At 71.6% G+C, this 54,238-nt stretch carries 55 protein-coding genes and 3 pseudogenes (2 of these 58 only partly in view); 22 read left to right on the top strand and 36 right to left on the bottom strand.

Translation table 11 applies throughout. From position 1 onward, the window contains the following. The 3 genes from ACZ6TD_RS04910 to ACZ6TD_RS04900 all read right to left on the bottom strand — a co-directional run. Nucleotides 1-136 carry the beginning of a Gfo/Idh/MocA family protein gene (locus ACZ6TD_RS04910; protein WP_471351028.1) on the bottom strand. 869 nt of this gene lie to the left of the window's left edge, so only the first 136 of its 1,005 coding nucleotides appear in the window; it begins with the start codon at nucleotides 134-136; its stop codon lies off the left edge, out of view. A 100-nt stretch (nucleotides 137-236) separates the two neighbouring features. Next, nucleotides 237-1,013 (bottom strand): SDR family oxidoreductase, encoded by a 777-nt coding sequence (locus tag ACZ6TD_RS04905; RefSeq protein ID WP_471351026.1) that lies wholly within the window; start codon nucleotides 1,011-1,013, stop codon nucleotides 237-239. Between the two features lie 16 nt (nucleotides 1,014-1,029). Further along, nucleotides 1,030-2,208 (bottom strand): phytanoyl-CoA dioxygenase family protein, encoded by a 1,179-nt coding sequence (locus ACZ6TD_RS04900; RefSeq protein WP_471351024.1) that lies wholly within the window; start codon nucleotides 2,206-2,208, stop codon nucleotides 1,030-1,032. A gap of 108 nt (nucleotides 2,209-2,316) precedes the next feature. Between ACZ6TD_RS04900 and ACZ6TD_RS04895 the strand changes: the two genes are divergently transcribed. The 3 genes from ACZ6TD_RS04895 to ACZ6TD_RS04885 all read left to right on the top strand — a co-directional run bounded on the left by ACZ6TD_RS04895 (nucleotide 2,317) and on the right by ACZ6TD_RS04885 (nucleotide 4,623). Next, nucleotides 2,317-3,348 (top strand): LacI family DNA-binding transcriptional regulator, encoded by a 1,032-nt coding sequence (locus ACZ6TD_RS04895; protein ID WP_471351022.1) that lies wholly within the window; start codon nucleotides 2,317-2,319, stop codon nucleotides 3,346-3,348. Between the two features lie 189 nt (nucleotides 3,349-3,537). Beyond that, nucleotides 3,538-4,233, top strand: a complete 696-nt coding sequence (locus ACZ6TD_RS04890) for a DJ-1/PfpI family protein (protein ID WP_471351019.1) — start codon at nucleotides 3,538-3,540, stop codon at nucleotides 4,231-4,233. A gap of 69 nt (nucleotides 4,234-4,302) precedes the next feature. Further along, a complete protein-coding gene (locus ACZ6TD_RS04885; RefSeq protein ID WP_471351016.1) occupies nucleotides 4,303-4,623 on the top strand; it encodes a hypothetical protein in 321 nt (106 codons plus the stop codon). A 59-nt stretch (nucleotides 4,624-4,682) separates the two neighbouring features. Here ACZ6TD_RS04885 and ACZ6TD_RS04880 read toward each other — a convergent pair whose 3' ends face one another. The 7 genes from ACZ6TD_RS04880 to ACZ6TD_RS04850 form a co-directional block, all read right to left on the bottom strand. Next, a complete protein-coding gene (locus ACZ6TD_RS04880) occupies nucleotides 4,683-5,813 on the bottom strand; it encodes an MBL fold metallo-hydrolase (RefSeq protein WP_471351014.1) in 1,131 nt (376 codons plus the stop codon). Nucleotides 5,814-6,012: 199 nt separating this feature from the next. Beyond that, nucleotides 6,013-6,195 carry a hypothetical protein gene (locus ACZ6TD_RS04875; RefSeq protein ID WP_471351012.1) on the bottom strand — a complete coding sequence of 61 codons (183 nt, stop codon included), beginning with the start codon at nucleotides 6,193-6,195 and terminating at the stop codon, nucleotides 6,013-6,015. A 73-nt stretch (nucleotides 6,196-6,268) separates the two neighbouring features. Beyond that, on the bottom strand, nucleotides 6,269-7,330 hold the full coding sequence (locus ACZ6TD_RS04870) for an ABC transporter ATP-binding protein (RefSeq protein WP_471351010.1): 1,062 nt from the start codon (nucleotides 7,328-7,330) through the stop codon (nucleotides 6,269-6,271). After that, the gene (locus ACZ6TD_RS04865) at nucleotides 7,323-8,336 is read right to left on the bottom strand and encodes an ABC transporter ATP-binding protein (RefSeq protein ID WP_471351008.1); all 1,014 of its coding nucleotides are present in this window, start codon (nucleotides 8,334-8,336) and stop codon (nucleotides 7,323-7,325) included. The genes ACZ6TD_RS04870 and ACZ6TD_RS04865 overlap by 8 nt, the downstream gene beginning before the upstream one ends. Then, complete coding sequence (locus ACZ6TD_RS04860) at nucleotides 8,333-9,313, bottom strand: ABC transporter permease (protein WP_471351006.1); 981 nt, start codon at nucleotides 9,311-9,313, stop codon at nucleotides 8,333-8,335. The genes ACZ6TD_RS04865 and ACZ6TD_RS04860 overlap by 4 nt, the downstream gene beginning before the upstream one ends. Before the next feature lie 14 nt (nucleotides 9,314-9,327). Further along, nucleotides 9,328-10,257 carry an ABC transporter permease gene (locus ACZ6TD_RS04855; RefSeq protein ID WP_256652188.1) on the bottom strand — a complete coding sequence of 310 codons (930 nt, stop codon included), beginning with the start codon at nucleotides 10,255-10,257 and terminating at the stop codon, nucleotides 9,328-9,330. Nucleotide 10,258: 1 nt separating this feature from the next. Then, the gene (locus ACZ6TD_RS04850) at nucleotides 10,259-11,773 is read right to left on the bottom strand and encodes an ABC transporter substrate-binding protein (protein ID WP_471351003.1); all 1,515 of its coding nucleotides are present in this window, start codon (nucleotides 11,771-11,773) and stop codon (nucleotides 10,259-10,261) included. 326 nt (nucleotides 11,774-12,099) lie between these two features. Here ACZ6TD_RS04850 and ACZ6TD_RS04845 point away from each other — a divergent pair, with 326 nt between their 5' ends. Next, nucleotides 12,100-13,149: a 2-hydroxyacid dehydrogenase gene (locus ACZ6TD_RS04845; protein WP_471351000.1), complete on the top strand. Its 1,050-nt coding sequence runs from the start codon at nucleotides 12,100-12,102 to the stop codon at nucleotides 13,147-13,149. Nucleotides 13,150-13,204: 55 nt separating this feature from the next. Here ACZ6TD_RS04845 and ACZ6TD_RS04840 read toward each other — a convergent pair whose 3' ends face one another. Beyond that, nucleotides 13,205-13,717, bottom strand: a complete 513-nt coding sequence (locus ACZ6TD_RS04840; RefSeq protein ID WP_471358841.1) for an SDR family oxidoreductase — start codon at nucleotides 13,715-13,717, stop codon at nucleotides 13,205-13,207. Between the two features lie 41 nt (nucleotides 13,718-13,758). Between ACZ6TD_RS04840 and ACZ6TD_RS04835 the strand changes: the two are divergent. Continuing rightward, nucleotides 13,759-14,031: pseudogene (locus ACZ6TD_RS04835) on the top strand (winged helix-turn-helix transcriptional regulator); the annotation flags it as partial. A 54-nt stretch (nucleotides 14,032-14,085) separates the two neighbouring features. Continuing rightward, a complete protein-coding gene (locus ACZ6TD_RS04830; protein WP_471350997.1) occupies nucleotides 14,086-15,141 on the top strand; it encodes a D-cysteine desulfhydrase family protein in 1,056 nt (351 codons plus the stop codon). Nucleotides 15,142-15,184: 43 nt separating this feature from the next. On the opposite strand, the gene ACZ6TD_RS04825 is transcribed toward ACZ6TD_RS04830, so the two are convergent. Continuing rightward, nucleotides 15,185-15,484: a hypothetical protein gene (locus ACZ6TD_RS04825; RefSeq protein WP_471350994.1), complete on the bottom strand. Its 300-nt coding sequence runs from the start codon at nucleotides 15,482-15,484 to the stop codon at nucleotides 15,185-15,187. A 177-nt stretch (nucleotides 15,485-15,661) separates the two neighbouring features. Between ACZ6TD_RS04825 and ACZ6TD_RS04820 the strand changes: the two genes are divergently transcribed. The 4 genes from ACZ6TD_RS04820 to ACZ6TD_RS04805 all read left to right on the top strand — a co-directional run bounded on the left by ACZ6TD_RS04820 (nucleotide 15,662) and on the right by ACZ6TD_RS04805 (nucleotide 20,062). Next, a complete protein-coding gene (locus ACZ6TD_RS04820; RefSeq protein WP_471350991.1) occupies nucleotides 15,662-16,429 on the top strand; it encodes a GntR family transcriptional regulator in 768 nt (255 codons plus the stop codon). 62 nt (nucleotides 16,430-16,491) lie between these two features. Continuing rightward, complete coding sequence (locus tag ACZ6TD_RS04815; RefSeq protein WP_471350987.1) at nucleotides 16,492-17,499, top strand: ADP-ribosylglycohydrolase family protein; 1,008 nt, start codon at nucleotides 16,492-16,494, stop codon at nucleotides 17,497-17,499. Between the two features lie 62 nt (nucleotides 17,500-17,561). Next, nucleotides 17,562-19,055 carry a purine-cytosine permease family protein gene (locus ACZ6TD_RS04810; RefSeq protein ID WP_471350985.1) on the top strand — a complete coding sequence of 498 codons (1,494 nt, stop codon included), beginning with the start codon at nucleotides 17,562-17,564 and terminating at the stop codon, nucleotides 19,053-19,055. Next, nucleotides 19,052-20,062 carry a PfkB family carbohydrate kinase gene (locus ACZ6TD_RS04805; protein ID WP_471350983.1) on the top strand — a complete coding sequence of 337 codons (1,011 nt, stop codon included), beginning with the start codon at nucleotides 19,052-19,054 and terminating at the stop codon, nucleotides 20,060-20,062. The genes ACZ6TD_RS04810 and ACZ6TD_RS04805 overlap by 4 nt, the downstream gene beginning before the upstream one ends. Nucleotides 20,063-20,130: 68 nt before the next feature. Here ACZ6TD_RS04805 and ACZ6TD_RS04800 read toward each other — a convergent pair whose 3' ends face one another. Continuing rightward, the gene (locus tag ACZ6TD_RS04800) at nucleotides 20,131-20,760 is read right to left on the bottom strand and encodes a TetR/AcrR family transcriptional regulator (RefSeq protein WP_471350981.1); all 630 of its coding nucleotides are present in this window, start codon (nucleotides 20,758-20,760) and stop codon (nucleotides 20,131-20,133) included. A gap of 205 nt (nucleotides 20,761-20,965) precedes the next feature. Here ACZ6TD_RS04800 and ACZ6TD_RS04795 point away from each other — a divergent pair, with 205 nt between their 5' ends. The 3 genes from ACZ6TD_RS04795 (at nucleotide 20,966) to ACZ6TD_RS04785 (ending at nucleotide 22,872) form a co-directional block, all read left to right on the top strand. Further along, nucleotides 20,966-21,667: an SDR family oxidoreductase gene (locus ACZ6TD_RS04795; protein WP_471350979.1), complete on the top strand. Its 702-nt coding sequence runs from the start codon at nucleotides 20,966-20,968 to the stop codon at nucleotides 21,665-21,667. A 65-nt stretch (nucleotides 21,668-21,732) separates the two neighbouring features. Continuing rightward, complete coding sequence (locus ACZ6TD_RS04790; protein WP_471350976.1) at nucleotides 21,733-22,155, top strand: tautomerase family protein; 423 nt, start codon at nucleotides 21,733-21,735, stop codon at nucleotides 22,153-22,155. Nucleotides 22,156-22,269: 114 nt separating this feature from the next. Then, nucleotides 22,270-22,872 (top strand): DJ-1/PfpI family protein, encoded by a 603-nt coding sequence (locus ACZ6TD_RS04785; protein ID WP_471350974.1) that lies wholly within the window; start codon nucleotides 22,270-22,272, stop codon nucleotides 22,870-22,872. A gap of 2 nt (nucleotides 22,873-22,874) precedes the next feature. On the opposite strand, the gene ACZ6TD_RS04780 is transcribed toward ACZ6TD_RS04785, so the two are convergent. Genes ACZ6TD_RS04780 through ACZ6TD_RS04770 form a run of 3 tightly spaced genes read right to left on the bottom strand, consistent with a single transcriptional unit; the run spans nucleotide 22,875 to nucleotide 25,280 of the window. Further along, nucleotides 22,875-23,678: a siderophore-interacting protein gene (locus ACZ6TD_RS04780; RefSeq protein ID WP_471350971.1), complete on the bottom strand. Its 804-nt coding sequence runs from the start codon at nucleotides 23,676-23,678 to the stop codon at nucleotides 22,875-22,877. 40 nt (nucleotides 23,679-23,718) lie between these two features. Next, nucleotides 23,719-24,627, bottom strand: coding sequence for a PDR/VanB family oxidoreductase (locus ACZ6TD_RS04775; protein WP_471350968.1), 909 nt, complete (start codon nucleotides 24,625-24,627; stop codon nucleotides 23,719-23,721). 23 nt (nucleotides 24,628-24,650) lie between these two features. Beyond that, nucleotides 24,651-25,280, bottom strand: a complete 630-nt coding sequence (locus ACZ6TD_RS04770; protein ID WP_471350966.1) for an MSMEG_1061 family FMN-dependent PPOX-type flavoprotein — start codon at nucleotides 25,278-25,280, stop codon at nucleotides 24,651-24,653. A gap of 172 nt (nucleotides 25,281-25,452) precedes the next feature. Here ACZ6TD_RS04770 and ACZ6TD_RS04765 point away from each other — a divergent pair, with 172 nt between their 5' ends. Then, a complete protein-coding gene (locus ACZ6TD_RS04765; RefSeq protein ID WP_471350963.1) occupies nucleotides 25,453-26,148 on the top strand; it encodes a TetR/AcrR family transcriptional regulator in 696 nt (231 codons plus the stop codon). Nucleotides 26,149-26,198: 50 nt separating this feature from the next. Here ACZ6TD_RS04765 and asnB read toward each other — a convergent pair whose 3' ends face one another. Continuing rightward, nucleotides 26,199-28,031 carry an asparagine synthase (glutamine-hydrolyzing) gene (gene asnB, locus ACZ6TD_RS04760; RefSeq protein ID WP_471358837.1) on the bottom strand — a complete coding sequence of 611 codons (1,833 nt, stop codon included), beginning with the start codon at nucleotides 28,029-28,031 and terminating at the stop codon, nucleotides 26,199-26,201. Between the two features lie 445 nt (nucleotides 28,032-28,476). On the opposite strand from asnB, the gene ACZ6TD_RS04755 reads away from it, so the two are divergent. Further along, entirely contained in the window at nucleotides 28,477-29,931 is a 1,455-nt protein-coding gene (locus ACZ6TD_RS04755; protein WP_471350960.1) for a glyceraldehyde-3-phosphate dehydrogenase, read from the top strand. Nucleotides 29,932-30,070: 139 nt separating this feature from the next. Here ACZ6TD_RS04755 and ACZ6TD_RS04750 read toward each other — a convergent pair whose 3' ends face one another. From ACZ6TD_RS04750 to ACZ6TD_RS04735, 4 genes and pseudogenes are all read right to left on the bottom strand, one after another. Beyond that, nucleotides 30,071-30,274 carry a hypothetical protein gene (locus tag ACZ6TD_RS04750; protein WP_471350957.1) on the bottom strand — a complete coding sequence of 68 codons (204 nt, stop codon included), beginning with the start codon at nucleotides 30,272-30,274 and terminating at the stop codon, nucleotides 30,071-30,073. A gap of 22 nt (nucleotides 30,275-30,296) precedes the next feature. Then, nucleotides 30,297-30,566, bottom strand: a pseudogene (locus ACZ6TD_RS04745) (ABC transporter substrate-binding protein); the annotation flags it as partial. A 244-nt stretch (nucleotides 30,567-30,810) separates the two neighbouring features. Beyond that, the gene (locus tag ACZ6TD_RS04740; protein ID WP_471350955.1) at nucleotides 30,811-31,698 is read right to left on the bottom strand and encodes a sugar phosphate isomerase/epimerase family protein; all 888 of its coding nucleotides are present in this window, start codon (nucleotides 31,696-31,698) and stop codon (nucleotides 30,811-30,813) included. Between the two features lie 43 nt (nucleotides 31,699-31,741). Then, entirely contained in the window at nucleotides 31,742-32,845 is a 1,104-nt protein-coding gene (locus ACZ6TD_RS04735) for a Gfo/Idh/MocA family protein (RefSeq protein WP_471350952.1), read from the bottom strand. Nucleotides 32,846-33,160: 315 nt separating this feature from the next. Between ACZ6TD_RS04735 and ACZ6TD_RS04730 the strand changes: the two genes are divergently transcribed. Then, nucleotides 33,161-34,378: an ROK family protein gene (locus tag ACZ6TD_RS04730; protein WP_471350949.1), complete on the top strand. Its 1,218-nt coding sequence runs from the start codon at nucleotides 33,161-33,163 to the stop codon at nucleotides 34,376-34,378. 3 nt (nucleotides 34,379-34,381) lie between these two features. Here the strand turns inward: ACZ6TD_RS04730 and ACZ6TD_RS04725 are convergent, their stop codons facing one another. From ACZ6TD_RS04725 to ACZ6TD_RS04680, 10 genes are all read right to left on the bottom strand, one after another. Further along, nucleotides 34,382-35,194, bottom strand: coding sequence for an IclR family transcriptional regulator (locus ACZ6TD_RS04725; protein WP_471350947.1), 813 nt, complete (start codon nucleotides 35,192-35,194; stop codon nucleotides 34,382-34,384). Nucleotides 35,195-35,344: 150 nt separating this feature from the next. After that, nucleotides 35,345-35,665 carry an indolepyruvate ferredoxin oxidoreductase subunit alpha gene (locus ACZ6TD_RS04720; protein ID WP_471350944.1) on the bottom strand — a complete coding sequence of 107 codons (321 nt, stop codon included), beginning with the start codon at nucleotides 35,663-35,665 and terminating at the stop codon, nucleotides 35,345-35,347. A 1-nt stretch (nucleotide 35,666) separates the two neighbouring features. Further along, entirely contained in the window at nucleotides 35,667-36,689 is a 1,023-nt protein-coding gene (locus tag ACZ6TD_RS04715) for an NAD(P)/FAD-dependent oxidoreductase (RefSeq protein WP_471350940.1), read from the bottom strand. Between the two features lie 212 nt (nucleotides 36,690-36,901). Beyond that, on the bottom strand, nucleotides 36,902-37,297 hold the full coding sequence (locus ACZ6TD_RS04710) for a hotdog family protein (protein ID WP_137981649.1): 396 nt from the start codon (nucleotides 37,295-37,297) through the stop codon (nucleotides 36,902-36,904). Then, nucleotides 37,294-37,830, bottom strand: coding sequence for a hypothetical protein (locus ACZ6TD_RS04705; protein ID WP_471350937.1), 537 nt, complete (start codon nucleotides 37,828-37,830; stop codon nucleotides 37,294-37,296). The genes ACZ6TD_RS04710 and ACZ6TD_RS04705 overlap by 4 nt, the downstream gene beginning before the upstream one ends. After that, the gene (locus ACZ6TD_RS04700; RefSeq protein ID WP_471350934.1) at nucleotides 37,827-38,609 is read right to left on the bottom strand and encodes an IclR family transcriptional regulator; all 783 of its coding nucleotides are present in this window, start codon (nucleotides 38,607-38,609) and stop codon (nucleotides 37,827-37,829) included. The genes ACZ6TD_RS04705 and ACZ6TD_RS04700 overlap by 4 nt, the downstream gene beginning before the upstream one ends. A 16-nt stretch (nucleotides 38,610-38,625) precedes the next feature. Continuing rightward, nucleotides 38,626-39,489, bottom strand: a complete 864-nt coding sequence (locus ACZ6TD_RS04695) for an alpha/beta fold hydrolase (RefSeq protein ID WP_471350931.1) — start codon at nucleotides 39,487-39,489, stop codon at nucleotides 38,626-38,628. Further along, nucleotides 39,486-40,448, bottom strand: a complete 963-nt coding sequence (locus ACZ6TD_RS04690) for a DODA-type extradiol aromatic ring-opening family dioxygenase (protein WP_471350928.1) — start codon at nucleotides 40,446-40,448, stop codon at nucleotides 39,486-39,488. Before ACZ6TD_RS04690 ends, ACZ6TD_RS04695 begins: the two co-directional genes overlap by 4 nt. After that, nucleotides 40,445-41,527, bottom strand: a complete 1,083-nt coding sequence (locus ACZ6TD_RS04685) for a deacylase (protein WP_471350926.1) — start codon at nucleotides 41,525-41,527, stop codon at nucleotides 40,445-40,447. The genes ACZ6TD_RS04690 and ACZ6TD_RS04685 overlap by 4 nt, the downstream gene beginning before the upstream one ends. A 550-nt stretch (nucleotides 41,528-42,077) precedes the next feature. Further along, nucleotides 42,078-43,295, bottom strand: coding sequence for a Rieske 2Fe-2S domain-containing protein (locus ACZ6TD_RS04680; protein WP_471350924.1), 1,218 nt, complete (start codon nucleotides 43,293-43,295; stop codon nucleotides 42,078-42,080). A 293-nt stretch (nucleotides 43,296-43,588) separates the two neighbouring features. Here ACZ6TD_RS04680 and ACZ6TD_RS04675 point away from each other — a divergent pair, with 293 nt between their 5' ends. Continuing rightward, nucleotides 43,589-44,542 (top strand): quinone oxidoreductase family protein, encoded by a 954-nt coding sequence (locus tag ACZ6TD_RS04675; RefSeq protein ID WP_471350921.1) that lies wholly within the window; start codon nucleotides 43,589-43,591, stop codon nucleotides 44,540-44,542. Nucleotides 44,543-44,569: 27 nt separating this feature from the next. Here ACZ6TD_RS04675 and ACZ6TD_RS04670 read toward each other — a convergent pair whose 3' ends face one another. Next, nucleotides 44,570-44,968, bottom strand: a complete 399-nt coding sequence (locus ACZ6TD_RS04670; protein WP_471350919.1) for a hotdog family protein — start codon at nucleotides 44,966-44,968, stop codon at nucleotides 44,570-44,572. Continuing rightward, entirely contained in the window at nucleotides 44,965-45,441 is a 477-nt protein-coding gene (locus ACZ6TD_RS04665) for an FAS1-like dehydratase domain-containing protein (protein ID WP_471350917.1), read from the bottom strand. Before ACZ6TD_RS04665 ends, ACZ6TD_RS04670 begins: the two co-directional genes overlap by 4 nt. A 144-nt stretch (nucleotides 45,442-45,585) precedes the next feature. On the opposite strand from ACZ6TD_RS04665, the gene ACZ6TD_RS04660 reads away from it, so the two are divergent. From ACZ6TD_RS04660 to ACZ6TD_RS04650, 3 genes are read left to right on the top strand one after another with little or no spacing between them, the layout of a single operon-like run. Next, nucleotides 45,586-46,455, top strand: a complete 870-nt coding sequence (locus ACZ6TD_RS04660) for an alpha/beta fold hydrolase (RefSeq protein ID WP_471350915.1) — start codon at nucleotides 45,586-45,588, stop codon at nucleotides 46,453-46,455. An 18-nt stretch (nucleotides 46,456-46,473) separates the two neighbouring features. Continuing rightward, nucleotides 46,474-48,774, top strand: coding sequence for a CaiB/BaiF CoA-transferase family protein (locus tag ACZ6TD_RS04655; protein WP_471350913.1), 2,301 nt, complete (start codon nucleotides 46,474-46,476; stop codon nucleotides 48,772-48,774). Further along, entirely contained in the window at nucleotides 48,771-50,288 is a 1,518-nt protein-coding gene (locus ACZ6TD_RS04650; protein ID WP_471350910.1) for an AMP-binding protein, read from the top strand. Before ACZ6TD_RS04655 ends, ACZ6TD_RS04650 begins: the two co-directional genes overlap by 4 nt. Here the strand turns inward: ACZ6TD_RS04650 and ACZ6TD_RS04645 are convergent. The 3 genes and pseudogenes from ACZ6TD_RS04645 to ACZ6TD_RS04635 all read right to left on the bottom strand — a co-directional run bounded on the left by ACZ6TD_RS04645 (nucleotide 50,233) and on the right by ACZ6TD_RS04635 (nucleotide 52,705). Beyond that, complete coding sequence (locus tag ACZ6TD_RS04645) at nucleotides 50,233-51,057, bottom strand: alpha/beta fold hydrolase (RefSeq protein ID WP_471350908.1); 825 nt, start codon at nucleotides 51,055-51,057, stop codon at nucleotides 50,233-50,235. The genes ACZ6TD_RS04650 and ACZ6TD_RS04645 overlap by 56 nt on opposite strands. 187 nt (nucleotides 51,058-51,244) lie before the next feature. Beyond that, a pseudogene (locus tag ACZ6TD_RS04640) lies at nucleotides 51,245-51,424 on the bottom strand (hypothetical protein); the annotation flags it as partial. A gap of 219 nt (nucleotides 51,425-51,643) precedes the next feature. Beyond that, nucleotides 51,644-52,705 carry an Lrp/AsnC family transcriptional regulator gene (locus tag ACZ6TD_RS04635; protein WP_471350905.1) on the bottom strand — a complete coding sequence of 354 codons (1,062 nt, stop codon included), beginning with the start codon at nucleotides 52,703-52,705 and terminating at the stop codon, nucleotides 51,644-51,646. 124 nt (nucleotides 52,706-52,829) lie between these two features. Here ACZ6TD_RS04635 and ACZ6TD_RS04630 point away from each other — a divergent pair, with 124 nt between their 5' ends. Together ACZ6TD_RS04630 and ACZ6TD_RS04625 are read left to right on the top strand one after the other, a co-directional pair. Continuing rightward, nucleotides 52,830-54,155: a metal-dependent hydrolase family protein gene (locus ACZ6TD_RS04630; RefSeq protein WP_471350903.1), complete on the top strand. Its 1,326-nt coding sequence runs from the start codon at nucleotides 52,830-52,832 to the stop codon at nucleotides 54,153-54,155. Next, a protein-coding gene (locus ACZ6TD_RS04625; RefSeq protein WP_471350901.1) for an AbgT family transporter crosses the window boundary here: on the top strand, nucleotides 54,155-54,238 show its 5' end (the start). Its footprint extends 1,488 nt past the window's final position; 84 of the gene's 1,572 nt are visible here — the first part of the coding sequence; its start codon is at nucleotides 54,155-54,157; its stop codon lies off the right edge, out of view. The genes ACZ6TD_RS04630 and ACZ6TD_RS04625 overlap by 1 nt, the downstream gene beginning before the upstream one ends.

Here is a 54,238-nt window from a genome sequence, read left to right as displayed (position 1 = left end):
CGAACCGCTCGGCGGCGGCGGTGGCGGCCGCGGCGACCGGGTCGGTGACCACGAGGGAGTCCACCGCGTCGAGCGTGGACAGGGTCTCGGCGTGGAAGGCGCCGATCCGGCCCAGGCCCATGATGCCGATACGCATGGGGAGTTGTGTCCCTTTCTGACGGTGCGGGTGCTGGTGGTGTGGCTGCTGGACGGTGTGGCTTCTGGACGGTGCCGGTTCTGACCGTGCGGCGCGGCGGTCAGCCGAGTCCGCCGAGGACGTTCTGGTCCCAGTCGATGACCGATCCGGTGACGACCCCGCTGCGGTCGGAGAGGAGGAGGACGACGAAATCGGCGATCTCGTCCACCTGGCCGAGCTTGCCCATCGGCTGTGCGCGGGCCGCCTCCTCCCGCCAGTCGTCGCCCGCGCCGTGGAAGGCGCGCTGGATGGCGTCCTCGCCCTCGGTGTCGGTCCAGCCCAGGTTGAGGCCGTTGACGCGGACGCGGTCCCAGCGGTGGGCGTGGGCGGCGTTGCGGGTCAGGCCCGCGAGCCCGGCCTTCGCGGCGGAGTACGGCGCCAGGAACGGATACCCGCCGTGTGCGCAGTTGGAGATGATGTTGACGATGGTGCCCGGGGCCTTCCGGGCCACCATGTCGGCGACGGCGGCCTGCATCGCGAAGAACGGGGCGCGCAGATTGATCGCGACATGTGCGTCGAAGAGCTCGGGCGTGGTGTCCAGCAGCGTCCCGCGCGAGGTGAGCCCGGCGGAGTTGACCAGGCAGTCGATCCTGCCGTGGGCCGCCACCACCCGTTCCACGCTGCCGCGTGCCTGCGCGGGATCGGCCAGGTCGGCGCGGAGGAAGGAGGCCGTGGCCCCCTGCGCGGCGAGCTTCCCGGCCAGCGACTCACCGGCGTCGGGGCGGCGTCCGGTGAACGCCACCGTGGCTCCTTCGCGGGCGGCGGCGCGGACGATGCCCGCGCCGATTCCCTGGCTGCCCCCGTTGACCAGGACGATCTTGTCCTGCACCAGTCCCATCAGCGGTCCGTCTCCTTCAGCTCTGGCGGCGCTCGGCGCCGGCCCGCAGTTCCGTACGCAGGGTGTCCGGGGTCCAGTCCCGTTCCAGGGCGCGCCGGAGGGTGTCGGCCTGGGAGTCCGGGGCGAGGCCGTCGACCGGCGGGTCGAGGTCGAGGTTGGTGGGGAAGGGGTAGCCCTCGGCGCAGGCCGCGACCACGTTGTGCAGCCAGTCCTCGGTGGCGCCTTCGGCCTTGCGCCGTCGCAGTACGGGGAAGACGGCGTTGACCACCGCCTCGCGGTCGACGGTCTCCATGGCGCGGCCGAAGGCGGAGGAGATCTGCAGCAGGTTCGCCATCCGCCGGATGTCCGCCGAGCGATTGTGTCCGGCGGCGTGGAAGAGCGCGGGGTTGAAGAAGACCGCGTCACCCGCCTCCAGCGGCAGTTGGACGTGGTGCTCGGCGAAGTAGGCCATGAACTCCGGGCGGCGCCAGGCCAGATAGCCGGGCTCGTACGCTTGCGAGTACGGCAGGTAGAGCGTCGGGCCGGACTCCACGGGCATGGCGCAGTGGGCCACGGCGCCCTGCAGGGTCAGCACGGGGGAGAGCCGGTGGACATGGGCCGGATAGGCCGCGGCCCGCGCCTCGGAGAGGAAGCCGAGGTGGTAGTCGCGGTGCACGCTCTGGGCCGCGCCACCCGGGTTGACCTGGTTGATCTGTGAGGTGACCTGGTAGCCGGGGCCGAGCCAGGCGGTGGCCACGAGGGCGATGAGGTCGTTGGCGTAGTAGTCGGCGAAGACCTCCGGTGCGCTCAGGGCCAGCTTCTCCAGCGCGTTCCACACCCGGTCGTTGGCGCCGGGTTCGGCGAAGTGGTCACCCCGGGCGGCGCCCGCCGCCCGTTCCCGCTCGATCAGCGCCGTGAACGCCTCGGTGGCCCGGTCCAGGACCGACGTGTCGGGGAAGGCCCCCTTGAACACCACGATGCCGGGGCCGTCCAGCAGGGTGTGGACCAGTTCCGCCTGTACCTCCCGGCGGCCGGGGGCCGTGGCGGCCCGGGCGCGCAGGCGGTCGCCGTCGTAGAGGGGGACGTGTCGCTCCACGGCGTCGGCACCGGGGTGGTCGCCGGGGTCGGTGGTCCGCTCGACCAGAGAGCGGAAGGCGTCGAGGGAGCAGTCGGCCTCACTGAGCCGGCCATGAGACCTCGGAGCGATGAGGGGCATTGCTTACCGGTCCTTCCCGTGGGCTGCGGCTTTCTGTCAGTGTTGTGATCGGCCGAGCATCGAGCAATCCTCAGCAGCCCATCAAAAACCCCTCAGGGAGGCGCGCCGATGGCCCATCCGTATCCCATCCGGGAGATCGCCCGGCAGGCGGGCCTGAGCGAGGCCACCGTGGACCGGGTGCTGAACAACCGGGGCGGGGTGCGCGAGAGCACCACCCGGGAGGTCCACCAGGCGATCGAGGACCTGGACCGGCAGCGCACCCAGGTCCGCATCGGCGGCCGCACCTTCATGATCGACATCGTGATGCAGGCGCCGGAGCGCTTCTCCTCGGCCGTCCGCGCCGCCCTGGAGGCGGAGCTGCCCTCGCTGCGCCCGGCGGTGATGCGGTCGCGTTTCCACTTCCGCGAGACCGGTCCGGTGGAGGAGCTGATCGCCACGCTGGACCGCATCGCCCGACGCGGCGGCTGCCAGGGGATCGTCCTGAAGGCGCCCGACGTCCCCGAGGTCACCGCGGCCGTCGGCCGGCTGGCCGCCTTCGGGCTACCGGTCGTGACCCTGGTGACCGACCTGCCCAGCAGCGCCCGCCGGTCCTACGTCGGCATCGACAACCGCGCCGCCGGAGCCACCGCCGCGTACCTCCTGGGCCAGTGGCTCGGCGACCGCCCCGGCAATGTGCTCACCACCATCAGCCGGGGGTTCTTCCGCGGCGAGGAGGAACGCGAGATGGGCTTCCGCAGCGCCCTGCGCAACGCCCACCCCGGGCGCACGCTCGTCGAGGTCACCGACAGCGACGGCCTGGACGCCACCCAGCGCGACCTGGTCCTGCGGGCGCTGCGACGCGACCCGGACATCCGGGCGGTCTACTCGATCGGCGGCGGCAACACCGCGACGATCCAAGCCTTCGAGGAACTCGGCCGCGGCTACGAGGTGTTCATCGCCCACGACCTCGACCACGACAACACCCGGCTGCTGCGCGAGCGCCGGCTGTCCGCGGTGCTCCACCACGACCTGCGCCAGGACATGCGCCGCGCCTGCCAGATCATCATGCGGGCCCACGGAGCCCTTCCCGACGACGGCCCCTCCCTGCCCTCGCCCATCCAGGTCGTCACGCCGTACAACATGCCGCCCGACGCGGCCTGAGACGCCTGATCGCGGCACCTTCCGGGCACCCGTCGGCACCCTCAGGGCACCCGTCGGCACCCTCAGGTCCGCTTGGCGAGATCCCGTTGCACCATGTCACTCGTGCCACTGGGAGCCGTTTCCGCCCTCGCATAGCGTCGGAACAGGGCCAGACAGGCTGGCCATCACCGCACGTGAGGGAACATCTTCATGCTCGCCCAAATCGTCCTGTTCGACGGCTTCGACCTCCTCGATGTGCTCGCCCCCTACGAAGTGCTGCACGCCGGTGGCATGGCTTCCGGAGGAGCGCTGCGCGCGGAGCTGGTGTCCGCCGAGGGGCCGCGTGAGGTGGTGAGCGGGGTCGGCGGCGTACCGCTGCGCGCCACGGGCGCGCTGGACCCCTCGAGGGCGGACCTGGTGGTGGTCCCCGGTGCCGCCGGCCGTGTCGGAGAGCCCGGCGAGGTCCCCGACCACGACGCGGACGCGGACGCGGGCGAGCGGCGGGAGGACGAGCTCATCCCCGTCCTGCTGGGCCGCACCCTGAACACCGACCTGCCGGGGCTGCTGAAGGCCGCCATGGACCGACCGGAGGTGACCGTCGCCACGGTGTGCGGCGGCTCGCTCGTGCTGGCCATGGCCGGTCTGCTGGAAGGCCGCTACGCCACCACCCACCACATGGGCCTGGACATGCTGGACGCCACCGGCGTCAACGCGGTCAGGGCCCGCGTCGTCGACGACGGCGACCTCGTCACCGGCGCCGGTGTCACCTCCGGGCTCGATCTGGGCCTGTACCTGCTGGAGCGCGAGGTGGGGCCGCAGATCGCCCATGCCGTCGAGGAACTGTTCGCCTACGAGCGCCGTGGCACCCCCTGGCGCCACCACGGGCCGTCGCCCGTCGCCGTGTGACCTCACCGCCCCAGCGCGATTCGCCCCTCCCGCCGTAAGCCCCGACCCACCGTAAGGAAGCACATCACCATGTCCGTCGAAGGCACCTGGGATCTGTCCATCTCCACACCCATCGGCCGGATCAAGGCCGTGATCGAACTCCGTAATGAGGGCGGCCGCCTCACCGGTACGGCCCACGGCGCGGGAGAGGAGGTCCCGCTGGCCGATGTGGCGCTCGACGGTGACCAGCTCACCTGGCGTCAGGCCATCACCAGGCCGATGCGTCTGAACCTCGCGTTCACGATGACCGTCGAGGGCGAGACGATGACCGGCACCTCCAAGGCCGGGCGGCTGCCCTCCTCCAAGGTCACCGGACAGCGCCGCGCCGTCCCCGTGGCAGCGGAGGGCTGACCGAACACGCCTGTGAGGGAACCGGGCCGATGGCCCGGTTCCCTTGCGCGTTCCCCCGGTCAGCGGCGCACCGCGAGGCTCATGAGATCGGCACCCACGATCAAGCGGCCCGAGTAGCCCTTCTGGGCCAGCCGCCAGCGGCCGACCTCGTTGTTGGCGGGGACGAGATGGGTGAGCACGAGATTGCGGGCGCCGGCCGCCTCGGCCACGTCCCGGCCCACCTGCTCGATGGTGGTGTGCGAGGCGAGGAGGTGTTCGCGCAGCGCGTTCGCCTGTTCGGGCGGCAATCGCGAGACGGTCTGGTCGACATATCGCTTATCGATCACTTCGTGCACGAGGTAGTCGGTCCCGTGTGCGAGGTCGATGAGGTTCGGGGTGACCGTGGTGTCGCCGGAGACCACCACGGACCCGTCGGGGGTGTCGAACCGGTAGGCGAAGGCCGGGGCCGTGGGGTGGTGGTCGACCAGGGTCGCGGTGACGCGGACCTCGCCGTCCTCCCACACCGGAATCGGTCCACTCAGACGGGGTGGCTTTCCGGCGGCGTCGACCTCCCATACCCCGGTCAGGTCGATGTCCCGCAGGTCGAACACGCCCGAGGGATCGGGGGTGGCGCTGTCGCGCGCCCGGTCGTTCAGATCCGCCGCGAACGCCTGGCGCAGATACGACGTCATGGCCGAGATGCCGGGCATGGGGTCATCGGGATTCACGATCGGGGGCTCGGCGGACCCGGGCGGGAAAACCCGCGGCAATTCGGCACGTCGGCCCGGGCCGAACACGCGAATCGGCGGTTGCGTACGCCCGATGGAATTGAAGGCGGCCGTGGCGTACAGCGAAGGCCAGTCGACCATGTGGTCGCTGTGCAGATGGGTGAAGAAGATCCCGCGCACATTGGCCAGCAGATTGCCCTGCCCGGCCGGGTCGAGACCGGCCTGCCCCAGCCGCCGATACGACCCCACGCCGAGGTCCACGACATAGACCCGATCCTCGTGGACCACGGCCGTGGACACACCCGCGCGACCGGGATCGAACATGGACGGACCGCCGGCGGTGCCGAGCAGGACGACACGGGTCCGGCCCGCTTCGCGCGGCGTCGCCGCGGCGGTGGTCAGCGCCCCGCTCGTCGACAGGGCGGCCGTGGCGGAGGCCCCGGCCAGGAGGGACAGAACACGGCGCCGATTCGTATGCGCCAAACCGCCAAGGCGATTCTCGGGTTTCGGAATTCCGTCGCTGCCGACATTTTCCGGCGGAGCCTCGGGCATGGGGGAAATACCTTTCGCTGGCGAACGCGTATGTGGCGTCCGGGAGATGAGCGAAATCGAGGCTAGACGGGCTGTTCGGGCGCAGGAAGAAGCGGCAGTGCCAACTTTCAACGGAAAAGTGCCGCCCGGTTCAGACGAATTGCCGGACCACCAGCACGGTCGTGTGCACCGCCCCCGTCGCCGCCAGGGTGGCCAGACTCATCACCGAACCGGCCAGGAAGAACCCGCTCATCGCGGCGCGCCGCCGCGGTCCGCTCAGGCGCTGCCAGACCATGGCCATCGGCGGCCCCCCGATGGCGGTCGCCGTGCCCATCAGCCCCGACATCAGACCTGGAGCAGCGCCCCGACCGCCACCGTGATGAAGAGCGGGGTGAACTCCGGCGGGCTCATGCTTCCGTCGGCCCGGTGCCCAGCGGGAAGTGACACAGCCCCTCATGCGGCTCCCGCCCGCTGTCCGCCGTGCCGTCGCGGACCACGACAGGAGGGGCGAGCTCGGCGCACCGGGCCTCGCTCTTCCAGCAGCGGGTGCGGAACCGGCAGCCCGACGGGATGTCGTACGGGGACGGGATCTCCCCGCGCAGCTGGATCTCGTCGTCCTGGGCCCGCCCGGAGACGTCGAGCGTGGGCGCGGCGGACATCAGGGCGGCGGTGTAGGGGTGCACGGGTCGGTCGAAGACGTCCTCGGTGGGGCCGTGCTCGATGACCTTGCCCAGGTACATCACCGTCACCCGGTCGGAGACATGCCTGACCACGGAGAGGTCATGGGAGATGAAGACGTAGGAGACACCGAGCCGTTCCCGCAACTCGGAGAGCACGTTGAGCACTTGGGCCTGCACCGACAGGTCCAGCGCGGACACGGGCTCGTCGCACACGATGAGGTCGGGGTCGAGCGCCAGCGCGCGGGCGATGCCGATGCGCTGCCGCTGCCCGCCGGAGAACTCGTTCGGGTAGCGGTCGGCGTCGCTCTCCCGCAGCCCGACGAGGGACAGCAGCTCACGGACCCGTCGCTCCCGCGCCGGTGCCGTGGGCACGATGTCGCGGTGGGTGCGCCACGGCTCGCCGATGAGGTCGGCCGCGGACATCCGGGCGTTGAGCGAGGCGAAGGGGTCCTGGAACACCATCTGCACCCGGCGTCGCCAGGCCAGCAGTTCCTTGCCCTTGAGGGTGAACGGATCGGTGCCGTCGAAGCGCACGGTGCCCGAGTCCGGCCGCTCCAGCCCGAGCACCACCCTGGCCAGCGTCGACTTGCCACATCCGGACTCGCCCACCAGCCCGAGCGTCTGCCCCCGCTCGACCCGCACATCGACGCCGTCGAGCGCGGTCAGGCGCAGGCGGCCATGGCCGAACGACTTGGTCACGCCGCGGACCTCGAGCAGCGGCGGGGGAGTGGCCGAGCCATCGGCCCGCGGGTCGGCGGCGGTGGCGTCGGTGAGGGGCGTCTCAGGCACGGTCGAGCTCCTCGGAGAAGTGGCAGGCGGCCGAACGCGAGGCCCCGACGGACATCAGACGGGGGCGCTCCTGGGCGCAGCGCTCCTGGGCCAGCGGACATCTGGCCTGGAAGACACAGCCGGACGGGACCGCGCTGAGCTCGGGCGGGCTCCCCGGTACGGCGGGCAACGGACGGCCCCTGACGGCGTGTTCGGGGACCGAGTCGAGCAACCCCTTGGTGTAGGGGTGGCGGGGGCGGGAGAACACCTCCGCCACCGGTCCGGTCTCCACCACATTGCCCGCGTACATCACCACGACATCGTCGGCGCGCTGGGCCACCACCGCCAGATCGTGGGTGATCAGCACCAGCGCCATGTCCCGCTCGGTCTGCAGGTCCCGCAGCAGCCGCATGATCTGCGCCTGCACGGTGACATCCAGCGCGGTCGTGGGCTCGTCGGCGATGAGCACATCGGGGTCCAGCGCGACGGCCATCGCGATCAGCAGCCGCTGGCGCATACCGCCGGAGAACTGATGCGGATACGCGCGGGCCCGCAGCCGGGGCTCGGGGATTCCGACGCGGGTCATCAGCTCGACCGCCTTCTCCCGGGCATCGCGGCGCGACATCCCGCGATGGATGCGGAACGGCTCGGCGAGCTGCCTGCCGACCGGCTGTACGGGGTTGAGCGCGGTCAGCGCGTCCTGGAAGACGATCGACAGCACGGGACCGGCGAGCTTTCTGCGCCCCGCCTGGCCCAGCCGCAGCACATCGGTGCCGGACACCTTCACGGATCCGCCCGTCACCTCGGCCGTCGGGTCGAGCAGACCGACGACGGACAGCGCGGTCATCGACTTCCCACAGCCGGACTCGCCCAGCAGCGCCAGCGTGCGCCCCTTGCGCACCTGGAAGCCGACGCCGTTCACCGCCCGGACGGTCCCGGAGGGAGTGCGCAAGTCGACACAGAGCCCCTCGACTTCGAGCGCGGGGCTGCCGGTCCCGGCGGGCGCGGGCGGGGTGGAGGACTTCACGCGATCATCTCCGAGGGAACAGCGGCCCGGTTGCCGCGCCGCTTCCTGGGCAACGTCAGACGCCAGCGCTGGGCCGGGTCGGTGGCCAGGCGGACCCAGGCGGCGAGCACCGTGGCCGACACCGTGGTGAGCACGATCGCCACACCCGGCAGCACGGCGATCCACCAGGCCGTCTGGAGGTACTGGCGCCCTTGCGCCACCATCAGCCCCCAGCTCACATCGGGCGGCTGGATGCCGATGCCGAGGAAGCTCAAGGACGACTCGGTCAGCATGACGAAACAGAAGTCGAGCGTGGCCACGGTCAGCAGCGTCGGCAGCGCGATCGGCAGAATGTGCCGGTAGATGATGTTCCGGCTCGGTGTGCCGAAGGTCCGTGCCGCGTCCACGAACAGACGGCTCCTCAGCTCGGCCGCCTCCGCGCGGGCGGTGCGCAGATAGACCGGGACGCGCGCGATGGCGAGGATCAGCACGATGTTCATCGCGCTGGGCGCGAAGACATACAGCACGACCACCGCGATCAGCAGCGACGGGAAGCTGAGGATGACATCGGCGACCCGCATCGCGACGTTCTCGCGCATGCCCCCGTGGTATCCGGCCCACAACCCCAGCGCCGAGCCGATCAGCAGCGAGCACAGCACCGCGGGCACCGCGACGGACAGCGTCGTCCCGGCGGCGTCCACCAGCCGGGCCACCACGCTGCGCCCCAGCACATCCGTGCCGAGCAGCCCGTAGAAGCCGTGGTCGAGGGAGGGCGGGCGCAGCGAGGCGCGCAGATCCTGCCGTACGGCTCGGTCCCCGATGAACAGCCGGCCGAACAGCGCGACGAGGAACACCCCGGTGAGGATGACGGCCGCGACGGCCGCGGCCCGGTCCCGGCCGAGCAGCAGCCACCAGCGGGGCGGGCGTGGGCGCGACGGGACGGCTGCCGCGCCGGAGGGCCGGTCGGCGGGGGCGGTGGGCTCGGCGGGGTCGGTCATGGTGGCTCCTTCGCTCACGCCGGCACCGCCTGGCGCACTCGGGGGTCGATCAGGGCGTGGCAGACGTCGACGAGGATGTTCAGCGCGAAGATCGTCACCGCCGTGAGCAGGACAGCGGCCTGCAACACCGCGAAGTCGCGCTGCAGAATCGAGTCGATCATGAGCTTGCCGATCCCGGGCCAGCCGAAGATCGTCTCCACCACCACCGCACCGTTGACCAGACCGACGGTGAGATCCCCGGCCACGGTCAGCACCGGCGTGATGGAGTTGCGCAGGGCGTGCCCGAACACCACGCGCTTGGGGTCGGCTCCCTTGCTGCGCGCGACCTTCACATACGGCGCGGAGAGCGCGCCGACCATGCTGCCGCGGACCACCTGCACCAGCACCCCGAACGGGCGGATCAGCAGGGTGGCGATGGGCAGCACCCAGATCTCCGGGCCGCCCAGGGTGCCGGAGGTCGGCAGCCAGTCCAGCCCCACTCCGAAGACCAGCACCCCCACGATCGCGAACCAGAAGTCGGGGATGCTGGCCGCCGTCATCGACAGCAGACCGGCGATCCGGTCGATGAGCGAGTTGGGCCGGTAGGCGGCGAGGCTTCCGACCAGCAGCGCCCCGAGGATCGCCAGGAGCATGGTCATCCCGGCGAGTTGGAGCGTGACGGGGAATGCCTTGAGCACCATCGACCCGGCCGACTCCCCGGTGCGCAGCGAGGTGCCGAAGTCGAGTCGCGCGGCGTTGGTGAGGTAGTCCCACAGCTGCACCGGAATGGAGTCGTCGAAGCCGTGCGCGGCGGAGAACTCCGCGCGTTGCTGCGGGGTGGCGCTCAGCGGGAGGTAGAGATCGACGGGGTTGCCGGTGAGACGGGCCAGGCAGAACACGCCCAGCACCACGAACACCAGGGGGATCGCGCTGGAGATGACGCGCTTGCGCAGGAAGGACGTCATCTCAGTGCCTCCCCGCCTTCGCCGGGCCGACCTCGGCCAGCCGCATCTCGTCTCCGGTGGCGGAGTCCGGCCGGTACCGCACCTTCGGCGACAGCCCCAGCAGCCCGCGCATATGGGCCACATAGGCGTACTGCGCGACCGTCTCGTTCTGGTAGCCGAGCACCTCGGCGAACGCCTTCTGCCGGGCCTTGCCGGACAGCGCGTCCGCCGCGGCGATGCGCCGGTCGAGCTCCTTGGTGCCGAAGGTGGACTGCGGGCCGTCGCTCACCAGGTATTGACTCGTGGTGAACGCCGCGTCCCCGGCCTGGTTGCCGTGCATGATCAGCAGCGCGACCGGCCCGACGTCACGGGGCAGCGGACGCAGTTGGTACTGAAGGTGGGTGGCGGTGTCCGCCATGCGAATCCTCACGTTCAGCCCCACCCGTGCCATCTCGTACTGCAGGGCTTCGGCCACTTCCGAGATCCCGGCGAACATGCCGTTGCGCGCCACGAGGGTGATCCGCCGGTGCACGGGGACGCCGTCGTCGGCCGCCTGTTTCACCAGCGCGCGGGCGGCGGCGACCTTGTACGGAGCGGGGGCGAGGTCGTCGTTGTGGCCCACCACGCCGGGCGGGACGAGTTGTGCGGCGGGCTTGGCCAGTCCGCCGAGAAGCGCGTCGATGATGCCCTTGCGGTCGACGGCCATGCCGATCGCCTTGCGTACCCGGATGTCGTTGAGCGGCGCCTCGCGGCCGTCCAGACGCAGAGCGGTGGTCTCGTTGTTGGGGTAGGCCACGGTGTTGCCCTTGTCGGCGCTGGTGTGGTCCAGCGCCGTCGCGATGTCGGCCTCGCCCTTGTCGATCATCGCGGCACGGACGCTGGCGTCGCTGCGCCAGACGTACCGGGCCCGGGGGTAGGCGGGCGCCTCCCCCCAGTACTTCTCGTTGCGGGCGAGGGAGATGGAGACACCGGTCTGCCATGACGTGACGGCGTAGGGGCCGGTCCCGATCGGTATCCGCACCTTGGCCTTGGTGCTGGTGGTGCGCGGCACGATCTCGACGAAACTGAGGCGCAACGGGAGGATGGGGTCGGTCTTCTCGGTGGTGACGGTCAGCCGGGTGGGGCTGACCGCGCGCACGTCGAGCTTCTCGTCGCCGAAGACGTAGCCGTCCACGTTGCAGGCGAGATCGGAGTTGACGGCGCGGTCGATGGAGAAGGCGGCGTCCTTCGCCGTGAACGGCTGCCCGTTCTGGAAGGTCACACCGGGGCGGATGTCGAAGGCCCATGTCGTGGGCTTGGTCTGCCGCCAGCCGGTCGCCAGCAGCGGATCCAGCTTCCCCGAGGTGGGGTCCCGTTCCACCAGCGGCTCGGTGATGTTGGAGCGGACGACGACACCGGTCGCGGTCAGCGATGACTCGCAGGGCTCCAGCGTCGGGGGCTCCTGGGTGAGGACGACTCGCAGGGTGTGGCCGTCCGCGCTGCCGGCGTCACCCGCCGCGTCACTGTTCGCCACGGCGCACGCGCTGGTCAGCAGCATCGTGCCGGTCGTGAGAAGGGCGAGAACTGTAGGGGCCCGGCCCCGTTCCCGGCGCGGGCTGGAGGGTACGGAGGACTTCATCGTCGGCGTATCTCCGAGGGTGCTGGCGGGTTGCCGCCCGAGAACGACAGTCGACATGGCTGTCTACACTTACGTACCCGGTCTGCATTTGTGGACGCTGAAGCTAAACTGGAGGTGCCGGGGCGTCAAGGGATCTGACAACAGCCGCAGGTGAGACGCCCCTTGGCCGGGGCTTCCCGATCATTGACAGCCTCATGGGGCACGTGCACGAATGAAGACAGCGCCTATATATGAGGACGGTAGTCATGGCCAGGACGGCTGCCCCCGGTGGTGACCGAGGGATGCGCATCATGCTCAACCACCGGATTCTGAGCAGGTTCGGCGAGCGGCTGAGGGAGCGGACCGAGGACCGGCACGAGTGGCTGGACGTCTGCGACTGGGACGCGGCGCGGATCGCCGACGCCATCGCCTCCGTCGATGTGTACGTGGGCTCACGGCTCACCGAGGACCATGCGCGCCGGGCCCGGCGGCTCCGCCTCGTCCACGTGGTCGGCGCGGGCTACGACGGCATCCCCCTGGAGGCGTTGGGGCCGGATGTGACCGTGGCGAACACCTTCCACCACGGCGCGTCGATCGCCGAACACGTCCTGATGTGCGTGCTGATGCTGTCCCGGCGGGTGCTCGCCGCCGACCGGGAGCTGCGGGCCGGACGCTGGCGGAACGTGGCCGTCGATGACACGCTGCCCTTCGGGGACACCCTGCGGGGCCGCCGTGTCGGCGTCATCGGCTTCGGTGAGACGGGGCGGGAGGTCGGGCGGCTGTGCCAGGCGGTCGGCCTGGGCGTACGGGCCGTGCGCCGCGACCCGTCCGTACCGCTGCCGGACGATCTGCGCCCCGACTGGGTGGGCGGCACGGACCGGCTCCCGGAACTGCTGGCGGACTCCGACATCGTCGTGGTGACCGTGCCGCTGAGCCCCGCGACCCGCGGGCTGATCGGCCCGGCCGAACTCGCCGCGATGGGCCCGCGGTCCCTCCTGGTCAATGTCGCCCGTGGCCCGGTCGTGCAGGAGGAGGCGCTGTACGAGGCGCTGTCGGCGGGCACCATCGCCGGGGCCGCCCTCGATGTGTGGTGGGCCGGGCCGCCCCACGCGCCGAGCCGTCTGCCGTTCCACGCGCTGCCCAATGTGGTGATGACACCGCACAACTCGGGCCACACGGAGGAGACGTTCGCCGCCCGGGCCACGGAGATCGCGGCCAACATCAACCGCCTGGAAGCGGGGAGCCCGCTCAGCAATGTGGTGCGCGCCGGCCGGGTGAGCGCAGTGCCCGGCGGCCCCGCGGTGGAGAGCGTCTGACGCGGCTCAGGGGGCGATGGTGGGAGTCCCGGCCGGTTCTCGGAGGGGACGGTCCTCAGAGGGTGGGTACGGTGCCGCCGTCGATGACGTGCTCGGCGCCGACGATGGCGGAGGCCCGGTCGGAGACGAGGAAGGCGACGAGTTCGGCGACCTCTTCGGGCCGGTTGGGACGCCCGAGGGGGATGCCGCCGAGGGAGTCCATGAGCGATGCCAGGGCGGATTCCCGGTCACCGGTCCGCTCGGCGATGCGGTCGATGAGCGCGTCGGCCGCGCTGGTCCGGATGAACCCGGGGGACACCGTGTTCACCCGCACACCGAGCGGTGCCACCTGGTTGGCCAGACCCTCGGACATCGTCTCGAAGCCACCGGCGGGCGCGGCCGAGCCGCCGAGCGTATGGACCAGGATGTCCGTGCCACCCAGCCGTCGCCGCGCCTCCCGCGCGATGTGTTCGGCGCCTTCCGGTGTGGTCAGGTCGGCGCCCACGAAGTCGTCGTCGGGGACGTCCTCTGGTTGGGAGCGGGCGGTGGCCAGTACGGTCGCACCGGCCGTCCGCAGCCGGGCCGCGATCGCGTAGCAGTAACTCGGGAGGGTGCCGCAATGGCAAGCCGGATCAGGCTCGTTCGCTGCGGCCGGTGGTCGTCGCGCTGGCCGCCTGGGGCAATCAGCACCTCGCGCCGGAGGAGCGCGCCATGATCCTGGTCGACGCCCGGACCGGCGAGGAGGCCGAGCCCGTCGTGGTGGACGCGCGCACCGGCCGAAGCCTCGACGACAGCGAGATGTACGTGTTCACCGCGGGTCCGGCCGCGAGCGAGGCGATGCGCGCCCGCTATGCCGAACTCGAGCGGCGGCGACCCGCGCCCAGCTCTCCCGCGTCCGAGTAGAGACGCACCGTTGCTCCCACCCGGACATCCCTCAGCGCAGCGAAGGCGGCCATCGTGTCGGAAGAGCGTCAGCACACCACGCAGGATCAGGGCATCACCCAGGGTCAGGACATCACGCCGGGCCAGGACATCACGCGGGCCGAGTTGATGAGCCGGCCCACACCGCTGGAGGCCGCGCCACGCCTGGCCCGTGCCATCGGGCTGGAGCCCGACGACCTGTGGGTCAAGCGCGACGATCTGATCGGGCTGGGCGGCGGGGGCAACAAGGTCCGCAAGCTGGAGTGGACGGCCGGGGCCGCCCGCGCCGAGGGCGCCACCACGCTGGTGACCAGCGGGGCCGCCCAGAGCAACCACGCCCGTCTGACGGCCGCGGCCGGGGCCCGGCTGGGCATGGACGTGGTCCTCGTCCTCGCCGGTGCGCCGAGCGAGGGCATGACCGGCAACATCGCGCTCGACGGTCTCTTCGGCGCCCACGTCGTATGGGTGGGCGAGGCGAGCGAGGTGGAACTCGCGGCGGCCGTCGAGGACGTGGCCCGCGACCTGCGCGAGCGGGGCGCCCGGCCCGCGGTGATCCCCTTCGGCGGCTCCAGTGTGCTGGGCGCCCGGGGTTATGCCGCGGCGGGGACGGAACTCCTGGTGCAGGACCCGGACCTGGCCACGGCGGTGGTGGCGGTCGGATCGGGCGGCACCATGGCCGGGCTCGTCCACGCCCTCGGGGCCGAGCGGGTGCTGGGGGTGCACTGCGGAGCCGTCGCCGATCCCGAGCACACCGTCCGCCACCTGGTCGAGGGGCTGGCCGGACAGCCCGCGGCCACCTCCCTGCGGCTGCGCCTGGACCAGGTCGGGCCCGGCTACTCCGCGCTCACCGAACCGGTCATGGACGCCATCACCACGGCGGCCCGCACCGAAGGCATCGTCCTCGACCCCGTGTACACCGGCCGTGCCCTGGCCGGTCTCATCGCGGCCGTCCACGACGGCCAGGTGCGCCCCGGACAGCGCACGGTCTTCGTGCACACGGGCGGACTGCCGGGCCTGTTCGGGCACAGCGAGACCCTGGAGCGGGCGCGTTCCGCCGTGGCCGACACCGCCGTGCGGTGGCCCCGCGGCTGAGCGTCGCACCGGCTCGGCCCCGGTGTGCTGGAACGACCCGGTGTCACTCCGCGCGGGACTCCGCTCCCTCCCCGGAGGCGGCGGCGTCCGGCGACGGGTCGGCCGGGACTTCCCGCACGGTGGCGAGCCCGGGCGGAAGCCGGTGGCGGAACGGATGCACGGTGCGTTCGCTGCGCCGCCCCTTCCAGGCGGTGCAGCCGATGGCGACGGGCCGGCGGTCCCGCGCGGCCTCCGCGAGCATCAGCAGCACGCTCGTCTCCGGGATGGCCATGGGGCGGGCCTGGGCGGTGAAAGCCGCCTGGTGTTCATCGACAGCGGACCGCTGCCGGACGGGATGTCCCACCCGGAGTTCACCCCGCCGGAGGAGCGGTCGCGCAACGCCGAACTGGTCCGCGCGGAGGGCACGCCCCCCTTCATGGCCGGCCCTGCCATCAGCCTTCCCGGACCAAGAGTGATCGGTTTCCGATTCGAGTGCTTGCGACTCTAGACAGGACTGAACATGTATGGCTAACGTCCGGACATGCCTAAACAGGTCCTCAAGCATCAGCGCATCGCCCGCGTCCTGGCCCGCGAGATCCACAGCGGCGCCCTGGAGCCGGGCAGCAGGCTGCCCGGCGAACACGCGCTCACCCGGCGCTTCGCGGTCAGCAGGGCCACCGTCCGCCAGGCGCTGGACGAGCTCAGCAAGCAGGGGCTGATCTCCACCCACGCGGGCGTCGGCTCGTTCGTCACCTTCGACGGTGGCCTGCTGGACAACCGGCTGGGGTGGACCAGGGCGCTGGCCGACCAGGGCGCCCAGGTCACCACCGAGGTGCTCCGTCTGGAAGCGGTGCGCGATGCCCGGCTGGCCGGTGAACTCGGCCTCGAGGGCGTCGAGTTCATGGCGCTCGACCGATTGCGGGTGCTGCCGGAGGGCACCCCGGTCGCGCTGGAGCGCAGCCGGGTCCCGATGGTCCCGGCCCTGGCCGACATTCCGCTCGGCGGGCTCCTCGACGGCTCGCTGACCAAGACCCTCGCCGCGGTCGGCATCCGGGCCACGCACGGGGACGAGTGGGCGTCCGTGCGCCAATTGGCCGCCGACGAGGCGACCCTGCTCCGCCGCCAGGTGGGAGAGGTCTGGCTCAACACCCGCCGGGTCAGCCGCGGGGCCGACGGCCGGATCGTCGAGCAGGTGACCAGCCTCCTGGACCCCGCCCGCTTCCAGCTGCACCTCGGCTTCGGGGAGAGCCCCGACGAGGCCGCCCTGGGCAGCGGCAATGACCCATCCGCGAGGAAGCAGCCCCGATGAGACCGCGCACCGCGCCCGCCCCCGCCCGACGTACCGCCTCCGCGCACTGACAGGAAGTCCGAATGAACCACCAGCACGACCGCGCGCTCGGCGCCCTCTACGGCCTGGCGATGGGCGACGCCCTCGGTATGCCCACCCAGATCATGTCCCGGCGGTCCATCGTCGCCCGGTTCGGCACCGTCACCGATTTCGAACCCGGCCCGGAGGACAACCCGGTGAGCGCCGGAATGCCCGCCGGTTCGGTCACGGACGACACCGATCAGGCCGTCATCGTCGGCCGGCTGCTGACCGGGTCCGGCGGCCGGATCGACCCGCTGCGGCTCGCGCACGAGCTCCTGGAGTGGGAGCGCGCCATGAAGGCCAAGGGCTCCTTCGACCTGCTCGGCCCCTCCACCAAGGCCGCTCTGGAGGCCGTCTCCCGTGGCGTACCGCCGGAGGAGGCGGGCAAGTCCGGTGCCACCAACGGCGCGGCCATGCGGATCACCCCCGTCGGCGTCGCCTTCCCCGACACACCCCTGGAGCCCTTCCTCGACCGGGTCGCGGAGGCGTGCCAGGTCACCCATGACACCTCCATCGGCATCGCCTCCGCCGCCGCCGTGGCGGCCGCGGTGAGCCGCGGCATCGACGGCGGCGACCTGGAGGACGCCATCGGCGCGGCGATCACGGCGGCCGCGGCAGGCGCCGAGCGCGGCCACTGGGTCGCCGGAGCCGATATCGCCGCCCGCATCGGCTGGGCCGTGGACCTGGTCCGCGCGACTCCCGAGCGGCAGGCCCTGGACCGCGTCTGCGACCTGGTCGGCACCAGCGTCGCCAGCCAGGAGTCGGTCCCCGCCGCCTTCGCCGTGCTGGCCCTCGCCGAGGGCGAGCCATGGCGGGCCTGCCTGCTGGCGGCCAACCTCGGCGGCGACTGCGACACCATCGGCGCCATCGCCGGCGCCATCGCCGGTGCCGTCAGCGGGGCGTCCGCCCTGCCCGACGACGCCCTCGCCACCGTGCGCTCGGTCAACGACCTCGACCTGGAACCGCTGGCCAAGGCCCTGCTCGCGCTGCGCGCCGACATGGCCGCATGACACACCCCCCCCGCCCCCACATCCGCACCGGAGCGCCCCCGGACAGAAAGACAGGTACCACCATGGCGGCTTCAGAGAACGACCGCGTCGGCTCCGTGGAGACCAGAGGCATCGAGCCGGTTCCCGACGCCGAGCGCCACGGCCACGCGAGCCAGATGTTCTGGACCTGGTTCGCCGCGAACATCAGCATCCTCGGCCTGCCGCTCGGCGCGGCGCTGGTCAGCTTCCGCGGCCTGAACATCTGGCAGGCGGCCGTCGTGGCCATCCTCGGGTCCTTCGGCTCCTTCGCCCTGGTGGGCGCCCTCAGCATCGCCGGGAAGCGGGGCGGAGCGCCCGCCCTCACCCTCTCCCGCGCGGTGTTCGGGGTCCGTGGCAACGCGGGGCCCACACTCGTCACCTGGATGAGCCGGCTCGGCTGGGAGACCATCAACACCACCACGGCCGCCTTCGCCCTGCTGGCGCTGCTCGACGCCGCCTTCGGCATCCGGCGGAACACCGTCCTCACAGTGGTGTGCCTGCTGGTCTTCATCGGCTGCACCCTGCTGATCAGCGGCCTGGGCCACGCCACCATCATGTGGATCAACAGGTGGGCCAGCTATGTCTTCGGTCTGCTCAACCTGGTCGTGATCGGCTTTCTCGCCACCACCGTGGACTGGGGCAAGGTCTTCCACGCCCCGGTCGGCCCGGTGAGTTCGATGGTCGTGGGCGTCGGCATGATCGCCGCCGGTACCGGGATCGGCTGGGCCAACACCGGCGCCGACTACGCCCGTTACCTGCCCCGGCGGATTCCCGGCGGCAGGCTGGTGGCCGCTTCCGCCTTCGGCGCCGGAATCCCGCTGGTGGTGCTGATCTCGCTGGGTTCGCTCCTCGCGGCGGGTGAACCCGATCTGGCCTCCGCCTCCGACCCCGTCTCGGCGATCAACACGATGCTGCCCTCGTGGATGTCCATCCCGTATCTGATCGCCGCGTTCGGCGGACTGCTGCTCTCCAACCACCTGTCCGTCTACTCGGCCGGGCTCACCATGATCACCCTGGGCATACGGGTCCGGCGCACCCTCGCCGTCGGCCTGGACGTGGTCGTCACCTTCGCGGGCGGGATCTACTTCATCCTGATCGCCAAGGACTTCTACGGCCCGTTCATCACCTTCCTCACCCTCCTCGCCGTCCCCATCAACGCCTGGGTGGGCGTCTTCGCGGTCGACCTGATACTCCGCCGGTCCTACGACGGCGCGGCCCTGATGGACGTCGGTCGCTCCAGCCGCTACTGGTTCCGGGGCGGGGTCGCCTGGGCCGCGATGATCGCCTGGGCGGCGGCCATCGTGGTGGGCCTGCTGTTCACCGAGGCCAGCACCAGCGCCACCGATGTGTGGTTCTCCGGGCCGCTCGCCCACAGCTGGATCGGGTCCAACGGGCTGGGATGGGTGGTGACCCTGGTGCTCGCGGCCGCCGTCTACGCCCTGCTGCGCCGGTTCGACGGCACCGTCCGCGAGGAGGCGTCCGCGCAACCGCCGCAAGCGCAGGTGCTGCCCGCCCCGGCCGCGCGGGAGGTCTCATGAGCGGCCACGACGCCGTCCCCGGCGGCTCCGGCGAGGCCACGGGCGGTCGGCTGGTCCTGCTCGGCAACGCCATCGTCGACCTGGTGATGCGGGTGCCCGCACTGCCCGAACGCGGCGGCGACATCATCTCCCGGGACACCACCCTCACCACGGGCGGCGGATTCAACGTCCTCACCGCCGCCCGCCGCCTGGGGCTGCCGGCCGTGTACGCGGGCGCCCACGGCACCGGGCCGTTCGGCGACCGGGTCCGGGCGGACCTCGCCCGGGAAGGCATCGAGGTGCCGCTGGATCCGGTCACGGAGGAGGACACCGGATTCTGCGTGGCCTTCGTCGACGGCGGTGGGGAACGCACCTTCGCCACCAGCCTCGGCGCGGAGGCCCGGCTGACCGAGGCCCACGCGACGGCCGTGCTCGCCGCGCTGCGCCCCGGCGACCTGGTGCAGATCTCCGGATACGGGCTCGCCTACCCGGTGAACGGCCCGGTCCTGGCCTCGCTCGTGGCGCGGCTGCCGGAGCACACCCGGGTCTTCCTCGACCCGGGCCCGCTGGCCGACCAGATCCCGGAGGAGGTGCTGGAGCCCGTTCTGGCGCGCTGCGACTGGGTCAGCTGCAACCAGCGCGAGGGGCGGCTGCTGACCGGCCGGGACGACGCCCGGGAGGCCGCGGCGGCACTCGCCGCCCGGCTGGGCCCGCGCACCGGGGTGCTGCTGCGGGCCGACGCGGACGGCTGCTGGCTGGTCCCGCCCGGCGGAGAGCCCGCGCACCTCCCCGGCCGCCGGGTGACCGCGGTCGACAGCAACGGCGCGGGCGACGCCCATACGGGAGCGTTCCTGGCCCTCCTCGGCCACGGGCTGGACCTGAGCAGCGCCGTACGGGGTGCCAACGCCGCGGCCGCCTTCGCGGTCACCCGCCACGGCCCCGCCACCGGGCCGACCGTCGGCGAGCTGCTGGACTTCCTCGACGGCGAGCCGCTCGCGGCGCGGCTGTCCTCGGCGCTCGGACGGTAGCCCGCGCCCGGGCCCGCCGTCACCCGGGCGGGCACCGGGTGAGTCCGAACCCCTGACGCGAACACGCTTCACTCGGCGGCGCCGGACGCGTCCTCCCCGTCAGGGGTGTGCTCATGCGCGCCGAGGACGTGGTCGCGTACCGCGGTCAGGATGCGGTCCGACAGATCGTCGCCCGCGCAGGCCCGTGACAGCACCAACGCCCCGATCATGGTGGAGAGTTCGACGAGAACGGACTCCTCGTCGGCCGCCGCGTCGCCGGACGTCCTCGCGGTGCGCGCCATCCCGCCGATCAGATTGCGCACGCCTTCGGTGTACGCCCCCTTGAGCGGGTCACCGGGCTCCGCCCGTGCGGCGTCCACCGCCAGTGCCGCGGCGGCGCACCCCAGCCCGGGGTTGTCGCGGTGCCGGGCGGACAGATAGGCGGCCAGGAAAGCTGCCCGGGCGCCGCTCGTGTCCTCGCCATCGGGGAGTTCCTCCATGGCGGCGAGGCGTTCGGCGAACGCGGCCGAGCACGCCTGGGCGACCAGGTCGTCCTTCGAGGCGAAGTGGCGGTAGAAGCCGCCGTGGGTCAGACCCGCCGCCGCCATCGCCTGCGGCACGCTCACCTTGTCGGCGCCGTGGGTGCGCACCAGCTTCGCGGTGGCCGCGATCACCTGCTCGCGGTGGCGCTCGGCCTCGGCTCGGGATGCTCGGGGCATGGTCGGTACTTCCTTCTGCGTGTGGTGCCGGACTGGGGTACCGGTTGCCGGTACCGGGTCGATGATATTTGCGTCCCATTTTAGATGATGCTAATAATCTATTCCAGGCGCGCCGCTGGGCCGCGGCCTCATGGGCCGCACGTCCCCGCCGGTTCGAGCGCGCGATTCGACATGTTCGACACGTTCGATCACAAGGAGGTCCGACATGGTTGCGATCGATGGTTCCGTGGTGCTGGTGACCGGAGGCCAACGTGGCATCGGCAAGGCGTATGTGGAGGCACTGCTCCGGCGCGGAGCGGCGAAGGTCTACGCGACGGCGCGGAAGCCCACCCCCAGCGAGGACCCGCGGGTGGAGGCCGTTTCCCTCGATGTCAACGACGCGGACGCGGTCGCCGCTCTCGCCGACCGGGCCACGGATGTGAACATCGTCATCAACAACGCGGGAGTGCTCCTGCCCTCGCCGCTGCTGACGGCGGACATGGCCGATGTGGTGGCCACGTTCGAAACGAACGTCTTCGGGCCCCTCCGGGTGGCCCGCGCGTTCGCCCCGGTCCTGGCCGCGCGGGGTGGCGGCGCGCTGGTCGATATGCACTCCGTGCTGTCCTGGGGCGCGGGGGCGGCCGCCTACGGCGCCTCGAAGGCCGCCCTGTGGTCGATCACGAACTCTCTCCGCATCGAACTGGCGGACCAGGGGACCCAGGTGGTCGGGGTGCACCTGGGGCTCGCCGACACCGACATGGTCGCCGGGATACCGAGTCAGAAGATCTCCCCGGCCGAGGTCGCGGAGGCGGTCCTGGACGGCGTCGAGAGCGGTGGCAACGAGGTGCTCGTCGACGCCGTGACCCGGCAGATGAAGGCGGCGCTCGCCGGGCCGGTGGAGGGCCTCACCGTTCTCCTCGGAAGCTGACCGACTCGCCGCGGACAGCCGCTCGCCGCCACCGTTCGGCTTCACTCGCCCTGAAGGAGAGAGCAATGCCCCTGTGGCACGTCTACCATCCGGTCGACGCCTACTCCGCGGAGCAGAAGCGGGAATTCGCCGCGGACGTCACGGAGTACTACACCCGGGTCGGTCTGCCGAAGTTCTACGTCGTCACCCTCTTCCACGAGGTCCCCGAGTCCTCGTTCCTGGTCGGCGGGGAGCCGTCGGACAACACCGTCCGGGTCGTGATCGAGCACATCGCCCGCCACTTGACGGACCCCGAGGTGAGGAAGAAGGGCACCGAGGGGCTCAACCGCCTGCTGGCTCCTCACACCCGGGACCGCGGGCTGCACTGCGAGTTCCACGTCGACGAGACGCCCCGGGACCTCTGGATGATCGACGGGATGTGGCCCCCTCCCTCGCGCAGCGAAGCCGAACGGCTGTGGGCGCGGGAGAACCGCCCGGTGGCGTACTGACCGCGACCCCGACCGCGACCACATCGCGGTGGCGCGAGGCTTCCGGCATCGATCGGCGGCCTCGCCCCCGGGAAATCCGTGGCCGAGCGTGGGTGGGTCTGATTGGATCGCGGCATGGCCCAGGAAGACACGCGGAAGATCGGGATCCTGCTGTTCCCGGACGTGGAGGAGCTCGACGCCATCGGTCCATGGGAGGTGCTGTCCTACTGGACGCGCAACTTCGCGGCGGACGGGTGGCAGGTGTTCTGCTTCTCCGCCGATGGAAACCCCGTGACCTGCGCGAAGGGGCTCACCGTCGAGGCCCATCACACGATGGCCGACCTGCCTGCGCTGGATGTGCTGCTGCACCCCGGCGGCCAGGGGACCCGGCCCCAGCTCGAGGACGAGCAGCACCTGGAGTGGGTCCGGGCCCAGCGGCGATCCGTTCCCCTGATGACGAGCGTGTGCACGGGCTCGCTGGTCTACGCGGCGGCCGGGCTGCTGGCCGGGCGCCCCGCGACCACGCACTGGGCGTCGTTGGACCGGCTCGCCGAACTCGACCCGACGATCGACGTACGGCCCGACGAGCGGTTCGTCGACGACGGTGACCTGATCACCTCCGCGGGGGTCTCGGCCGGTATCGACATGGCCCTTCACCTGGTCGCCAGGCTGGCCTCGCCGGAGCGCGCACGTCAGGTGCGGCGTGGCATCCAGTACGACCCGCGGCCACCGGTGTGAGCTCAGCCGGGGCTGGAGCGGCCGTGCCGCCAGTAGCCGAAGAACGCGATGTCCGGCTTCGGCACGCCGCGGTCGCGCACCAGATGGCGGCGCAGCCCGGTGGCCAGTCCGGCTTCCCCGGCGACCCAGGTGTAGAACCGTCCCGGTCGCAGCGACGACGTCCGGACCGCGTCGAGGGCCAGCTCGCCGGGCAGGGCGTCCGCGCCGTCCCGGGCCAGCCACCGCACCCGTACGCCCTCGGGAGCGGTGATGTCCGTGCGGATGTCGGCGGTCCCGGGCACCTCCAGGAAGACCTCCGCCACCAGCGACGCCGGAGCGTCCTCGAGGATGGCGAGGATCGCCGGCACGGCGCTCTCGTCCCCGGCGAGCAGTTGCCATTCGGCATGGGCCGGTGGCAGATAGCTCATGCCCATGTCGAAGATGCCCGCCGGGTCTCCGGGCCGGGCGCGCCGGGCCCAGGTGGAGGCGGGGGTGTCGCCGTGCAGGGCGAACTCGATGTCCACCTCGCCGAGTTCGGGCCGGGCGCGCCGGATGGTGAAGTTGCGCACCCATGGTCGGCGCGACTTCGGCAGGAGGAGTAATTCCGCCATCCACGCCTCGCTGGAGAGCTTCGGCATCCTCAGGCCGCCCTGCCCTTCGCGGGGGAAGAACAGCCGTACGGTCTGGTCGAAGCCCATGGGCTTCAGATGCTCCAGTCCGGGGCCACCGAGCGTGACGGTCGAGAAGGCGGGTGTCAGCCGAGTGTTCCGGCGCACCTCCAGCGTGATCATTTGTCGTGATGCGGGCGTGCGGATCTTGGGCAACATGTCGTTCCTCGCGTTGGGTTGGGGACCGCTCGCCGTCCGGTCACAGGTCCACGACGAGCCGCGGGGACAGGGCGCGGGACACACAGGCGTACATGCGGCCCGCGGGGGCGCCGATGTCGTCCCGGTGCTCGGGTTCACCCTCGAGCACGGCCACTTCGCAGCTGCCGCAGACGCCTTCCCGGCATCCGGACGCCACGGGGAATCCGGCGTGGGTCAGGGCGTCCAGCAGCGACTCGTCGGCGGGCACCTGAACGGTCCGCCCCGACCGGGCACACACCGCCTCGAACGCCGTGTTGGGCGCGAACGACCTGGGCGCCGGGCGGAACCGCTCCGCGTACAGCCGCCCCGAGGGGAACGCGTCCTCCGCCGCGGCGAGCATCGGTCCGGGGCCGCAGGCGTAGACCACGGCACCGGGGCTCAGCGCGGATGCCAGAGCCGCGAAGTCCGGCCTGCCCTGCTGCCGCGTGGCGACGATCCGCACTCGATCGCCGTAGGAGGAGCGCAGGTCGTCGACGAAGGGCATGGACGCCACCGACTGCCCCAGGTACACGAGCGACGCCGGGACGCCCGACGCGGCCGCCGCCCGCAGCATCGGCAGGATCGGGGTGATGCCGATCCCGCCGGCGAGGAAGAGATACTCCGGCGCGGGGAGCAGCGGGAAGTGGTTCCGCGGCAGCGACACATCGAGGGCGCGGCCCTGGCGCAGGAACCGGTGGATGTACTCCGAACCACCCCGGCTGAGGCGGTCGTGCCGTACCGCGACGCGATAGGACTCCCGGTCCGCCGGGTCTCCGCACAGCGAGTACTGCCGGGTCAGCCAGTTGGGCAGGGCCAGGTCGATATGGGCGCCCGGCTCCCAGGGCGCCAGCGGGCCGGTGGCGCCCCGCAGGACGAGGGAGACGACGTCTTCGGCGACCCGCTCGATGTGGTCGACGACGGTCTGTTGCATCGTTGATTCACCTTGTGCCGTGGTCAGTAGAGTTTGCGGTAGCCCTCTTCGAGAGCGTGTGTGAGCGCCATCGGGTCGATGTCCATGCCGAATTGGGCGGTGGCGATCTCGCCGACCGACGGGATCTCGTCGGCGAGGGCCTGGCTCGCGGGATCCCACAGCCGGGAGCGGATGAGCGCTCGACCACAGTGGAAGTACGCCTCCGCCACTTCGACGACGATCGCCAGCACCGGATCCTTGGCCTCGGTCCGCATCCGGGCGAGCACATCGGGCTCGTCGGTGGGGTAGGCGCGGCCGTTGACCCGCAGCGTCTCCCGCAGGCCGGGGATGAGGAAGAGCAGCCCGATCCCGTCGTTCTCGGCGAGGTTGCGGAAGGAGTCGGCGATCTTGTTGCCGGGGCGGTCGGGAATCGCGAGCGTATGGGCGTCGAGGACCTTCACGAACCCCGGGTAGTCGCCACGGGGGGAGCAGTCGGCGCGCCCCTCCGCGTCCGCCGTGGCCATGGACAGGAAGGGGGAGTGCGCGATGAAGAGGCGGAAGTACTCGTCGATATGGTCCTGGACCTTGGCCTTGACCATGGCTTCGGGCTCACCGAGCAGGGTGTGGACCTCGGCCGGCGACAACCGCCGGGGGCGCGTGCTGGTCTGCGTCATGAGGACTCCTTCCGGGAGGGGCGGAGCGGAGGGCGCGGGGCCCGTACCGGTCGCCTCCCGCCTCCCTGCCGACGACGGTGGCTCACCGCTCCGTCGCAGTTCATGGCACTATTGTGAGCAATTACTCAGGTCCCGCGCCACTCGCTTTCAAGGGCGCCGAGCAGGAGGTGTCATGACGACCGGCCGTCGCGGACTTCAGCCACGTAAACAGCCGCGCCAGGCCCGGGCCGAGCTCACCCGGCAGCGCATCCTCACCGCCGCTGCTCACGTTTTCGCCGAGTACGGCTATGCCGCCGGGACCACCAACCGCATCGCCGAGCGCGCCCGCATCTCGATCGGCTCGCTGTACCAGTACTATCCGAACAAGGACGCGATCCTGGTCGAGCTGCTGACCCGTCACCTCGACGCCGGGGGCGACGCCATCAGGAGCCGCCAGGACGAAGACGAACCCGACTCCCTGGAAGAGATCATCCGCGGTTTCGCGCGCCCCGTGATCGCCAACCATCTCGATGACCCGCAGTTGCTGCGCGTCATGATGGAACACGGGCCACGGTCACCCGAGTTGCTCGAGAAGATCGCCCGGCATGAGCGGGAACGGGTCGCCTACACCCAGGAGTTGCTCGAACGCCATCCCGAGGTCCGGGTCGAGGACACCTACGTCGCCGCCCGGCTCGTGGTGTCCACGGTCGAGCTCGTCGTCCACCAGCTCGTCGCGGCGCCCGACTCCATCGACACCGAGCGGCTGGAGAACGAACTCGTCGCGATGATCACCCGCTATCTCACCGCCGCGCCGGGCGGGGCCGACGGGGGTGAACGGCCACGGAACGCGGAACGGGCACCCGGCGGCCCAGGTGCCCGTCCCTCGTGATGTGTGATGCGTGATGTGTGATGCCGCGTGCCGCGGTCGGGCCGTGGGCGTCAGTCGATCGTGATGATTGGCTTGCGCAGATCGAACCACGTCGCCAGGTCGAGGGCGCGTTCGATGGTGGCGCGCTGCTGAGTGGTGATGGCCTCCGCCGGTGCGTCGAGCGCCTCCCTCAGCGTCTCGGTGCGGCACAGCTCGAGGGCCTGGTGCCCGGAGGTGATGAGGTCGCCCGCCTGCCGCTTGATGGCGGCGAGATAGGCGGGGTCGAAGCTGCCGGGGTAGCCGCTCTTCTTGCGGTTGGCCACGGACTCGGGCAGCACATCGCGGGTGGCCTCGCGCAGGATGCTCTTCTCCCGCCCGTCGAACGTCTTCAGCGACCAGGGGGTGTTGAAGACGTAGGAGACGAGGCGGTGGTCGCAGAACGGCACCCTCACCTCCAGGCCGACGGCCATGCTCATCCGGTCCTTGCGGTCGAGCAGGGTGTTGACCATGCGGGTGAGGTGCAGATAGCAGACCTGCCGCATGCGCTTCTCCAGACCGGTCTCACCGTCCTTGAGCGGGACTTCGTCCAGAGCGCTGAGGTAGTGGTCGCGCAGGTAGGCGTCCAGATCCAGCTTCTCGGTGAGGTCTCGCGACAGCAGGCTCTTGGTGTCGCCGAGTGTCAGTCCTCCGGCGAGCCACGGGAAGGTGTCGGCCTCGCGCCGCTCGTCGTGGAACCACGGGTAGCCACCGAAGACCTCATCGGCCGACTCGCCCGACAGGGCCACGGTCGACTGTTCGCGAACGGCCTTGAACAGCAGATAGAGCGAGTTGTCCCGGTCGCCGAGACCGATGGGCAGATCCCTCGCCGCGATGGCCGCCTGCCTGACGGCGGGGTCGGACAGGGCGGAGCCGTCGAGCACGATGTCCCGGTGGTCGCATTTCACATGCTCGGCCACGGCGTGCACATACGGCGTGTCGACGCTGGGCGCCACGTCGATCGCGCGGAAGTTCTCCGCCTGCCCGGGGAAGTCCACGGCGAAGCTGCGGACGGTCTCGCCGTGTTCGCCGAGCTTGCGGGCGGCGAGCGAGGTCATCGCCGAGGAGTCGAGCCCCCCGGAGAGCAAGGTGCAGCGGGGCACGTCGGCGACGAGCTGACGGGCGATGATGTCCTCCAGGAGCTCCCGCACATGGGCGACGGTCGCCTCCTGGTCATCGGTGTGCTCGGAGACCTCCAGACGCCAGTACGCCTGCTCGCGAAGTCCATTGCGGTCGACGACAGCGATGTGCCCGGGACGCAGCTCCTTCATGCCCTTCCAGATCGCGTGGCCGGGGGTCTTGGCGAAGGAGAAGATCTCCCGCAGCCCGTCCAGGCCGACCTCGGGGGCGGCGAGCGGATTGGCGAGGATGGCCTTGGGCTCGGATCCGAAGAGGACGCCGTCGTCGGTCTCGTAGTAGTAGAACGGCTTGATGCCCATCCGGTCCCGGATCATCACCAGCTTCTCGGTGCGGGAGTCCCAGATGGCGAAGGCGTACATGCCGTTCAGTTTCTCGGTGAGGGATTCGCCCCACTCGACATAGCCGCGCAGGACGACCTCGGTGTCGGAGTCGGTGGCGAAGCTGTGGCCCCTGCGGCGCAGTTCGTCACGCAGCTCGGTGAAGTTGTACGCCTCACCGGAGTAGACCATGCTCACGGGGCCGTCGGCCGTGTCGACGGCCATGGGCTGCGCCCCGCCGGGCAGGTCGATGACGGCCAGCCTGCGGTGCCCGAGCGCCGCCCTGCCGGTCACCCACGCTCCGGCCGCGTCCGGGCCCCGGCAGGCCATCGTCTCCGTCATGGTGTCGAGGACCTGGCGGTGGGAGGTCAGATCGCGGCGGTAGGAGACCCAGCCGGTGATGCCGCACACAGTGATCATCCCTTTCACTCAGCGGGAGATGGTTGCCTGTGAAAACCATCTACCTCTCCGGAGGGGGATCGCTACCGGGCGCTGATCTCTGGGGGAGTGGCATTTCTCACTGGTAAATTCCTGTTAATGGTAAGTTTCACGATGAGTGGTGTCCGAAAAACGACGCCCACTAAGTCGCCATTTTACGGCTGATATCCGCGTCGTAATTCATCAAGGAAAGACTTGCCGTATACGAAAGAGAACGGGCGGCTCCGTGGCGGCCCCGGCTCTCCGTGATGGTCGCGGCGCATGGGTGGCGGCGGGGGCCCGCGGCCTCGCGCGTCGTTCAGCAGGCAGGTGGGGACCGTGCCGAGGGCCTGCGCGGTGCGGATCGCCGGGGGTGCCGGCCGGCGCCATGACCTGGGGAGCTAGCATATGAGCGCCACCTAGCTCGAAAGATAAACTTGTGACTCTCAACGAGGACTCGTTCACCAACTGGAAGCACCGCGAGGAGATCGCGGAGTCGATGATCCCCCTCATCGGGAAGCTGCATCGGGAGCGGGACGTCACGGTCCTGCTGCACAGCCGCTCCTTGGTGAACAAGTCGGTCGTCAGCATCCTCAAGACCCACCGATTCGCCCGTCAGATCGCCGGTGCGGAGCTCTCGGTCACCGACACGCTGCCGTTCCTGCGGGCGCTCACCGCGCTGGATCTCGGCCCCTCCCAGATCGACATCGGCATGCTCGCCGAGACGTACCGGGCCGATGACCGCGGCCTCTCCGTGGAGGAGTTCACCGCCGAGGCCGTCGCCGGGGCCACCGGGGCCAACAAGATCGAGTGCCGTGAGGGACGCGATGTCGTCCTCTACGGGTTCGGGCGGATCGGGCGGCTGGTCGCCCGTCTGCTCATCGAGAAGGCCGGGTCCGGCAACGGGCTGCGGCTGCGCGCCATCGTCGTCCGCGGGGGCGGCGGGCGGGCCGGTGAGGATCTCGTCAAGCGGGCCTCGCTGCTGCGCCGCGACTCCATCCACGGCCAGTTCCAGGGCACGATCACCGTGGACGAGGCGAATAGCAAGATCATCGCCAATGGCAACGAGATCAAGGTGATCTACGCCGACGACCCGGCCTCGGTGGACTACACGGCGTACGGCATCAAGGACGCCATCCTCATCGACAACACCGGCAAGTGGCGCGACCGCGAAGGGCTGTCCAGGCATCTGCGCCCCGGTATCGAGAAGGTGGTGCTGACCGCGCCGGGCAAGGGCGATGTCCCCAACGTCGTCCATGGCGTCAACCACGACACGATCAAGCCGGACGAGCAGATCCTGTCCTGCGCCTCGTGCACCACCAACGCGATCGTCCCGCCGCTGAAGGCGATGGCGGACGAATACGGGGTGCTGCGCGGCCATGTGGAGACCGTCCACTCGTTCACCAACGACCAGAACCTGCTGGACAACTACCACAAGTCCGACCGCCGTGGCCGCTCGGCGCCGCTCAACATGGTCATCACCGAGACCGGTGCCGCCTCCGCCGTCGCGAAGGCCCTGCCCGACCTCAAGGCGAAGATCACCGGCAGCTCGATCCGCGTCCCGGTGCCGGACGTCTCGATCGCGATCCTCAACCTGCAGCTCGCGCGCGAGACCACCCGCGAGGAGGTCCTGGACTACCTGCGCGATGTGTCCCTGACCTCGCCGCTCAAGCGCCAGATCGACTTCATCAGCGCCCCCGACGCGGTCTCCAACGACTTCATCGGCTCGCGCCACGCCTCGATCGTCGACGCGGGCGCCACCAAGGTCGAGGGCGACAACGCGATCCTCTACCTCTGGTACGACAACGAGTTCGGCTACTCCTGCCAGGTCATCCGCGTCGTCCAGTACGTCTCCGGGGTGGAGTACCCGACCTACCCGGCCCCGGTGGTCTGACCCCCGGAGACTACGGCCCGGACCTCACGCCCCGTCACCGTTCCCCGGCGGGGGCGGGGTCCGGCCCGTGGGGCTGCCGTCGCGCCGTGCGCGTCACCCGCTCCCGGACGTGTCCGGAAAGCGTCCGGAAGCGGTCCGGCTACTCGCCGTTTCCGGACGTGTCGGCCAGCAGCCGTGCGATGCCCGTCGGTCCGAAGACGCCCTGGGTGGCGAGGGCGATGCCACCGTGGAGCCCGGAGCGGCCCTTGAGCTGTGTCGCGGTGATGGTCAGCTTGCGGGTGGCCAGGGGGAGGGCGCGCTGGTACGGCGAGCAGCTTCCTGGCCTTGGCCGGGTCGTAGGCATAGTCGCTCTCGAGGGACTTCTCGTACCAGGTGCTGCCCGCGGTGGCCATCTGCGAGGTGGCGGTGGCGTAGCCGAGGTTGAGCTTCTCGACGATCGTCTCCCGGTCGAAGGCGTGGTTCAGGGCCTGGCGCACCTTCACCTTGCCCAGGGCGGGCACGGTCCTGCCGGTTCGGTCCCAGATGTAGAGGCCCTCGACGCTGTCGGCGTGTGCCCGCACCTCAAGGCCGCGGCCCTTGGCGTACTGGGCGGTCTGCGGGGTGATGCGGGCCCAGTCGACCTGCCCGCTGAGCAGGGCGTTCAGGCGAGCGGTGGGATCGCTGATGTTCTTGGTCGCCGAGGTTCACCACGAGCTGGGGGTCGGGTGCCGACAGGCGGAGGGCCACGGTCCCGGGGTTCACGACCTCGACCGCGTCGATGGCACGCAGTTTGCCGGCGGCCTCGTTGGTGCCTTCTTTGGTGTGCAGCAGGCTCTTCCGCACGGCCGTCGCGTCGAGCGCGGTGCCGTCGGTGAACCCTTCTGCTCTCAGGTGCCGTGCTCAGCGCTGCCGCCGGGCCCACTCGCCGCAGAGCCGGACGCTTTCCTCGGGGGTGGCCCGGGCGCCGCGGTCGACCTCGATCACCAGCCAGCCGTCGAAGGTCTCGGGCAGGGCGGCGAGGGTGGCGGGAATGTCGACCGACGCGTGGCCCGGCTCGGCCCACAGCCCGGCCATCACGGTCTGCTGGTAGGTCCATCCCTCGGCGCGGCCCCGCTCGGCGACGTCGGCGTGGAAGTCCTTGATGTGCAGGGCGGCGACCCGGTCGGCGTAGTCACGGACGAGGCCGATGACATCGGCACCGGCCCAGCCGAGGTGGCCGATGTCCGGGCCGAAGGAGAGGACGTCCGCGGCCACGCCGTCGAGGATGAAGCGGGTCTCCTCCTCGGTCTCCGCCCAGGTGCCGATGTGGGGGTGGAACGCGGCGGTGACGCCGTTCGCCTTGGTGGTCTCACCCATGCGGGCGAACACCTCGCGCACCCGCTCCAGCCGTTCCGCAGTCGCCTCCGCGCCCACGGCCGGGCGGTGCACACGGGGGGCCTGCTTGTTCATGCCGGTGGCCACGAAGACCGTGGGCAGGCCCAGTTCGGCCATCTGGGTGCTGACGCGGTCGGTCTTGTCGAGCAGTTCGCGCAGGCCGCTCTCGTCCTCCGGGAGGGGGCCCGAGATATAGCCCGGGGCGGGCGCCAGACCGTGCTCGTCGAGCAGCCGGCCGTATGCGGCGGCCGTCATCCCGGCGGGCACGTCCGCGTGCACGGCGGCGATGCCGGCCTCGTGGATGACCTTGAGGCGCTCGGGCAGGGGCGGCGCCAGAGCGGGGTCGATCCAGCCGTCGTCGGTGGCGATCCACTGCAGGGGGTTGATCGCGATCCGGTCGTGGCGAATGGTCATGAGGGTCCTCTCCCTGAGGGCGGGGCGGTGGGACGGGCGGGTGTCAGAGGGTGAAACGGGGCTGGGGGCGCTCGCAGGAACTGCTCAATGCCACGGACCGGCCCTGTTGGGCCGAGCCCTCCAACGCGCAGAGCGCTTCGAGCACGTGGAAGGCGAAGGCGGCGTTGGCGCGGTGCGGGCCGCCCTCGACGGCGTTCGCGAGGTCGCGGACGCCGAGCCCGCGGCGGGCCTGCTCGCGGGTGCCGACGGCGCCGAAGAGTTCGAGGGCCGGTTCCAGGACCGTCCAGTCGCCGGCTCCGTGCCGCCGGAGCCGCACATCGCCGTCGAAGTGGTTCGGGTTGGCCAGCGAGAGGGTTCCCTCGCTGCCGTAGATCTCCAGGTACGGCAGGTCGCTGTCCCAGACGTCGAAACTCATCTGGGTGGTGGCGATGACACCGGAGGCGAAGGTGAGCACCGCACCGGTGTGGGTGGGGATGGTGACCTCGATGGTGTCCACGGTCCGTTCGGGCGCGGTGACGGTACGCTCGGGCACGCCTATGCGGGCGGCCGCCGAGACGGTGGAGACGGGGCCGAGGCAGTTGACGAGGACGGCCAGGTAGTACGGACCCATGTCCATCACCGGGCCGCCTCCCGGCTGGAACAGGAAGGCCGGGTTCGGGTGCCAGGTCTCGGCCTTGCTGTGCCCGATGAAGGCGGAGGCGCCGATGGGCGTTCCGATCAGGCCCGAGTCGATCGCCTTGCGCGCGGTCTGAGCGGCGCTGCCGAGGAAGGTGTCCGGCGCCGATCCGAGGACACGCCCGGTGCGGGAGGCCGCCGCGAGAACCGCTTCGCCGTCGCTGACCGTGGTGGCCAGCGGCTTCTCGACGTAGACGTGTTTGCCCGCTTCCAGCGCCGTGGTGATCGTACGGGCGTGGTGGACCGGCGGCGTCAGGTTGACCACGATGTCCACCGAGTCGTCGGCGTACAGGTCGCGGTCGTCACCCCAGGCCGGGATGGAATGGCCGGCGGCCGCCTCCTTCGCCCGTGCCACATCGATGTCGCCCACGCGCACGATCTGCAGCTCCGGGTAGCGGGCGAGGCCGGTGACATACCGGCCGAAGATGTTGCCGCTGCCCAGGATGCCGATGCGATGGGTCTGTTCGGTCATGGCCGTGGGTTCCTCTCCCAGGAGTGGTGCGGGGGATGGTCGGGTTGGCGAGTGATCGGCGAACGGGTGCGGTGTGGCGGTGCCTTGCCGGCCCCGCGGTGTCGCGTCGAGCGGTCCACCGCCCTTGACTTCGGGAACGGGGGCACCAGTGGGCTGCCCTCTTCCGGCGGTTGAGTAAGGCGTGTTCGCGTCGCCTAACACCTTCGTTTAGTTCGGTTACCCCGAACAAGAGGCGGTTGTTAATTTTCCTTGCAAACTAATAACGTCTTAAAGGAAGGCTGTTCCGGGGTGATCCACGACGGCTAGGTTGGGCAAATGCGTGAAGGTGACGGTTATTCCGCCGATCAGGCGCTGCTGCCCGCGGTCCCCGTCGGACTGCGCAGGGTGCTGGACCTCGTGTTGGCCGGTGAGGCGACCAACCGGGCCGAGATCGCGCGGCGCAGTGGTCTGGCCCGCTCCACCGTCGGCCAGCAGGTGGACCAACTCCTCGGCCGCGACATCCTGGAGGAGCTGGAGTCCGGCGAGTCGGTGCGCGGGCGGCCGCCGCGGCTGCTGACCCTCAGCCCGCGCGCGGGGACCATCGCCGTCGCCGACGTGGACGCCCTGGACACCAGGATCGCGATCGCCGACCTCGGTGGCCGTCTCATCGCCCAGGACACGGTGACCGTGCGCATCGACGCGGGGCCGGAGACGGTCCTGGAGGTGGTGTGCGACCGGCTGCACACCCTGCTGGAGCGGTCGGGGCGCGATCCGGACCGGGTCCGTCAGGTGGTGATGGGGCTGCCCGCTCCCGTGGACCCGGAGCGCGGTTGCCCGCTCAGGCCCAACGGCATGCCCGGATGGGACGGCTTCCCGGTCGCCGAACGGCTGCGCGCACGGTTCCGCGCCCCCGCCCAGGTGGACAATGACGCCAACCTCATGGCCCTCGGCGAGGCCGTTCAGGCCCGGGCCGAAACCCCGGTGCTCTGTCTCAAGATCGCCACCGGGATCGGAGCGGGGCTCGTCACCGCGGAGGGCCGGATCTACCGCGGTGCGGACGGCGCGGCCGGCGATGTCGGCCACATCCGGTCCTTCGGCGGCGGCACCGCCCTGTGCACCTGCGGCAATGTCGGCTGTGTGCGGGCCATGGCCTCCCACCGAGCCGTACTGCTGAACCTGGGCATCCCCGAGTCCACCGAGGACGACCCGCTGCACGGGGTTCACGAGCTCGCGGAGCGCGTCGCCAACAACGACCCGCCCGCCGTCCGGGCCCTGCGGCAGGCGGCCACCGAGATCGGCGAACTCGCCGCCATGCTCGTCTACATGTACAACCCCCGCACCCTCGTCCTCGGCGGTCCGCTCAGCGATCTGCGCGACGACCTGCTCTCCGGGGTGCGCGCCGTGGTGTACCAGCGCGCCCTGCCGCTGGCCACGCGGAACCTGACCATCACCGCGACACGGCTCGGCGCCGCCTCGGCCGTGCACGGGGCGGTGGCCCTCGCCACCGGGGACGTCTTCAGCGAACGCGGGGTGGCCCGGCTGCTCGTCGACTGAGGGCTACGGCTCGGCGCGGTACGCCTCGATCACCGCGAGACGGGTGGTGACGGCCTCCGCGGCGTTCCGCAGCGCCGCCAGAGTGCGGGGGACGTTGTGGCGTGCCGTGGCGGCGACGACCGACAGCGCGCCCAGATAGGCGCCGTCCCGTGGCCCGCGTACGGGCACGGCCACGGCGGAATAGCCGAGCCGGTGCTCCTCGGAGTCGGTGGCGTAGCCCTGCTCCTTGATGCGGGCGAGTTCGCCCGGGAGCCGGTCGGCGGTGAGGGTGCGGGCGGTCATCCGGCGCATGCGGGGGACCAGCCGCGCCAGCGGGTACTGGTCGGGCAGCAGGGCCAGGGTGAGCTTCCCCGGGGCCGTGCTGTGCAGTTGGAGCAGCCGTCCGCCGACCGAGGCACCGGCCCGGTTGCGGTGGCGGCCGGCGTTGTCGATGCACAGCAGGTCGGTGCCGTTCGGCACGGACAGGCTCACGGGGCTGTCGAGGGCCTGCGCGAGGTTCTCCATCACCGGCCGCGCGGCGTGGCGCAGGGTGCGCTGCCGGGGCGCGCGCAGGCCGATCGCGTACAGCAGGAGGCCGAGCCGGTAGTGGGAGCCGTCCCGCTCCAGCAACTCGCTGGCGACGAGGTCCTGGCACAGCCGGTGCACCGTGGCCTTGGCCACCCCGGTGCGCGCCGTCAGCTCCGTGAGGCTGAGGGAGAGGTCCCCGTCGCCGAAGGCCGACAGGATCAGTCCGACCTTGCCGAGGACGGACTTGGGGGACCGCCCGTCCGGCTCGGCTTCCTCGCCGTTGCCACGAGGTACCGCCGCAGTCGTCACGACATGCCCTCCTCGCCTGCCGGTGTGCCTCGATCAAGGCCGCCATGTGTGCTGAGGATGGCCAATATAGATATCTTTTTGCCTGGTAGGAATGGTGGGAGGGGTCGGAATTCGGCGGGGGTCAACCCGATCTCGCGGCCGGTGATCCGCTCATCGGCCCCCCACCAGGGCGGTGTCGACCCCCAACGGGCCGACCGACCCGGCGCCACCGGGAGCGCCCAGCGGGGCGTCCCGGCCGGGCAGGACCTCCTCGAAGAACCGCCGGTTGTCCGCGCGGTGCTCGGGGTCGGCCTTACGGTCCACGGTGATCGCCTGCTCCGGGCAGGCGATCTCGCAGGCGCCGCAGTCGATGCACTCCACCGGGTTGATGTACAGCTTGCGTTCGCCCTCGTAGATGCAGTCGACCGGGCACTCCTCCATGCAGGACCGGTCCATGATGTCCACGCAGGACGCGCCGATGACGTAGGCCATGTCAGTTCTCCTTCTCGGTGGAATGCCCGGGGAACAGTGCCGCCTCCGGGTCGATGACCGTGGCGGCGTTGTTGACGGCCGTGGCGGCCTCGCCGAAGCCGACGGAGATCAGGCGCACCTTGCCCGGGTAGTCGGTGATGTCGCCGGCCGCGAAGACACGGGGGAGGTTGGTGGCCATACGGGTGTCCACGGCGATCCGGCGCGCTTGCAGGGTCAGGCCCCACTCCCGCAGCGGGCCGAGGTCCGCGATGAAGCCGAGGGCCGCCACCACGGTCTGTGCCGGGAGGCGCGTGGTGTCCTTGGTGGTCCGGTGGCGGATCTCGACCTCCTCCAGGTGTGCGGCGCCGTACAGGCCGCTGACCTCGGAGTCGGTGAGCAGGTCGATGCCGAGCGCCTGGACCTTCTCCACCGACGCGCGGTGGGCGCGGAACCGGGCGGTGCGGTGCACCAGGCGGACCGAGCGCGCCACGGGGGCCAGCAGGGCCGCCCAGTCGAAGGCGCTGTCGCCACCGCCGACGACCACCACGTCATGACCGGCGTGGGCGGCGGGGTCGGGCACGAAGTACACCTGCCCGCGGCCGAGGAAGTCCTCCCCGGCGGGGAGCGGGCGGGGGGTGAAGGTCCCCACGCCTCCGGTGATCACGACGGCCCCGGCCCGTACCGCCGTCCCCCGGTCGCTGCGGACCACGGGCAGGCCGTCGCCGTCGTAGTCCAGCGCCACCGCGCGGTGGCCGAGGAGGTAGCGGGCGCCGTGTGCCCCGGCCTGCGCCACCAGGTTGTCCACCAGGTCGCGACCGCGCACCGAGGCGAATCCGGCGATGTCGAAGATGGGCTTCTCCGGATACATCGCGCTGATCTGGCCGCCCCGCTGGGGCAGCACATCCATCACGGCCACGCGCAAGCCCCGGAAGCCCGCGCAGTACGCGCCGTACAGGCCCGACGGGCCGGCGCCGATGATCAGGATGTCCGTCTCGACCACCGCCGCGTCCTCCGCGGCGACCGGCTCATCGTTGAGAACGCTCATGGTCGAGGAGCGTAGGCAGGCCGCGATCACGGTCCAATGGAATCGGTCCGCCTGCCGGGACAGCGCCGCAGAACCCGTTCGGGCGCCGCACCCCGGAGACGCCGAAGCGGCCTCGGACACGCGGAAGCGGCCCCGGACACGCCGAAGCGGCGGCACCCAAGGCCCCCGCGGCCCTGAGTGCCACCGCTCCCGCGCCCGGACGCCCCGGGCCGTCATCCGGCGCGCGTCACCTCCACCGTCCCCGTGACGCACTCCGAGCCGTCGGCCTTGAGGATGCGCGCGTCGAGCCGGACCCGGGCGCCCTCCACCGACGACACCGTCGCGGCCCAGGTCAGCCGCTCACCGGCCACCGCCGTGGCGACGTTGCGCCATGCCACCGACTCCAGCCGGGCGCCCGGCCCGGCCCACTCCAGGGCGTGCCGGCTGAGCATCTCGCCGTGCAGCGTGGACTGCACGACCGCGTCGGGAAACCCCTCCGTGGCCGCGTACGCGGCGTCGTAATGGATCCGGTGGGCGTTCCACGACACGGCGCTGAAGCGGAACAGCTGCACACTGGTGTGCGCGTAATGGCGCGGCGGGCACTCCGCCCCGACAGCGGGCGCCGTCATCGGTCACCTCCGGTGGCGTCGAGCACCACGATCGTCTCGTCCACGGCCGCCAGCTCGCTCCCGTCGGGGCACAGAAACCGGGTGCGGACGCCCAGGAGGACGAACTCACCCGACCGCCCGCGCTTGTGCCGCGCGGAGACGACCGCACGGGCCGCCGTGATCCGCGTCCCGGCCACCGGGGACCGGGCCAGGTGCACCGACTGGCCGCCGTGCACCTGGCGCACCGGGAGGCCCTCGGTGCACGGCGACTCCCGCCGCGCCAGGCCATCCGGCCGCAGCTCGTCCTCCGGGGGGCCGTCCTCCCAGCTCATGGTGGCCGCGAGGAACAGGGCGGGCGCCTCGACGGGCCGGCCGTCCGCCTCCAGGGCGCGGGCCCGGCGGATGTACCCGCCGTCGTTGAGGGCGGCCGCGTAACGGCAGAAGTCCTTGACCGTCGGGGTGCCGCAGTCCTCGTCCCGCCACTGGCCGATCAGCTCCCGCGCCCGTGCCAGCACCTCCTCCAGAGCGGGGGAGGACACCACGGGCGCCGTCACAGCGCCGACCTCAGCGAGCGGCTGATGCCGAGACCCGCCGTACGCAGTGCGCCGGCGTGGGCGATCGCGTCCACACGGTAGGTCGGCGCCGTGATCGACAGGGCACCGGCGAGGGTGTTCTGCCGCCCGAAAACCGGTACCGCCATGCTCATGTAGCCGAGCCGCACCTCCTCCGCCTCCGTGGCGATGCCCTGCTCCCGGACGCGGTCCAGCTGGCCGCGCAGCCGGCCCGGCGAGGTGATGGTGTGGCGGGTGAACGGCTTGAGGCCGTTCCTGACCACCTCGCCGAACAGGGTGCCGGGGGAGTGGGCGAGAATCGCCTTGCCGGTCGCCGTGCAGTACAGCGGAAGCCGCCCCGCCACCCGCGACTCCTCGCTCAGCCCCCGGTGGGGCAGGATCTTCTCCAGGTACACCACGTCCAGCCCGTCGTGGATGGCGAAGTGGATGGTCTCCCGCGTGGCCAGCAGCAGATCCTCCATGTACGGCTGCGCCACCTCCCGCAGGATCCGCTGCCGGTGCACCCGCTGCCCGATCTCGAACAGCCGCAGCCCCAGCCGGTAGTTGCAGCCCGCCCGCTCCAGCAGCCCCCATGCGACCAGCTCCTGGGACAGCCGGTGGACGGTCGCCTTCGCCACGCCCGAACGGCGCACCACATCGGCGAGCGACAGCGAGTCGTCGTCGGGCGTGAACGCCTCCAGGATGGACCGGACCTTGCCGAGGACGGAGTTCATGGAGTCGGGACAGGCTCTGGTGGCGTGGTCGATGGGGACGACGGTCATGGCAGGCACCTCACGATCAGGTGGTGGAGGACGCGGCGAGGAACTCCAGGCTGAGCGGGTTGTACAGATCCGCCTTCTCGTGCTGCGGCCAGTGACCGCACTCGTTGAAGATCTCCAGACGGGCGCCGGGGATCGCGGTGGCGATGGCCTCGGCCTCGGGGACGTCCCCGAACGGGTTCTTGTTGCCCCAGACCACCAGCGTCGGCGCCTTGATCCGGGCCATGCGGTCGGGCCGCAGCAGATTGCGCTCGCGGGTGTCCGTCTCCTGGAGCGCCAGAAGATTGTGCAGGTTCCGCTGGAAGTCGGGGTGGTGGTAGATCTCGTAGCGGATCCGCGTCAGCTCCTCGCCCAGCTCCTCGTCCCAGTCGGCCCACAGCAGCCGCAGCCGGTCCCGGGTGAAGGAGATGTCGTCCTCCAGGGAGGCGCTGCGCGTGGACTTCTTCAGCCGCTCCATCACCGCCGGATTGACCTTGGTGCCGCCCATGCACAGCAACTGGAGGGAGGCGACCCGGTCCGGGTGCTCGCTCGCGGCCCACGACGCCACCCAGCCGCCCAGCGACTCGCCGACCAGATGGGCGCGCTCGGCGCCGACCGCGTCCAGATAGGCCATCAGGTGCTCGACGTAGGCCGGGATCTCGCCCGGGCGGTCGGGCTTGCCCGTGTAGCCGTGGCCCAGCATGTCGATGGAGTGGCAGCGGTAGCGCTTGGCGTGTGCCGGGATGTTCCGTACGAACGCCTCCAGGTGGCCGGTGGTGCCGTGCAGGAACACCACGTGCTCGCCGTCCTCCGGGCCGGCCTGCAGGGCGCGGGTCGTGATGTCGCCGGTCTTCACATAGGCGTGCCGGTAGTCGATGCCCGACAGTTCGGTCCAGATGCTCATGACTGCCTTTCGCTGTTCTGTGTCTGCGCGGGGTCGAGCACGGCGACCCCCATGCCGGTGAGCCACTCGGGCATCGGCTCGTAGGCCAGACGCCGGCCCGGGGCGTGGTCGAGCAGCGCGGCCATCAGCAGCCAGGTGCGCAGCTCCTGTGCGCCGTTGCCGGCCACCTTCTCCAGTTCCGCGGTGGTGTACTCGGTGAGGCGGTGGGCCTGCCCGCGTTCCAGCCAGGACAGGAACTCCTCGTCGAACCCGGGGTTGATCGCCGCCTCGGCGGCCCGGATGATCTCGCGCCGCCGGACGTCGTAGTCCTGCCAGTTCTCCCTGCCGTTGAGCCAGGCGCCGACCATGAACTCCTCGTCCTCGCCGCGCGGGTCGCGCCAGTCCGGCCAGGGCAGCCGGTGCGACAGCCCGCCGGAGCCGATGACCGCCACCCGGCGGTCGCCGGGGAACGCCAGGACCGCCTCGCGGATCGCCCGGCCCAGCCGCTCGCAGCGGTCGAGCGTGGGCAGCGGAGGCGCGAAGACGTTCACCACCAGCGGTACGAGGTCGACGTCGAGCCCGTCGAGCAGGTACTGGACGGCGTGTGACTGACCGTGGTCGATCTGGAGCCGGGCGGAGAACGCCACATCGAACCCGGACCGCTCCACCAGCGCGCCGGCCAGGTACAGGGCCAGCTCCCGGTCCACCGGCTGCGGGCCCTTCGGGGTGCCGGACTCGCCGCTGGCGAGACACTCGTCCACCCCGAGGGTGAAGCTCGGGATCAGGTCGAGCCAGAACCCCCGGAAGTGGTTGGAGCCGATCAGGACCACCGTGTCGGGGCGGGCCGCGGCCAGCGCGTCGCGCGCCTCGCCGAGCGCGTCCCGGAACCGCTCGGCGCGGTCCTTGTGGTACGTCTCCTCCCAGTGGGTGTTCATCAGCGTGCTGTGCGACGCCCCGACCCCCAGCACGATCTCCGTCATGCCACAGCACCTTCCTCCGCGTCGGCCACCTCGGCGCGGGACCGGGTGACGGTGTCCACGGCCGTGCGGATCAGATGGCGCGTGAGCCTCTCCATGGCCCGGAGCGACACGGTGTTCATGCCGCGGGCGAAGTCGATCTCGAAGGGCGCCTCCGCCACCTTGGGCATGCCGATCCGCACCGTGGGGATACCGCGGCCGCGCAGGATGTTGGCGTCGGTGGCACCGCTGTTCCCGGCGATCACCTCGTGCTCGCGCCCCTCCAGGGCCTCCCAGGCGGCCGTGGCGCTGCGGTGGATCCACGACCCGCGCGGTGTGCGGGTGCCGGGGATCGCCAGCACCATCTCCGCCCGGACGTCGAGGCCGGGCGAGGCGGCCCGCAGGGCGGCCAGCGCGCCCATGAACTCCCGCTTGGCCCGCATCGGTGTGATGTCCGGGCTGATCCGCAGGTCCACCATCAAGGTGCACACGGCGGGGGTGACCGCCGCCATCCGCGGCCAGCCGCCGCGGATCGAGGAGACGATGCCCTGGGGCGCCACCGTGCCCGAGGTGTGCCGCTCGGCGTACTCCTCGAACCACTTCTCCAGATACGCGGCCACCTCCCCGGCTCGGGCGATGGCGTTGTCGTACGGGAGCCGGTGGCGGGAGCCCGCGTAGGTGTGGGTGCCGCCGACCGTCACCTCGAACCAGACCAGTCCGACCTCGTCCCACGAGACGGTCCAGCCGGGCTTGGCGATGACCGCGTAGTCGGTCCACACGCCCTGCTCCAGCAGGAACGAACACCCGGCGCCCTGGCCGGTGTTGTGGCGCGTCCCCACGGGCCGGGCGTTGGTGGGCATGCCGCCCGCGCCGAAGGCCGCCACCAGGTCACCGGTGAGCGGGACACCGGCCCGGGAGATCGCCTCGACGGCCATCATCACGCACGCCGCGTGCCCCTTGGGGTTGGAGGCGCCGAGCCCGGTGACCAGGTCGCCGTGGACGGTGGCGGCGGGCCGCATGTCCTCGCGCAGCTCCGGGCCGATCCACGGCACGTCCTCGCTCTCCTCGCCCACGGTCAGGGTGTCGATGGGGGCGTAGAGCATGAGGTCGGGGCCGGTGCCGTCACCGGTCAGCCGCGCCCAGGCGTTGGCCTGCCGGTCGTCGAGGGGCTGGACGGCCGCGTGGCAGCCGGTGGCCCTGAGCGTGTCCGCGATGTGCGTGGCGAGCGGACCCTCGTCGCCGGTCGGACTCGGTATGTCGACAAGCCCGGTGATCAGGTCGCGTAGGCGCTCCCCGCTGACGTGCCGCCAGGCATCCTCGATCCAGGTGCGCCGCCGGACGTCCAGGGACTCAAGTCCGGTCGGGTATGCTGTGTTTTGTGCGTCGCGAGAACCAAGCACGCACATCCTCCTTGACTTCATGTCAACCGGGCTGGTTTCAACCCGGCTGGTGTTGATCGCGGAAGACCCGTCCAGGTGCCGCCTGGGTGGGCGGCGTGAGCCAGGAATCCCCCTCCCACCAGGAGGGGGAGGATTCAATGGTTGATCCTGTGGACTTGGGTCATTGTGGTGCGTGCGTAGTGCTTCCTGGCGACAGGGAGCACTACGGCGATCGCGGCTCCAGCCAGCATGGCGAGCAGCGTGCGACGCATGCTCAGACCTCCTTCTGTGCAGGTGAGTCGGTGCCCGCAGCGGCCAGCTTCTTGCCGTACTCCTCCTCGCTGAGGTTCCGCCAGGCGGTGAGCGAGACGTCGGGCCGGTAGAGCTTCTCCGGCGGCGCGTCGGTGACATCGACCATCCACGCGTCCTGGCCGGAGAACTGACCGTGGAACAGCCAGCGGATCGCCCCCAGGTACTTGGCGTAGAAGCGCAGGGTGTCCCACCCTTCGGTGAAGTTGACCATCACCCCGACATAGCGGTGGTTGCCCTCGTCCACCGGGACGTAGAACTCGTAGTGGATGAACTTGGGGTAGGCGATGCGCAGCACACCCGGCATCGACAGGGAGGCGAAGCCGGGGAACTCCTGGGCCTCGATCGTCGGGTCGATACTGTCGGCCTTGCCGGTGTTGCCGATGTTGAAGGTCTCCTTCGGCGGCTGCATCTTCCACCAGCGCTTGTTGGTCCAGCGGCCCACGCCGGGGTACTCGGCCTCCCAGTGGACCTCGTCCTGGACCCGGAAGATCCACCGGCCACGCGGCACGATCCGGGTGATGTTCCAGGTCGGCATGGGCTTGAACAGCCGCCACAGGGCCGTGCGGTGCAGATACTTGGCGTGGCCCTCGTCGAAGCCGTTCTCGCAGGCGAACCGCCAGTTGCCACCGCGCGGCTCGATCCGTCCGCCCATCACGAACGCGTTGCCGACCAGCTCCTCCGGAAGCTGGGAGTCGATCGGATGCGGCTCCTCGTCGGCGATCGGGATGTACACCCACACCATCCCGAGGCGCTCTTCGACCGGATAGGTGCGCACGCCCAGCTTCCCGGTCAGCCGGCACCCGGGGCCGTCGGTGATGACCGCGGACAGCCGCCCGGTGGGCAGGTCGAAGGTCCAGCCGTGGTACGGGCAGCTGACCGTGCCCGGAAACTGCTGATCGCCCTCCGACAGCGGCACACCGCGGTGCGGACACCGGTTGTGCAGGGCGTACGCGGTGCCGTTGTCGCGGATCAGCGCGATCCGCTCACCGCAAATGGTGAAGGGCAGCGGCTTGCCCGTGATCTGGCTGGACCAGGTGACCGGATACCAGTAGCCGCGGAAACCCGCGGCCGCGCCGTCGTAGTGGGGCCAGGACGACCAGTCCTGGCGGCCGGGTTCGGCCGGTTTTCCGCGGCGGCTCCGGACGGGGGTGGCCGTGTCGGGAGAGTCCTCGACCGTCATCGTGCGTGTCCTCCTGCTGCCGGTGTTCGGTGCACCCGAGCATCCGGCCCGGCGCGGATCCGCCCAAGGGATCCGTTCCGCTGAGCAGACCGCGCGCTCCCCGGCGGGCGACCGGACGGCGCGGCGACCGACGGCGGGCGACCGGATGGCGCGACAACCGGGCGGCGGCCGCGGCGGCGCGTCCCGCTGAGCGGACCCCGCCCGGTGCGCGGACCGGGCGGCGCGGTCTAGCGTGCGCCGGGTCCGCCCCCTCACCGAACAGGGCCGTGAGCCCGTGGATACGGAGCGAAAACGTGAGCCACCCGACGTCACAGACCCTGGTGCTGGAGGAGTTCGGCACCCTGCCGCGGCTCGTCGAGCGGCCGGTGCCCGAGCCACGCCCCGGCCACACCCTGGTGCGGATGAAGGCGGCCGCCGTCAGCCACCTCGACCTGAACGTCGTCGACGGCAAGTTCGGCATCCTCCCGGACCTGCCGGCGGTGCCCGGAACCGCGGGCAGCGGAATCGTCGTCGCCTCCGACGCCCACCCCGAGGGAAGCCTCGTCCGCCTCAGCGGCAAGGCCCTCGGACTGCGCCGCGACGGCACCTGGGGCGGCCACGCACTGGTCCCGGACGCTGCGGTGGAGGCCGTGCCCGAGGGCACGGACCCCGCTCTGGCCTGCAGCTACTTCTCCCCGGCGGGCACGGCGTGGGCCTCGGTGCACACCGTGGCGGGCGTCCGGCCCGGGGAGCGGGTCCTGGTGACCGGGGCGGCCGGTGCGGTGGGGGCGCTCACCGTACAGGTCGCGGCCCGGGCCGGAGCCGAGGTGATCGGCGTGGTGGGCCGCCCCGCCAAACTGCCGCATGTCCCGGCCCCCGCCAAGGCGCTGCTGGCCGCCGACCTGTCCGCCGACGCGATCGGCGGCCCGGTGGACGTCGTCATCGACACCGTGGGCGGGCCGGTCCTGCGCGACTCCCTGCCGCTGGTGCGCCCCCGTGGCCGGGTCGCCCTCGTCGGCTACACCGCGGGCCGTGAGTTCACCGTGGACCTGGCCGACTTCCTCCTCGCCGATGTGTCGCTGCTGCCCGTGAACCTGATGTCCCGGGGGAAGGAAGTGGCGGCCGACACCCGGCGGCTGCTCGGCGACCTCACGTCCGGCGACCTGACCCTGCCCATCGAGCGCCATCGCATCGACGGCCTGCCGGAGGCCGTGGCACGCCTGCGGTCCGGGGAGGCGGTCGGCAAGGTGGTTCTCGACTTCGGCTGAGCGCTCGCACGCCGACGCGGGGCGCGGTCACCCCATCAGCACCACGGCCGTGCCCCGGCAGCACACCACATCGCCCCGCCCACCGTGCTCGACCAGGTCCAGGGTGACCTGCCCGGTCACCGGATCGACAGCGCCGACCGTGCCGCTCACCACGAGCCGCTCCCCGGCCAGGGCCGGTGCCCGGTTCTGCCATCCGACCTCCAGGACCCGCCCGCCCGGGCCCGCGAACGACATCGCGGCACGGTGCAGCAGACAGCCGTGCAACTGCGCCATGACGACCGGTCCGTCCAGCCCCTCGGACCGTGCGAACCCGGTGTCGTAGTGAATGCGATGGGCATTGCGGGTGACCGCCCCGAACCGGAGCAGCGTGACGGCATCCGGGGTGAACTCCACCGGCGGTACGGGCTGTCCCGTGCGCACCCTCATCGGACGATGAACCTCTCCCGCACCCGGGCGAGCGTGCTCCGCTCCGCCGTGTACGTCTTCTCGACGGTCAGCAGCAGGAACGGGGCACCGCTGCCCTTGCGCTCGACGTCCGTGAGGACACGGCGGACCGCGATCCGGTCGCCCGCCCGCACCTCGCCGGTGAACCGGACCTCCTGGCCGCCCGCCATGAGCCGTACGTCCAGGCCGTCGGTGCCCGGGACCTCGTCGCGGTACATCCCGTCCGGCCGGAACTCGTCCTGGCCGGCACCGCCCGCGCCCCGCAGCAGACTCACCACGTACAGGGGATGGACGGTGAATCCGGGGTCGCCGGGGTCGACCAGCCGGGGGCTGGTCTCCCCGGCCGCGCGCGCGAACTCCGCCGCGTCCTCGGCCCGTACGACCCCCAGGTCCCGGTGGACCGGCCGGCCGATCACCGCCCTGGCCCGTTCCTCGGCCACTTCCCACGTGGACATGTGCTGCCTTTCTGCGGACGCGCATCATCGCGGACTCGATGAGCCGGGAGGCTAGCCACCGCCCGGATGCCCTCACCACGGGACCGGCCCGCTCAGCGGACCGGTCCGCTTGGGCGGAGATCACCGGCCGCACACCATCGGGACATGGACCTCATGACCATCCAGAAGCCGCCGGAGGGCGCCCACGCGGAAGCGGACGGCGTCACGTACCACTACATCGAACTGGGCACGACGGGCAGGCCGACGGTCTTCCTGCACGGCGGCGGCCCCGGGTGCACGGGGTGGTCCGACTTCGGGCAGGTGGCACCGCTGTTCGCCGAGGACCGCCACTGCTACCTCGTGGACATCCTCCAGTACGGCAAGTCCGCCAAGCCCGTCATCGAAGGCCCGATGTGGGACTACCACGCCGCCAAGACGGTGGCCCTGCTCGACACCCTGGGCATCGAGCGCGCCGACTTCGTGTGCAACTCATGGGGTGGAACCATCGCGCTGAACCTGGCCGCGAAGTACCCCGAGCGGGCCCGGTCGCTGACCATCACCGGCAGCATGCCCGTGTTCCACGGCCCGCTGGCCCCGCTGCCGGAGGGCGGCAGGCGAGGCCGCAACGCCCGCGACGTGTACTACGGCGGCACCGGCCCCTCCTGGGAGAAGATGCGGGAGCTGATCGCCCGCCTGGAGTGGTACGACCCCGACGCCATCCCCGACGCCACCGTCACCCTGCGCCACGAGCAGAGCCTGGATCCGGAGGAGACCGCTCTCGCCGGCGCCTCCGACAACCCGCGCGGCGACTGGCAGGACCTCACCGCGGAGCTCGGTGCCATCCAGGCGCCCACCCTCTTCCTCTGGGGCATGTACGACGCGTTCCTCACCCCGGACTATCCGCTGATGCTCGCCCGCATGGTCCCCAAGGGCAATCTGCACATCATGCACCACGCCTCCCACCACCCCCAGGAGGAGCGGCCGCACGCCTACTACACCGCGGTCACCGGCTTCCTGAACCAGCAGCACGACTGAGCATCCCGCGGAGGAGATGTGAGCACCCCGGCCGTACGCGTCGTCGAACTGCCCAGCCCCTTCACCCGGTTCGCGGGCCGGCTCCTGGTCGGCCTCGGACACGAGGTCGTCCTGGTCGAGCCCGAGGAGGGCGATCCGACACGACGCGAACTGAACGGCGACGCCTTCGTCCACTGGCACGCCGGCAAGCGGTCCGTCACCCCCGCGTCGCCGGAGGAGCTGCGGCGCCTGGTGGCGGGAGCCGACGTCCTCCTCGACGGGACGCCGGACGGCGCGCCGGAGGCCGTCGCGGGACTCGACCACCTCGTCCACGTCCGCGTCACCCCCTTCGGGACCGTGGGCCCCCGCAGCCACTGGCAGGGCACCGACCTGGTGGTCGCCGCGCTCGGCGGCATGCTCGCGCAGGTCGGCGACCCGGACGGGCCGCCCCTGCGCCTGCCGGAGAACCAGGCGGAGCAGCTCGCCGGGGTGCACGCCGCCATCGCCGCGCTGCTCGGACTGCGGGCCCGGCGCACGGGGCCGGGCCAGCTCGCCGACGTATCCGCCCAGGCGTGCGCGGCGGCCGCCCTGGAGGCGGGCGCCCTCGCCTATCTGCACGAGGACCGGGTGCCCGCGCGCCCCGGCCGGGTGCATCCCCTGGTGCCGCACGGGCTGTTCCGGGCCGCCGACGGCCATCTCGGCGGCGGCCTCGGCGGCAGCCCCCGCATGTGGGACGCGCTGCTGGCCTGGCTGCGCGAGGAGGGCGCCGAGGCCGACCTCGCCGAGCCGCGCTGGCAGGACCCGGTGGAGCGCAAGAAGCACCAGGAGCATGTCTTCGCGGTGGTGCAGGAGTTCGCGGGCCGGTGGCCGAAGGCCGAGTTCGCCGAGCGCGCCCAGTCCAGGAAGCTGCCGTGGGCGGCGGTCGATCTGCCGCACGAGCTACCCGGCAACCCGCAGCTCGCCGCCCGTGACTTCTTCCTCCTCGCCGGGGACCGCACCGACCTGGGCTTCCCCTTCGCCTTCCCCGAAGGCCACCGGATCAAGGAGCTGGACGTCCCGGAACGGGGCGCGGACCAGCGGCTGCTGCACGAGCACCGCCCGGCCCCGAAGGTGCCCGCGGCCTCCGCGGAAGACGCGCGGCCCGCCCTGCACGGCGTCCGTGTCCTGGATCTGACCTGGGTGCTCGCCGGGCCGTACTGCACCAAGGTGCTCGCCGACCACGGCGCCGATGTGATCAAGGTCGAGTCCCTGGGCCGTCCCGACCCCACCCGGTTCGCGCCCTTCATGCACCTCTCGCGCGGCCCGCACACCGATCCGAACACCAACGGCTACTTCAACGAGGTCAACCGCAACAAGCGCAGCCTGGCCCTCGACACCCGCACCGAGGACGGCATCGCCGTGCTGCGCGACCTCATCGCCTCCTGCGATGTGCTGGTGGAGAACTTCAGCGCCACCGTCATGACCAAACTCGGCCTGGGCTACGACACCCTCCGCGCGATCAACCCCCGCCTGGTGTACATCAGCATGTCCGGCATGGGGCACACCGGCCCGCGCAGCGGCTGGGTGTCGTACGCGGACACGGTGTCCGCCAGCTCGGGGCTCACCGGCCTGACCGGATGGGGCCCGGACGACGTGGTCGGGGTGATCTACGGCCACGGCGACATCGTCGCGGGGCTGCAGGCCGCGCTCGCCACCGTCGCCGCCCTGGAGCACCGGGAGGAGACCGGGCGCGGACAGCACATCGACCTGTCCCAGCTCGAGGCGATCGCCTCCCATATGGGCACCAGCCTGCTCCACCCCACCGAGCCCGCCGGGAACACCGATCCGCGGTGGAGCCCGCAGGGCGTGTACCGCTGCCTGGGCGCCGACAGCTGGCTGGCCGTCAGCGTCCGCGACGACACCGAATGGGCCGGGCTGTGCGGGGTGATCGGACGCCCCGATCTCGCCACCGACGACCGCACCCGCACGGCGGAGAGGCGCGCACACCACACCGGGCTGGTCGACGACGCCCTCGCCACCTGGGCCAGGACCCTGCCGGCCGACGCCGCCGCCGAACTCCTCCAGGAGCACGGCATACCCGCGGGCCCGGTGCGGGACGGCCGCGACCTCGTGGAGCACGATCCGCAGCTACGGGCCAGGGGCTTCTACGTCCGCGCGGAACACCCGGTGGCGGGGGCCTTCCTGCACGAGGGCCCGCCCATCCGGCTCATCCGCACACCCGGTGGCATCGTCAAGGCGGCACCCGTGCTCGGCGCCGACACCGACGATGTGCTGCGCGAGGTCGCGGGCCTGTCACCGGAGCGGATCCGCGCACTGCGCGAGCGCGAGGTGCTGCGGTGACCTCGCTGACGATTCCCGGGCTGCTCCAGGCCGCGGCCCGGAACCACGGGGACCGCCCCTTCCTGCGGATCGGGACCACGGTCCGCACCTACCGCGAGACACGGGAGGCCGCCGCCACCATGGCGGGGGCCCTCGCGGTCCAGGGCTGCCGCCCGGGCGAGCGCGTCGCGGCGATGACGGGCAACCGGATCGAACTCGTGGACCTGTTCCTCGGCGCCGCCTGGCTCGGCGCCGAACTGGTGCCCCTGAACACCGGGCTGCGCGGCGGCGGGCTGCGGCACGCCCTGGACCAGGCCCGCCCCGCCCATCTGCTCGCGGAGGAGGAGACGGCCGAGCGCGTGCGGGCGGCCGGGTACCGGGGGACGCTGTGGCGCGCGGGTGCGGACGGCACGCCCCGGCCGGGCGGCGGCCCGGCCTTCCCGGCGGCCCCCGTCCGCCCGGAGGACACCGCGTGTGTCCTGTTCACCTCCGGGACCACCGGCACCTCCCGCGGGGTGCGCTGCCCCCACGCGCAGTTCGTCTGGTGGGGGCGCAACGTCTCCGACGCGCTGCGCCTCACCGCGGACGACGTCCTCCACACCTGCCTCCCGCTGTTCCACACCAACGCGCTGAACGCGCTGGCGCAGGCGATGACCGTGGGGGCCTCGATCACCCTCGTGCCACGCTTCTCGGCCTCCCGGTACTGGAGAGAGGCAGCCGAAGCCGGGGCGACCGTGGTCTATCTGCTCGGCGCCATGGTGCCGATGCTGCTGGCCCAGCCCCCGGGCCCGCACGACCGTGCGCACCGGGCCGTGCGCGGACTCTCCCCGGCGACACCGGCCCACGCCTGGGGGCCGTTCCGCGAGCGGTTCGGCGTCACCCTGGTCGACGGATTCGGCTCCACCGAGACCAACCTCGTCATCGGCACGACCGCCGAGGAGCAGCGGCCCGGCTACATGGGCACCCTGCGCGAGGGCTTCGACGCCCGCGTCGTGGACGAACTGCTCGCGCCCGTCCCCGACGGCACCCCGGGTGAGCTGGTCGTCCGCAGCCACCGGCCGTACGCCTTCGCCACCGGCTACCTGGGCGAGTTGGCGGAGCCGGGGGACGGGTGGCGGCACACGGGGGACCGGGTGGTCCGCGAACCCGACGGCTGGTTCCGCTTCGTGGACCGCATCAAGGACGTGATCCGGCGCCGGGGGGAGAACATCTCCTCGTGCGAGGTCGAGACGGTCGTCCGCGGCCATCCCGAGGTGGCCGACGCGGCGGTCTTCCCCGTCCCGTCCGAGCTGGCGGAGGACGAGGTCATGGTCGCCGTGGTGCCCCGCGAGGGCGGCACGCTGGACCTGGCCGACGTGATCCGCCACTGCGAGCGCGAACTGCCCCCGTTCGCCGTCCCCCGCTATGTGGACATCCTGCGCGAACTGCCGCTCACCGAGACCGGCAAGGTGCGCAAGGCGGCGCTGCGGAGGCGGGGCGTTACCGAGACGACGTGGGACCGGGCCGCCGCCGATGCCGGTCCACCCACGCGATGACGACATCGGCGAACTCCCCGGGCAGCTGCTCGGGCGCCGGTACGTGGCCGCCGGACAGGACCGCGGTCTCGCAGCCGAGGGCCGCCTCGAACTTCTCCAGCGCGGGCAGCGAGTAGTGGTCCTCCGGCGCGCACACGGCGAGTACGGGGGCGGTGATGTGCGCCAGCCGCTCCTCCATCCGGTACCGGTACACCGCCTCGTGCCCTTCCTCCACCCGGTCCAGTACGGTCAGCGCGTCGATCACATAGCGGTGCAGCGCGGCCTCCTCGCCCGCCCGGTAGAAGCCGCGGCGCCGGTTCCACACCTCCACCAGATGCGAGCCGTCCGGCTTCGGATCGACGTGGTCGACCGGCGGGCGCGCCGGAGCCGCCGCACGCTTGGCCTCGTCCACGAAGGCCGTGGCCGAGAGCAGCAGACTGCTGACGCGGTCGCCCAGCCGGGCGGCCACCTCCACGGCCACCACCCCGCCCGTGTGATGGCCCACCAGGTGGAAGGCGTCCAGCCCGAGCGCGTCGGCCAGCGCCTCCACCCCGTCGGCGAACCTCTCGATCGAGTGCGGCCCCTCGGGCTTGGCCGAGGCGCCGAACCCCAGGGTGTCCATGGCGATCGCCCGGTGTGCCCGGCCCACCAGGGGCAGCACATCGGCGTACTCGGTCCAGGACCGCGGCGTCTGATGCAGCAGCAGCACCGCCTCGCCGGACCCGCACTCCGCATAGTGCAACTGCCCAAATTGGCTGGGCGCATAGCCCCGCCGCACCGTGTCCGCCATCGCTGTGCCCCGCCTTCCGTTTGACGTGAACCGCTCGCCCACTGTCGTCGCCACCGAGCGGGCGTGGCCAGGAGTACGGTCCGCTGTCCGGACCCCGGGTGGCCACGGCGATCACGGTCACCAGCAGGATGCCGAGCAGACCGGCCACGCCCGCCTCGGCCAGCCAGTTCAGCCACATGTTGTGCGCGTGCACGAACGTCCTGCCGCCGGGTACAGCGGCGGAGACGGCGTCACCGGCCCGCCCAAGACCGACCCCGAGCGGATGGTCCACGGCCAGATCCACGGCCGCCTTCCACGCCCGGCCCCGGACCCCGAGCGCGTCACCGGCCCGCGACACCGGTGCGGCAGAAGCCGGTCGGCACCTCATCGGTCACCTGGGCGAACGCCGAAGTGGCCGATGGCCGTAGCCACCAGCGGAACGGCTTGGACTGTCGCGCGCACAGGTGCCATGGCGCCCCAGAGTGTCCGGCCGCGGGTACCTGCAGATGGCACCCACACGAACGCCGGACAGCACCTTCACGTCCGGTGTGCCCCGTCGGCCGGTTCCGACGAGGTGACCGCCCGACGCGGACCGTGTGCCCGTGCCTCAGGTGGCGGTGGCACTCCCGGCAGCGGGGGCGGCGAAGGGGCGCAGGGGGACGATGCCCACGCTGTGGCCGTCGCGGTCCAGCAGCCGGCCCATGTGCTTGACGGTGCGCAGCACCACCGAGCGGTCCTCGATGGTCAGCCGCGGCAGCCGCCTCGACAGATGCGCCTCGAAGGCGTGCACATCGCCGGACGCGCGCAGCCAGACGTCGATGACGAGGTTGTGCGGGCCCGCCGTGATCGCACACGACCGCACCTCCCGCACCCCGGCCAGCGCCCGGCTGGTCTCCTCCAGCCGCTCGGCCGGTACGGACGCGAAGTACACCGCGGACAGCGGCCACCCCGACAGCGGCCGGGCGAGGTCGCAGCGCAGGCTCACCCGTGAGCAGAGCAGCGTCCGCAGCCTTCGGCGGACCGTGGTCAGCGGCGCGTCGGCGCGCTCCGCCAGATCGCTGATCGCCATGCGGCCGTCGACGCTCAGCAGCTCCAGGAGCCGCACGTCCAGGGGGTCCCAGGCGGTCGTCCCCGACGGGAGCGGTTCGGTCGGCGGGAGCGCCGCCTGGAGCCGGTCGCACTGCGCGGTGTCCAGCGCGCGGAGCCGCCACCGGCTGCCCTCGAAGGGCAGGGCCGTCGTCACATGGGTACGCGTCGCCCGCACTCCCGGCGCACCACGGAAGAGGACGGTGGTGAGCTGGGAGAGCTCACCCAGGTCGGAAGCCTGGAGCGCGATCACCAGATCCCGGCTTCCCGCCGTGAGCTTGACGTTCGCCACCGAGGGCTCGGCCGCCAGGGCCTCGGCCACGTCCTCGCCGACCCCGGGCTCGGCGTCGACCTCGACGATGCCGGTCACCACGATCCGCGAGTCGGACAGCCGGGGGTAGGCGGTCACCCAGGCCAGCCCCGCCTCCTGGAGCCGGTGCCAGCGTCGCGCGGCCGTCACCGGGTTCACCCCGAGAACATCACCGACGAGAGTCCATGGGGCCCTGGGGTGGATCTGCAGTGCGTGTATGAGGCCGCGATCCAGCTCGTCCAGGTCATGCGCGGCGAAATCCTGCGTGTGCATGGGCGGCGCTTTTCTGCGTATCGCATGTGAATCTCGATGGAATGCTGCATGATAACACCCGAAACACACGATGGATCGACACTCCTCCCCACCAGTTCCCTCAACGAGGAGTGAGATCGAGCTCATGACGGAACCCACCACGTCCGAGACCACCAGGACCGCTCTGCGCGTGGAGAACGCCACGTTGGTCGACGGTACCGGGGCGGCCCCGATCGCGGACGCCGTCGTCATCGCCGACGCCGAAGGAACCATCACCTACGCGGGCCCGGCGGCCACCGCGCCCCCGGCCTCCGGCGACGCCTTCACCGGCCGTGTCATCGACGCGGGCGGCCGCACCGTGCTGCCGGGTTTCTTCGACTGTCACACCCACCTCGCCTACGCCCATGCCACACCGCCCGGCCGCCGTGGTGAACTCGACCCGGTCCTGGTCACCTTCGACACCGCCACCCGCATGCGGCAGACCCTCGACGCGGGCATCACCACCGCCCGGGACCTGGGCGGCCTGTCCACCGGGTACCGCACCGCCGTCGAGACCGGGCGGATCGAGGGCCCCCGGCTGCACACCGCCGTACGGATCATCAGCCACACCGGTGGCCACGCCGATGTGCGCCTGCCCGACGGCACCGACCTCAGTGGCGGGGAGATGTCCGAGCTCGCCGACACCGAGGACGAGGCGCGGCTGGCCGTGCGCAAGGTGCTGCGCGCGGGGGCCGACTTGGTCAAGATCTGCGCCACCGGTGGCATGGGCAGCCCCTATGACCAGCCGGACGACGAGGGCCTCCTGGAGGAGGAGATCCGCGCCGTGGTCGATGAGTGCCGGCGCCACGGCGGCAAGCCGGTGGCCGCCCACGCCCAGGGCAACGCGGGCATCCTCAACGCCATCCGCGGCGGGGTCACCAGCATCGAGCACGGCTACGGCCTGGACGACCGGGCCCTGGAGATGGCGGGGGAACGTGGCGTCTTCGTCGTCCCGACCCTCTCCACCGTCTTCGCGGGCATCAACAAGGCCACGATGGAGCCCTATCACTACGAGAAGAAGGTGCGCTGGTCCGGCATCACCAAGGAGAACATCTCCCGCGCCATCGAGCAGGGGGCCAGGATCGCGCTCGGCACCGACGCCGCCGTCTGTCCGCACGGACAGAACCTGATGGAGCTCTCCTACCTCGTGGACCTGGGCATGGACCCCATGGACGCCATCGTGGCCGGTACCCGGACCGCCGCCGAACTCCTCGGCGTCGCCGACCGGCTCGGCACGCTGGCCCCCGGCCGCGTCGCCGACCTCGTCGTCTGCGAGGGCGATCCGCTCGCGGACATCAGTGTGCTCGGCGATCCCGCCAACGTGGTGTGCGTCGTGCAGGACGGACATGTCCGCAAGGACACCAAGGGCCTCCTGCCCAAGGACACCAAGGGCCTCCTGCCCTCGGCCACGCCAGCCGGAGAGCGGCCCTGATGCCGGCCGTGACCGGGCTCCCGGCCCCGGGGGGCACCTCACCGGACAAGGAGCGGCGTGGCGGGCTCGACCGTGTGCTCTCC

Source organism: Streptomyces yongxingensis, assembly GCF_055597465.1.
This window is presented reverse-complemented; position numbering and strand designations above follow the sequence as displayed.

Coding starts and splice junctions, on each gene's coding strand:
- ACZ6TD_RS04905 (WP_471351026.1), bottom strand. CDS start 1,013: ATGGGACTGGTGCAGGACAAGATCGTCCTGGTCAACGGGGGCAGCCAG.
- ACZ6TD_RS04900 (WP_471351024.1), bottom strand. CDS start 2,208: ATGCCCCTCATCGCTCCGAGGTCTCATGGCCGGCTCAGTGAGGCCGAC.
- ACZ6TD_RS04895 (WP_471351022.1), top strand. CDS start 2,317: ATGGCCCATCCGTATCCCATCCGGGAGATCGCCCGGCAGGCGGGCCTG.
- ACZ6TD_RS04890 (WP_471351019.1), top strand. CDS start 3,538: ATGCTCGCCCAAATCGTCCTGTTCGACGGCTTCGACCTCCTCGATGTG.
- ACZ6TD_RS04885 (WP_471351016.1), top strand. CDS start 4,303: ATGTCCGTCGAAGGCACCTGGGATCTGTCCATCTCCACACCCATCGGC.
- ACZ6TD_RS04875 (WP_471351012.1), bottom strand. CDS start 6,195: ATGGGCACGGCGACCGCCATCGGGGGGCCGCCGATGGCCATGGTCTGG.
- ACZ6TD_RS04860 (WP_471351006.1), bottom strand. CDS start 9,313: ATGACCGACCCCGCCGAGCCCACCGCCCCCGCCGACCGGCCCTCCGGC.
- ACZ6TD_RS04855 (WP_256652188.1), bottom strand. CDS start 10,257: ATGACGTCCTTCCTGCGCAAGCGCGTCATCTCCAGCGCGATCCCCCTG.
- ACZ6TD_RS04850 (WP_471351003.1), bottom strand. CDS start 11,773: ATGCTGCTGACCAGCGCGTGCGCCGTGGCGAACAGTGACGCGGCGGGT.
- ACZ6TD_RS04845 (WP_471351000.1), top strand. CDS start 12,100: ATGGCCAGGACGGCTGCCCCCGGTGGTGACCGAGGGATGCGCATCATG.
- ACZ6TD_RS04820 (WP_471350991.1), top strand. CDS start 15,662: ATGCCTAAACAGGTCCTCAAGCATCAGCGCATCGCCCGCGTCCTGGCC.
- ACZ6TD_RS04815 (WP_471350987.1), top strand. CDS start 16,492: ATGAACCACCAGCACGACCGCGCGCTCGGCGCCCTCTACGGCCTGGCG.
- ACZ6TD_RS04810 (WP_471350985.1), top strand. CDS start 17,562: ATGGCGGCTTCAGAGAACGACCGCGTCGGCTCCGTGGAGACCAGAGGC.
- ACZ6TD_RS04805 (WP_471350983.1), top strand. CDS start 19,052: ATGAGCGGCCACGACGCCGTCCCCGGCGGCTCCGGCGAGGCCACGGGC.
- ACZ6TD_RS04800 (WP_471350981.1), bottom strand. CDS start 20,760: ATGCCCCGAGCATCCCGAGCCGAGGCCGAGCGCCACCGCGAGCAGGTG.
- ACZ6TD_RS04795 (WP_471350979.1), top strand. CDS start 20,966: ATGGTTGCGATCGATGGTTCCGTGGTGCTGGTGACCGGAGGCCAACGT.
- ACZ6TD_RS04790 (WP_471350976.1), top strand. CDS start 21,733: ATGCCCCTGTGGCACGTCTACCATCCGGTCGACGCCTACTCCGCGGAG.
- ACZ6TD_RS04785 (WP_471350974.1), top strand. CDS start 22,270: ATGGCCCAGGAAGACACGCGGAAGATCGGGATCCTGCTGTTCCCGGAC.
- ACZ6TD_RS04780 (WP_471350971.1), bottom strand. CDS start 23,678: ATGTTGCCCAAGATCCGCACGCCCGCATCACGACAAATGATCACGCTG.
- ACZ6TD_RS04775 (WP_471350968.1), bottom strand. CDS start 24,627: ATGCAACAGACCGTCGTCGACCACATCGAGCGGGTCGCCGAAGACGTC.
- ACZ6TD_RS04770 (WP_471350966.1), bottom strand. CDS start 25,280: ATGACGCAGACCAGCACGCGCCCCCGGCGGTTGTCGCCGGCCGAGGTC.
- ACZ6TD_RS04765 (WP_471350963.1), top strand. CDS start 25,453: ATGACGACCGGCCGTCGCGGACTTCAGCCACGTAAACAGCCGCGCCAG.
- ACZ6TD_RS04750 (WP_471350957.1), bottom strand. CDS start 30,274: ATGCCTACGACCCGGCCAAGGCCAGGAAGCTGCTCGCCGTACCAGCGC.
- ACZ6TD_RS04740 (WP_471350955.1), bottom strand. CDS start 31,698: ATGACCATTCGCCACGACCGGATCGCGATCAACCCCCTGCAGTGGATC.
- ACZ6TD_RS04735 (WP_471350952.1), bottom strand. CDS start 32,845: ATGACCGAACAGACCCATCGCATCGGCATCCTGGGCAGCGGCAACATC.
- ACZ6TD_RS04730 (WP_471350949.1), top strand. CDS start 33,161: ATGCGTGAAGGTGACGGTTATTCCGCCGATCAGGCGCTGCTGCCCGCG.
- ACZ6TD_RS04720 (WP_471350944.1), bottom strand. CDS start 35,665: ATGGCCTACGTCATCGGCGCGTCCTGCGTGGACATCATGGACCGGTCC.
- ACZ6TD_RS04715 (WP_471350940.1), bottom strand. CDS start 36,689: ATGAGCGTTCTCAACGATGAGCCGGTCGCCGCGGAGGACGCGGCGGTG.
- ACZ6TD_RS04710 (WP_137981649.1), bottom strand. CDS start 37,297: ATGACGGCGCCCGCTGTCGGGGCGGAGTGCCCGCCGCGCCATTACGCG.
- ACZ6TD_RS04700 (WP_471350934.1), bottom strand. CDS start 38,609: ATGACCGTCGTCCCCATCGACCACGCCACCAGAGCCTGTCCCGACTCC.
- ACZ6TD_RS04695 (WP_471350931.1), bottom strand. CDS start 39,489: ATGAGCATCTGGACCGAACTGTCGGGCATCGACTACCGGCACGCCTAT.
- ACZ6TD_RS04690 (WP_471350928.1), bottom strand. CDS start 40,448: ATGACGGAGATCGTGCTGGGGGTCGGGGCGTCGCACAGCACGCTGATG.
- ACZ6TD_RS04685 (WP_471350926.1), bottom strand. CDS start 41,527: ATGCTCTACGCCCCCATCGACACCCTGACCGTGGGCGAGGAGAGCGAG.
- ACZ6TD_RS04680 (WP_471350924.1), bottom strand. CDS start 43,295: ATGACGGTCGAGGACTCTCCCGACACGGCCACCCCCGTCCGGAGCCGC.
- ACZ6TD_RS04670 (WP_471350919.1), bottom strand. CDS start 44,968: ATGAGGGTGCGCACGGGACAGCCCGTACCGCCGGTGGAGTTCACCCCG.
- ACZ6TD_RS04665 (WP_471350917.1), bottom strand. CDS start 45,441: ATGTCCACGTGGGAAGTGGCCGAGGAACGGGCCAGGGCGGTGATCGGC.
- ACZ6TD_RS04660 (WP_471350915.1), top strand. CDS start 45,586: ATGGACCTCATGACCATCCAGAAGCCGCCGGAGGGCGCCCACGCGGAA.
- ACZ6TD_RS04645 (WP_471350908.1), bottom strand. CDS start 51,057: ATGGCGGACACGGTGCGGCGGGGCTATGCGCCCAGCCAATTTGGGCAG.
- ACZ6TD_RS04635 (WP_471350905.1), bottom strand. CDS start 52,705: ATGCACACGCAGGATTTCGCCGCGCATGACCTGGACGAGCTGGATCGC.
- ACZ6TD_RS04630 (WP_471350903.1), top strand. CDS start 52,830: ATGACGGAACCCACCACGTCCGAGACCACCAGGACCGCTCTGCGCGTG.